General features: G+C 40.8%; 62 protein-coding genes, 3 pseudogenes and 1 riboswitch. Of the genes and pseudogenes, 40 read left to right on the plus strand and 25 right to left on the minus strand.

The annotated features are described in order from the left end of the window. Nucleotides 1–53 precede the first annotated feature (53 nt). The 3 genes from RRG12_RS29905 to RRG12_RS29915 are packed head-to-tail and all read right to left on the minus strand — an operon-like array spanning nt 54 to nt 2,633. Nucleotides 54–791, minus strand: a complete 738-nt coding sequence (locus RRG12_RS29905; RefSeq protein WP_420761697.1) for a hypothetical protein — start codon at nt 789–791, stop codon at nt 54–56. Then, the gene (locus tag RRG12_RS29910) at nt 784–2,343 is read right to left on the minus strand and encodes a hypothetical protein (protein WP_420761698.1); all 1,560 of its coding nucleotides are present in this window, start codon (nt 2,341–2,343) and stop codon (nt 784–786) included. The genes RRG12_RS29905 and RRG12_RS29910 overlap by 8 nt, the downstream gene beginning before the upstream one ends. Further along, entirely contained in the window at nt 2,340–2,633 is a 294-nt protein-coding gene (locus tag RRG12_RS29915) for a hypothetical protein (protein ID WP_420761699.1), read from the minus strand. Before RRG12_RS29915 ends, RRG12_RS29910 begins: the two co-directional genes overlap by 4 nt. 310 nt (nt 2,634–2,943) lie before the next feature. Here RRG12_RS29915 and RRG12_RS29920 point away from each other — a divergent pair. The 22 genes and pseudogenes from RRG12_RS29920 to RRG12_RS30025 all read left to right on the plus strand — a co-directional run. Further along, nucleotides 2,944–3,285, plus strand: a pseudogene (locus RRG12_RS29920) (DUF1257 domain-containing protein); the annotation flags it as partial. Between the two features lie 2 nt (nt 3,286–3,287). After that, nucleotides 3,288–3,494, plus strand: a complete 207-nt coding sequence (locus RRG12_RS29925; protein WP_420761700.1) for a DUF2997 domain-containing protein — start codon at nt 3,288–3,290, stop codon at nt 3,492–3,494. A 43-nt stretch (nt 3,495–3,537) separates the two neighbouring features. Beyond that, the gene (locus tag RRG12_RS29930) at nt 3,538–3,795 is read left to right on the plus strand and encodes a hypothetical protein (protein WP_420761701.1); all 258 of its coding nucleotides are present in this window, start codon (nt 3,538–3,540) and stop codon (nt 3,793–3,795) included. Beyond that, nucleotides 3,792–5,414, plus strand: a pseudogene (locus RRG12_RS29935) (AAA family ATPase). The gene RRG12_RS29930 and the pseudogene RRG12_RS29935 overlap by 4 nt, the downstream one beginning before the upstream one ends. Before the next feature lie 96 nt (nt 5,415–5,510). Continuing rightward, nucleotides 5,511–5,867: a hypothetical protein gene (locus tag RRG12_RS29940; RefSeq protein ID WP_420761702.1), complete on the plus strand. Its 357-nt coding sequence runs from the start codon at nt 5,511–5,513 to the stop codon at nt 5,865–5,867. Nucleotides 5,868–5,880: 13 nt separating this feature from the next. Next, a complete protein-coding gene (locus RRG12_RS29945; protein WP_420761703.1) occupies nt 5,881–6,441 on the plus strand; it encodes a WGR domain-containing protein in 561 nt (186 codons plus the stop codon). A gap of 87 nt (nt 6,442–6,528) precedes the next feature. After that, the gene (locus tag RRG12_RS29950) at nt 6,529–6,714 is read left to right on the plus strand and encodes a hypothetical protein (RefSeq protein ID WP_420761704.1); all 186 of its coding nucleotides are present in this window, start codon (nt 6,529–6,531) and stop codon (nt 6,712–6,714) included. A gap of 10 nt (nt 6,715–6,724) precedes the next feature. Beyond that, nucleotides 6,725–7,069: a hypothetical protein gene (locus RRG12_RS29955; RefSeq protein ID WP_420761705.1), complete on the plus strand. Its 345-nt coding sequence runs from the start codon at nt 6,725–6,727 to the stop codon at nt 7,067–7,069. Nucleotides 7,070–7,083: 14 nt separating this feature from the next. After that, the gene (locus RRG12_RS29960) at nt 7,084–7,296 is read left to right on the plus strand and encodes a hypothetical protein (protein ID WP_069067958.1); all 213 of its coding nucleotides are present in this window, start codon (nt 7,084–7,086) and stop codon (nt 7,294–7,296) included. Nucleotides 7,297–7,305: 9 nt separating this feature from the next. Beyond that, entirely contained in the window at nt 7,306–7,518 is a 213-nt protein-coding gene (locus RRG12_RS29965; protein WP_190737222.1) for a hypothetical protein, read from the plus strand. A 10-nt stretch (nt 7,519–7,528) separates the two neighbouring features. Continuing rightward, nucleotides 7,529–7,684: a hypothetical protein gene (locus RRG12_RS29970; protein WP_176726879.1), complete on the plus strand. Its 156-nt coding sequence runs from the start codon at nt 7,529–7,531 to the stop codon at nt 7,682–7,684. A gap of 6 nt (nt 7,685–7,690) precedes the next feature. Next, nucleotides 7,691–8,053: a hypothetical protein gene (locus tag RRG12_RS29975; RefSeq protein WP_420761706.1), complete on the plus strand. Its 363-nt coding sequence runs from the start codon at nt 7,691–7,693 to the stop codon at nt 8,051–8,053. Beyond that, nucleotides 8,050–8,328 carry a hypothetical protein gene (locus RRG12_RS29980; RefSeq protein WP_420761707.1) on the plus strand — a complete coding sequence of 93 codons (279 nt, stop codon included), beginning with the start codon at nt 8,050–8,052 and terminating at the stop codon, nt 8,326–8,328. The genes RRG12_RS29975 and RRG12_RS29980 overlap by 4 nt, the downstream gene beginning before the upstream one ends. Before the next feature lie 134 nt (nt 8,329–8,462). Beyond that, the gene (locus tag RRG12_RS29985; protein WP_420761708.1) at nt 8,463–8,708 is read left to right on the plus strand and encodes a hypothetical protein; all 246 of its coding nucleotides are present in this window, start codon (nt 8,463–8,465) and stop codon (nt 8,706–8,708) included. 247 nt (nt 8,709–8,955) lie between these two features. Further along, nucleotides 8,956–9,375, plus strand: a complete 420-nt coding sequence (locus RRG12_RS29990) for a hypothetical protein (RefSeq protein WP_420761709.1) — start codon at nt 8,956–8,958, stop codon at nt 9,373–9,375. After that, on the plus strand, nt 9,365–10,075 hold the full coding sequence (locus tag RRG12_RS29995; protein WP_420761710.1) for a hypothetical protein: 711 nt from the start codon (nt 9,365–9,367) through the stop codon (nt 10,073–10,075). The genes RRG12_RS29990 and RRG12_RS29995 overlap by 11 nt, the downstream gene beginning before the upstream one ends. A 139-nt stretch (nt 10,076–10,214) precedes the next feature. Further along, complete coding sequence (locus tag RRG12_RS30000; protein WP_420761711.1) at nt 10,215–10,625, plus strand: hypothetical protein; 411 nt, start codon at nt 10,215–10,217, stop codon at nt 10,623–10,625. Nucleotides 10,626–10,666: 41 nt separating this feature from the next. Beyond that, nucleotides 10,667–10,807, plus strand: coding sequence for a hypothetical protein (locus RRG12_RS30005; RefSeq protein WP_420761712.1), 141 nt, complete (start codon nt 10,667–10,669; stop codon nt 10,805–10,807). After that, on the plus strand, nt 10,804–11,520 hold the full coding sequence (locus RRG12_RS30010; RefSeq protein WP_420761713.1) for a hypothetical protein: 717 nt from the start codon (nt 10,804–10,806) through the stop codon (nt 11,518–11,520). Before RRG12_RS30005 ends, RRG12_RS30010 begins: the two co-directional genes overlap by 4 nt. An 11-nt stretch (nt 11,521–11,531) precedes the next feature. Continuing rightward, nucleotides 11,532–13,370: a hypothetical protein gene (locus RRG12_RS30015; protein ID WP_420761714.1), complete on the plus strand. Its 1,839-nt coding sequence runs from the start codon at nt 11,532–11,534 to the stop codon at nt 13,368–13,370. A 150-nt stretch (nt 13,371–13,520) separates the two neighbouring features. Beyond that, nucleotides 13,521–13,679 carry a hypothetical protein gene (locus RRG12_RS30020; RefSeq protein WP_190946581.1) on the plus strand — a complete coding sequence of 53 codons (159 nt, stop codon included), beginning with the start codon at nt 13,521–13,523 and terminating at the stop codon, nt 13,677–13,679. Nucleotides 13,680–13,743: 64 nt separating this feature from the next. Next, nucleotides 13,744–13,923 (plus strand): hypothetical protein, encoded by a 180-nt coding sequence (locus RRG12_RS30025; RefSeq protein ID WP_420761715.1) that lies wholly within the window; start codon nt 13,744–13,746, stop codon nt 13,921–13,923. Between the two features lie 237 nt (nt 13,924–14,160). Here the strand turns inward: RRG12_RS30025 and RRG12_RS30030 are convergent, their stop codons facing one another. Further along, nucleotides 14,161–14,409, minus strand: coding sequence for a hypothetical protein (locus RRG12_RS30030; protein WP_420761716.1), 249 nt, complete (start codon nt 14,407–14,409; stop codon nt 14,161–14,163). An 18-nt stretch (nt 14,410–14,427) separates the two neighbouring features. Further along, nucleotides 14,428–14,871 (minus strand): AAC(3)-I family aminoglycoside N-acetyltransferase, encoded by a 444-nt coding sequence (locus RRG12_RS30035; protein WP_420761717.1) that lies wholly within the window; start codon nt 14,869–14,871, stop codon nt 14,428–14,430. A gap of 584 nt (nt 14,872–15,455) precedes the next feature. On the opposite strand from RRG12_RS30035, the gene patX reads away from it, so the two are divergent. Next, nucleotides 15,456–15,686: a heterocyst-inhibiting protein PatX gene (patX, locus tag RRG12_RS30040; RefSeq protein WP_420761718.1), complete on the plus strand. Its 231-nt coding sequence runs from the start codon at nt 15,456–15,458 to the stop codon at nt 15,684–15,686. Between the two features lie 144 nt (nt 15,687–15,830). On the opposite strand, the gene RRG12_RS30045 is transcribed toward patX, so the two are convergent. The 9 genes and pseudogenes from RRG12_RS30045 to RRG12_RS30085 form a co-directional block, all read right to left on the minus strand. Continuing rightward, nucleotides 15,831–16,781 carry an RpoD/SigA family RNA polymerase sigma factor gene (locus RRG12_RS30045; RefSeq protein ID WP_420761719.1) on the minus strand — a complete coding sequence of 317 codons (951 nt, stop codon included), beginning with the start codon at nt 16,779–16,781 and terminating at the stop codon, nt 15,831–15,833. Nucleotides 16,782–16,974: 193 nt separating this feature from the next. Beyond that, nucleotides 16,975–17,829, minus strand: coding sequence for a class I SAM-dependent methyltransferase (locus tag RRG12_RS30050; RefSeq protein WP_420761720.1), 855 nt, complete (start codon nt 17,827–17,829; stop codon nt 16,975–16,977). An 18-nt stretch (nt 17,830–17,847) separates the two neighbouring features. Further along, on the minus strand, nt 17,848–18,288 hold the full coding sequence (locus tag RRG12_RS30055) for a hypothetical protein (protein ID WP_420761721.1): 441 nt from the start codon (nt 18,286–18,288) through the stop codon (nt 17,848–17,850). Further along, a pseudogene (locus tag RRG12_RS30060) lies at nt 18,272–18,481 on the minus strand (GTP-binding protein); the annotation flags it as partial. The pseudogene RRG12_RS30060 and the gene RRG12_RS30055, both read right to left, overlap by 17 nt. 130 nt (nt 18,482–18,611) lie before the next feature. Beyond that, nucleotides 18,612–19,613, minus strand: coding sequence for a methyltransferase domain-containing protein (locus RRG12_RS30065; RefSeq protein WP_420761722.1), 1,002 nt, complete (start codon nt 19,611–19,613; stop codon nt 18,612–18,614). Between the two features lie 22 nt (nt 19,614–19,635). After that, nucleotides 19,636–19,890 carry a hypothetical protein gene (locus RRG12_RS30070; protein ID WP_420761723.1) on the minus strand — a complete coding sequence of 85 codons (255 nt, stop codon included), beginning with the start codon at nt 19,888–19,890 and terminating at the stop codon, nt 19,636–19,638. A 371-nt stretch (nt 19,891–20,261) separates the two neighbouring features. Continuing rightward, a riboswitch (cobalamin riboswitch) is annotated at nt 20,262–20,405 on the minus strand. Nucleotides 20,406–20,792: 387 nt separating this feature from the next. Next, nucleotides 20,793–21,368 carry a hypothetical protein gene (locus RRG12_RS30075; RefSeq protein WP_420761724.1) on the minus strand — a complete coding sequence of 192 codons (576 nt, stop codon included), beginning with the start codon at nt 21,366–21,368 and terminating at the stop codon, nt 20,793–20,795. Nucleotides 21,369–21,449: 81 nt separating this feature from the next. Continuing rightward, complete coding sequence (locus RRG12_RS30080; RefSeq protein WP_420761725.1) at nt 21,450–22,337, minus strand: DUF1186 domain-containing protein; 888 nt, start codon at nt 22,335–22,337, stop codon at nt 21,450–21,452. Between the two features lie 348 nt (nt 22,338–22,685). Continuing rightward, nucleotides 22,686–23,042 (minus strand): HEAT repeat domain-containing protein, encoded by a 357-nt coding sequence (locus RRG12_RS30085; protein WP_420761726.1) that lies wholly within the window; start codon nt 23,040–23,042, stop codon nt 22,686–22,688. A 370-nt stretch (nt 23,043–23,412) separates the two neighbouring features. On the opposite strand from RRG12_RS30085, the gene tnpC reads away from it, so the two are divergent. Beyond that, the gene (gene tnpC, locus RRG12_RS30090) at nt 23,413–24,885 is read left to right on the plus strand and encodes an IS66 family transposase (RefSeq protein ID WP_420758317.1); all 1,473 of its coding nucleotides are present in this window, start codon (nt 23,413–23,415) and stop codon (nt 24,883–24,885) included. Nucleotides 24,886–25,103: 218 nt separating this feature from the next. Here tnpC and tnpA read toward each other — a convergent pair whose 3' ends face one another. Continuing rightward, nucleotides 25,104–25,517 carry an IS200/IS605 family transposase gene (gene tnpA, locus RRG12_RS30095; RefSeq protein ID WP_420761727.1) on the minus strand — a complete coding sequence of 138 codons (414 nt, stop codon included), beginning with the start codon at nt 25,515–25,517 and terminating at the stop codon, nt 25,104–25,106. Nucleotides 25,518–25,584: 67 nt separating this feature from the next. Here tnpA and RRG12_RS30100 point away from each other — a divergent pair, with 67 nt between their 5' ends. The 10 genes from RRG12_RS30100 to RRG12_RS30145 all read left to right on the plus strand — a co-directional run bounded on the left by RRG12_RS30100 (nt 25,585) and on the right by RRG12_RS30145 (nt 32,572). Further along, complete coding sequence (locus RRG12_RS30100; RefSeq protein WP_420761728.1) at nt 25,585–26,982, plus strand: RNA-guided endonuclease InsQ/TnpB family protein; 1,398 nt, start codon at nt 25,585–25,587, stop codon at nt 26,980–26,982. 4 nt (nt 26,983–26,986) lie between these two features. Next, complete coding sequence (locus RRG12_RS30105; protein WP_420761729.1) at nt 26,987–27,166, plus strand: permease; 180 nt, start codon at nt 26,987–26,989, stop codon at nt 27,164–27,166. Nucleotides 27,167–27,206: 40 nt separating this feature from the next. Continuing rightward, nucleotides 27,207–27,794, plus strand: a complete 588-nt coding sequence (locus tag RRG12_RS30110; RefSeq protein ID WP_420761730.1) for a permease — start codon at nt 27,207–27,209, stop codon at nt 27,792–27,794. A 212-nt stretch (nt 27,795–28,006) separates the two neighbouring features. Continuing rightward, a complete protein-coding gene (locus RRG12_RS30115; protein ID WP_420761731.1) occupies nt 28,007–28,858 on the plus strand; it encodes an NAD(P)/FAD-dependent oxidoreductase in 852 nt (283 codons plus the stop codon). Between the two features lie 85 nt (nt 28,859–28,943). Then, entirely contained in the window at nt 28,944–30,305 is a 1,362-nt protein-coding gene (locus RRG12_RS30120; RefSeq protein WP_420760034.1) for a transposase, read from the plus strand. Nucleotides 30,306–30,614: 309 nt separating this feature from the next. Then, entirely contained in the window at nt 30,615–31,091 is a 477-nt protein-coding gene (locus RRG12_RS30125) for a hypothetical protein (protein ID WP_420761732.1), read from the plus strand. A gap of 174 nt (nt 31,092–31,265) precedes the next feature. Beyond that, nucleotides 31,266–31,796 carry a DUF3122 domain-containing protein gene (locus RRG12_RS30130; protein ID WP_420761733.1) on the plus strand — a complete coding sequence of 177 codons (531 nt, stop codon included), beginning with the start codon at nt 31,266–31,268 and terminating at the stop codon, nt 31,794–31,796. After that, nucleotides 31,769–32,092, plus strand: coding sequence for a hypothetical protein (locus RRG12_RS30135; RefSeq protein ID WP_420761734.1), 324 nt, complete (start codon nt 31,769–31,771; stop codon nt 32,090–32,092). The genes RRG12_RS30130 and RRG12_RS30135 overlap by 28 nt, the downstream gene beginning before the upstream one ends. Nucleotides 32,093–32,094: 2 nt before the next feature. Continuing rightward, nucleotides 32,095–32,349: a hypothetical protein gene (locus RRG12_RS30140; RefSeq protein ID WP_420761735.1), complete on the plus strand. Its 255-nt coding sequence runs from the start codon at nt 32,095–32,097 to the stop codon at nt 32,347–32,349. 4 nt (nt 32,350–32,353) lie between these two features. Then, nucleotides 32,354–32,572: a hypothetical protein gene (locus RRG12_RS30145; protein ID WP_420761736.1), complete on the plus strand. Its 219-nt coding sequence runs from the start codon at nt 32,354–32,356 to the stop codon at nt 32,570–32,572. Between the two features lie 90 nt (nt 32,573–32,662). Here RRG12_RS30145 and RRG12_RS30150 read toward each other — a convergent pair whose 3' ends face one another. After that, complete coding sequence (locus RRG12_RS30150) at nt 32,663–32,821, minus strand: IS4 family transposase DNA-binding protein (RefSeq protein WP_420761737.1); 159 nt, start codon at nt 32,819–32,821, stop codon at nt 32,663–32,665. A gap of 240 nt (nt 32,822–33,061) precedes the next feature. On the opposite strand from RRG12_RS30150, the gene RRG12_RS30155 reads away from it, so the two are divergent. The 5 genes from RRG12_RS30155 (at nt 33,062) to RRG12_RS30175 (ending at nt 36,867) form a co-directional block, all read left to right on the plus strand. Further along, complete coding sequence (locus RRG12_RS30155) at nt 33,062–34,297, plus strand: AIPR family protein (protein WP_420761738.1); 1,236 nt, start codon at nt 33,062–33,064, stop codon at nt 34,295–34,297. Nucleotides 34,298–34,545: 248 nt separating this feature from the next. Beyond that, nucleotides 34,546–34,836, plus strand: coding sequence for a hypothetical protein (locus tag RRG12_RS30160; RefSeq protein ID WP_420761739.1), 291 nt, complete (start codon nt 34,546–34,548; stop codon nt 34,834–34,836). Beyond that, nucleotides 34,826–35,209, plus strand: coding sequence for a toxin-antitoxin system TumE family protein (locus tag RRG12_RS30165; RefSeq protein ID WP_420761740.1), 384 nt, complete (start codon nt 34,826–34,828; stop codon nt 35,207–35,209). Before RRG12_RS30160 ends, RRG12_RS30165 begins: the two co-directional genes overlap by 11 nt. Nucleotides 35,210–35,820: 611 nt before the next feature. Beyond that, complete coding sequence (locus RRG12_RS30170) at nt 35,821–36,288, plus strand: AAC(3)-I family aminoglycoside N-acetyltransferase (RefSeq protein WP_420761741.1); 468 nt, start codon at nt 35,821–35,823, stop codon at nt 36,286–36,288. Between the two features lie 324 nt (nt 36,289–36,612). Continuing rightward, nucleotides 36,613–36,867 carry a hypothetical protein gene (locus tag RRG12_RS30175; protein WP_420761742.1) on the plus strand — a complete coding sequence of 85 codons (255 nt, stop codon included), beginning with the start codon at nt 36,613–36,615 and terminating at the stop codon, nt 36,865–36,867. A 292-nt stretch (nt 36,868–37,159) separates the two neighbouring features. On the opposite strand, the gene RRG12_RS30180 is transcribed toward RRG12_RS30175, so the two are convergent. Then, nucleotides 37,160–37,810, minus strand: coding sequence for a TetR/AcrR family transcriptional regulator (locus RRG12_RS30180; RefSeq protein ID WP_420761743.1), 651 nt, complete (start codon nt 37,808–37,810; stop codon nt 37,160–37,162). 136 nt (nt 37,811–37,946) lie between these two features. Between RRG12_RS30180 and RRG12_RS30185 the strand changes: the two genes are divergently transcribed. After that, nucleotides 37,947–38,936 (plus strand): Rieske 2Fe-2S domain-containing protein, encoded by a 990-nt coding sequence (locus RRG12_RS30185; RefSeq protein WP_420761744.1) that lies wholly within the window; start codon nt 37,947–37,949, stop codon nt 38,934–38,936. A gap of 305 nt (nt 38,937–39,241) precedes the next feature. Here RRG12_RS30185 and RRG12_RS30190 read toward each other — a convergent pair whose 3' ends face one another. The 8 genes from RRG12_RS30190 to RRG12_RS30225 form a co-directional block, all read right to left on the minus strand. Further along, nucleotides 39,242–39,475: a Bro-N domain-containing protein gene (locus RRG12_RS30190; RefSeq protein WP_420761745.1), complete on the minus strand. Its 234-nt coding sequence runs from the start codon at nt 39,473–39,475 to the stop codon at nt 39,242–39,244. Between the two features lie 4 nt (nt 39,476–39,479). Then, nucleotides 39,480–39,671 (minus strand): hypothetical protein, encoded by a 192-nt coding sequence (locus tag RRG12_RS30195; RefSeq protein ID WP_420761746.1) that lies wholly within the window; start codon nt 39,669–39,671, stop codon nt 39,480–39,482. A 62-nt stretch (nt 39,672–39,733) separates the two neighbouring features. Continuing rightward, entirely contained in the window at nt 39,734–40,069 is a 336-nt protein-coding gene (locus RRG12_RS30200) for a hypothetical protein (RefSeq protein ID WP_323235452.1), read from the minus strand. Nucleotides 40,070–40,231: 162 nt separating this feature from the next. Beyond that, nucleotides 40,232–42,148 carry a hypothetical protein gene (locus RRG12_RS30205; RefSeq protein ID WP_420761747.1) on the minus strand — a complete coding sequence of 639 codons (1,917 nt, stop codon included), beginning with the start codon at nt 42,146–42,148 and terminating at the stop codon, nt 40,232–40,234. A gap of 66 nt (nt 42,149–42,214) precedes the next feature. After that, on the minus strand, nt 42,215–42,931 hold the full coding sequence (locus tag RRG12_RS30210; protein WP_420761748.1) for a hypothetical protein: 717 nt from the start codon (nt 42,929–42,931) through the stop codon (nt 42,215–42,217). Continuing rightward, a complete protein-coding gene (locus tag RRG12_RS30215; protein WP_420761749.1) occupies nt 42,931–43,341 on the minus strand; it encodes a hypothetical protein in 411 nt (136 codons plus the stop codon). Before RRG12_RS30215 ends, RRG12_RS30210 begins: the two co-directional genes overlap by 1 nt. Nucleotides 43,342–43,829: 488 nt before the next feature. Beyond that, entirely contained in the window at nt 43,830–44,093 is a 264-nt protein-coding gene (locus RRG12_RS30220) for a hypothetical protein (RefSeq protein ID WP_163934642.1), read from the minus strand. A 23-nt stretch (nt 44,094–44,116) separates the two neighbouring features. Further along, the gene (locus RRG12_RS30225; RefSeq protein WP_420761750.1) at nt 44,117–44,692 is read right to left on the minus strand and encodes a hypothetical protein; all 576 of its coding nucleotides are present in this window, start codon (nt 44,690–44,692) and stop codon (nt 44,117–44,119) included. Nucleotides 44,693–44,719 lie beyond the last annotated feature (27 nt).

The following is a 44,719-nucleotide window of genomic DNA, read 5'->3' on the forward strand; positions in this document are numbered from 1 at the left end:
GCCCGCAAACTCGGTTTCCGAACTATTCCTCAAGCACAACGCGCCCTCTCCAATCAACTGCACAAAGTTTTTTCTTTCTTTGTATGAAACCACCCTGCTTCCCGTTTTTTTTGATCTGGTCTAGAAAATACCTCAATATTCAGTTGAAGTCCATCTATTTTTTCAATTTTAATATGCTTCTTCTCTTCCATAGAACAGAGTTTTACAGCAGAAAACTCTGCTGTAAAATTAACTGGGCTACGCAGCCACCAAGTTCTTTCATTTCCTTCAACTTTAACTTTTTTGGGGCGATAACGACCGGAATCGAAAGTTTGGATTACAAGAACGGAATCTTCTGAAAACTCTGCCAAAAAGCTGATTCCTATACTACTAGGTTTAGATGCGTTAGCTGCTGACAAGTCAAAATCATCTGCATTATCTTCAGCTATTTCGGATACTTTTTCTTTAATTTTTTCGAGGTCTTCCTTAACCTCATCTGTAATTATCTCTATCTCTTCAGGCTGATTATCTTGAATAGAATTTTTATCTAGCTGGCTTAATGTTAAATTATCATCTTCTAATTTTGTACCCAATGGGTAAAGAACACCAACGCCATATCTTATTCTAGGCGGATCTCTTTGTAGAATTTCCTCACCATTATCTTGCCGCCAGGGATTATAAAAACCTTCTTTCGCAAAATTAAAAGTAATTTCACCAGAACAATTTATTAATTCTCCTTGCGGTGATGGGCCTACAAGCTCTTCTCGAAGTGATTGAATAATTTTATCTCTATTTGCTATATGTTCAGTCATTGATAAATTCACCATCTAGTTGAAAGGGATGTGAAATTTTTGAATAAGGAATCGTAATTGCTTCTGTATTAATCTCCACTACTCTAAATGCAGTCATACTACCGCCATCAGCTTTGGGGAGTTCAAAATCCATTTTGCCTATTTGCTCTAGTTGTTGTAAGTTAGAGTTACAAACTTTGTGCAGAAGTAATTGACGGATATGTTTACCCGCTTTGCGGTGAGCGCTATCAATTTTATCTGCGGCTTCATGAAACTCTTTTAATCTATCTCCTAAACCAACAAAAGTTAATATTGCGTCAAAATCTTCTTGCTCGTGGGGTCTGATGTTTCTGTTAGACATCCAATTACGAATATTTTGCTCTTTTTTAGCCATCTTAGAACCTAATTGTACTAGCCTCCAGCTAACATCATGTAAGCTGCTAGAATCTACTTTTTTATTGAGGCGAACTTTCCACAGTTGCTGTAACTCTCTGAAATTTTGAGCTTTTTCTCCCAAGATATGGTTGGCTAAGGGAATGATATAGTCACCGCCACCATTTGTGCGGAGAATAATAAACATACCTATTTCAATATCAGTAACAAGTTCTTTTTTTACCTGTAATTCGTCATCTTCTACTAAATCAATTACAATAGTTTTAGCATTAATATCAAGAAAAACAGCCGTGTTTTTCTCTAAGAAAAACAAACGTGCTTCGATAGTTTCTTCGTTGTCACTAAATGATGAAAAAGTAGATATTTTTTTAGCAATCTTAATCCAATTTATGCTCGGAGGTATGATTTCATCTGCTTCAATGCCTTCTGAAAGGTTTTCGGTAGTTTTTATGTTTACCTCTTCCTTCTTAGAAATCGGTAAATAGACAAAGTTTGATGGTAATATATTATCTAAAGAGGCAACAAATACTGGTTTATACTGCCATTTATCTTTTATACAACTGTAGTGAACTATATCTATTTCATGAGTTCGTGGTGCAGTAAAAATATAATCAGGAAACCAACGACTTGCACCAATAACAACTAATTTCTCATAACAACTATTTGTACGTAACTGAGATGGTACTAGTATCGAAGTTTTGTGTAGTTGAGGAATTTTAGATAATAAATCCTCTAGTGGAGCAATCAGGTATGATTCTTTGAGTACTATAGATGCATTCGGATAATTTGTTGCTATAAAATCTAGCTGTGGATTTTCATGAGATTTTGACAAATTTATTATAAGATTGAATATCTCATCTGCTGCTGAGGCAAAGTCTTGATATATAAATTTGCAATTTTTCAGTTGCCTTTCTATAAATTTAATAGTTTCAGCTTGACAAGCTATAGGATGGTTAAATGGTAACGGTGCTGCACACAATTTAAATCGATACTGTCTCAAGGGGCGTAAGAAATTTTTCCAGTAATCTTCCTCTACATTTTCACCAAGTAACAGCTCAAACTTTTTCAGCGACAGGCAAAAAATACGAAAATCAGTATGTACTATAAGATTTTGTTTAATTTTTACAAGGCTGCTATATGAATAAATTTTGTCTACAGTTGATAGCGAAATATAAGTCATTGGCAAGTTTCCTGATAAACGACCATTTCAACACCAGGAGGAACCGGGATAATATTTGGTATTTCTTCCCCATTTACACGGTTTGCATAATCAGATTTGATAATATATACTGATTCTTGAAAGTGGGGTTCTGTACGCTCTAGTAAAATTATCCAGTGAGAATTACGCCAGTCATCACGCCATTTAATAAACCCAGTTCCACCATCAAATATGGTTACATGAGGTACTAATCTATTTACTGTTTGTGGAGGATGATAGCCCTGTGATGGTAATATTTCTGAGCGATACACTTGACCTGGTAAAAATTTATGTACTCGTAAGATATCTTGTAAAGATCCTCTTTCTGATTTAGATGGTGATAAACAATTGGCAAATCGTATTTCTAATATCTCGTTTTCAAGAGCGCTAATACGTCCAATAACTGCACAATCTAATCGAGTTTTTGTTATTAATTCATTTGCATCAGCTTTATCAATTACACCATCTAGAAAAGTATTAGGGCTATGAGTAATAATAGGACTGCCAGATTGCTTTTTAGGAAGAGTAATACTTGGCTTAGATGCAATCGCTACATTATGGGATTCTTTAACAGATACTAGGCTAGAAGGATACTACGGTGGCTCTCAAGGACAAAGCGCTGAAATCATCGTATCTGGTTGCACCATAAAAGCCCGTGCAGACATCGGGTTCAAATGGAATCAGTCAAGCGGCGTGTACGAGATAATACACGACAGTTACGAAACAGTTCCGAAGTTGGGACAAGACTTTTTCAGTAATAAACTAATGCTGGCTTATGGACAACAGATGGTGAGAGCCAAAGCCGCCGAGTTACAAGAAAAATTTGGTGAATGTGCGATCGCTGAAGAAACCAACGGCACTGTGCAAACCCTACGCCTAACCTTTGCCGGACATCAAGAAGTTAAACAATTTGCACGGAGATAAATATGGAACGTTCAATACTGATCCATTTCGACAGCGCTACAGGTGAAGTTCGAGTGGAAGCGGAGGGGTTCGAGGGAGTGAGTTGTTTATCGGCTACGCAACCATTTGAAGAAGCACTTGGAGTTGTGGGCGATCGCAGGTTTAAGGACGAAGCCCAAACCCAACAACTTCGGACTACGAACAGTAATCAAACACGTTTGCGTCAGTAATCAACACGGGGGAATCAACTTTCTTCCCCCCTCAAAAACAATCATGAACGAATTAGCTAAAGAATACCCATTTGTTCACGTTTATGCCCAGCAAAAACCAAGACAACCCGTGATCATCAAAGCTAGTACAGAGGGTTTGTGCGTACTTTTGAATGTAATAGTAACAGCGATTGCCTACCAAGAGAACAACGGTATAGCAGAAGTTTTTGACGGCGATGCCGAAGCCTATGAGGTGATCGTAAAAGTCGTAAACACACACGACGAATTATCTCCAGTTCCTTATCAAATTGAAAAACAATGAAACTTTCAAATCTGCTTTCCACGCTCGATTCACAAATTCCGATCGCAGCGCTTGACGTGCTGTCTCCTGATGAAGCGACGATTATTCAGTGGCTGACTACTGAAGCTAACAATAAGCTATCAAGTCCGGTGTTCTTCTGGAATCTGGGGGTATCAACCTTAGAACAATGTTTAATCGCAGCAGATGGGGGATTGGTGTTTAAGCCAGTTGCAGAGTACAAAAGACCTCCACAGGCTGATCCACTACTATTTGTATTTGACTACATTGCTAACTTTAGTGGTGATGGAATCTTTATCTTAGGTGATATTCACTCGTTTATTGGGAAGAATTCGCCTTCGTTATCTTGGGAGGTTGTTAGCAAGGTAAAAAATCTCTACCATCGTCTCAAACCGACTGATAAACGCATTGTGCTGCTGGGTCAAAACATTCAATTACATGAATCACTTGTACGCTTAATCCCTTACGGCGAAATTCCTCTGCCGGGAGTTGAGCAAATACTACTTCATATCAATTCTTATTTGCATGACCTACAACAGTCTGCTATTGAACAGGAATTGACTTTCACTATTTCCCTTAATAAAAGTGAAATTGAATCTCTTTCTCGCGCTGCTTTGGGATTAACCCTGGAGGAGATTAGCGACTTCCTGCGGTTAACTGTCAAACACAAGCTAACATCAAATGGGATTTTAATTGATAGTAATTTCATACCCCAAGCAGTCGAGTATAAAACTCGGCTGTTGTCTCAAATGGGTATCGAATTGGGCAAGCCTGCTAGCATCTCCTTTGGAGGATTAGATTTGTTGCGTGAGTGGCTCAATCGACGGCGGCGGCTGTTCACACAAGAAGCGCGTGAGCTTTCCTTGCCTCAACCAAAAGGTGTGTTGCTTGCGGGGCCTCCCGGTACTGGAAAAACATTATTGGCTAAAAACATTGCTAACATCCTTAATTTACCATTGCTCCAGCTAGACATTGCATCCCTTTTGGGCAGTCTGGTAGGTGAGTCTGAGGGAAATGTCAGACGGGCTTTAAAGACTGCCGAGGCGATCGCACCATGCGTCTTATGGGTGGACGAGATAGAAAAAGCACTTTCGGGAACTGGTGACACGAGTGGAGTCTCACAGAGGATTCTGGGCAATATTCTCACGTTTATGTCCGAATCATAGTGTGGTGTGTTTGTCGTGGCAACTTGCAATGACCCCTCTGCACTGCCAAGTGAGCTAAAGAGGAAGGGAAGATTTGACGAAAATTTCTTTGTTGATCTTCCCACGGAGCCTGAGCGAGTCCAGATTCTGGGGATTCATCTACAACGTTTTGGCATTCATCTGGAATCGGAGTACCTCGAAGCGATCGCTGCCAACACCGCGAAATTTTCAGGGGCAGAACTGGAAACCCTTGCTTCAGAAGCTGCTCTGCTGGCATTCGATGAGGATAGACCGCAGCAGGTAACACTTGCTGATCTCGAAGCTTGTCGTCAAACCATTACCCCGCTTGCGATTCAGGACGCTGCGGCAGTCGAGCGAATGCAGGCATGGGCATCTACCGCACGACGGGCTAGTAGCCCTGTGGTTGCAGCGAAAACTCAATCTTTGCGTGCTGCTAAGTTTCGGAATATGAACTGATGAGAAAGCGATTGTCTCCTGATTCTATGGGGCGATCGCTCTTTCTTTTAGTAAAGGACTAGCAACCAATTAACATAGTTAATAAGGCGAAGAAACATGACAACAAACTTAGTTACATATTATGGGCAGACTCCAACCATTGACCAACTGGTTGATAAATATGGTGTGTATTTAGAAAAGTTGGACAGAGAAACTAAGCTTATGCTCCGAATGGCATTAGCAACTTACATTTTTACGTTAGAAAAAGACAGTTCTACTAAGCATACTGTTGCTGAGGCACTTGAGGATGCATTGTCTAATCTGGGCTTATTAGTTTCATATCCATTGTATAAAAACTTGTTTGAGGATGTCTGCTCTGTTTTAAATGGGCTAACAACTCTGGAAGCTGAAACCCTACTTGAAGCACTACAACATCAAATTCGATGGGGCAATGCCCAGAAGTTAGGGAGTTGACTGGGTTAAAAACATGGAAATCTATTTAGTCTTTGTTGATGCTATCCGAAACAGCAATAAATTCTGGGCGGCCATTGTCGAAGATGGGAATTTGACAGTCCAGTGGGGGCGAGTTGGTTATCAAGCGCAAACCAAAGTTCACACATTAGGCAATCATCAGAGGGCGGTTAGTAAATTTAACAATCTGGTAGTCGAGAAAAAAGGTAAAGGCTACCGCGAAAGTCAGCCAGATATTGATGCTAGCCGCAGTGTTGCAGACATTAGACGAGCTATTCAATTGTTGAATATTATCCGTCCGGCTGTTGCTCTCCAGAATTTTGGTGATACCTATATATCTGCTCTTAATGAATATCTGAAAATTGTCCCAACACCTTTGGGGATGCAGATAAATTATCACAGAGTTTACCGCACAGTAGCAGACATTGACTATCAACAAGAATTACTCAATTCTCTGTTAGGGGCACCTGCACCACTTGCTGCTGCTGTGGCTGGTGCAGGTGTCCCTGAAGCAACAGCAGAACCCAAGGTTGTCAGTCTCAAAACTATCAGCAAGAACTTCTGGCGACATTTATAAGGTTCAAGAGCGTGACTGGCAAAAAGCTAGTCATGCTCTTAATTTTTCTGCCTAAACACTTACTCGCATTATCAAAGAGGAAACATTATGCCGAGAAAATCCACTTATCCTGCCCCTGCTGACCATTCCTCCTTGTGCCTACAGTATTTTCGTCGTCGTGGGGGTAGCGCTCGATTATGCCACATCAACTTCAGTCTTAGCGTGATTCAAATGTTAGTCAATCAAAGAAAAGTAAAGATTAAGAATACTGGTGCAGGGTTTTTATTGAATTAGAGGATGCAAAATGAAAACACAGAAAGTAACTCATCAATCATCTTTGCCTTCAAACACTCGTAATAAATTAGTTCTTCGTCGGACTCGAAAAAGATTTAACCCCAAAGTATTCATAGACCGCATGATAGAAACAACTGCAATTATCTCTCTACTCTTGACTGGCTTTTCAGGGGTTGGAGCAATGGCTTGCTGGGGGCTGGAGATTATTGACACAAATGCTAATCCCAACATAATCATCTCTGCTTGGGAGCAACAGAAAAATATTTGCCTGGGTGCAATGTTGGTCAGTTTTTCTGCATTCTTAGGCAGTTCTTTAGTCGGAGCAAGTTTTAGTATTCAACGAGATAAATTTTAGGTTAGTTAACGCTAATGAAAGAGTACAAAACCAAACATGGAGGCTACAAAATTGAGACTGCCGAGTTATCAGATGGCGCTGTGGATGTTCATGTGGGAAAAACAGGTCTGTTAAAAACAACTTGGGCATCACCTCCAACTCAAACTTTTGACAATCATACGCAAGCTGTTCGCCATGCCAAAAATGCTATTGATAACGGCGAAATTGATTCAGTTTTTCAAAGTTAGAACACACCAATGGAAATTAAGCTAACTACTTCAGAAATTCAAGCCATATTGCAAGGGTGTCAATATACACTGCGGCTTATTAGCAGTAGTCAAGATTATCGCAATATCGAATCCTCCGAATACTTTTCTACATTGAATGACGTGGTTTTAAACGATGCTTTCAATATTTTGGGGGAAGTTTTGGATGCAATCGATGATATGAAGCAGATGACTCAAAAATGAGAATTTTGATATGGAACAAGAAATCAGAAATGCAGTCGGGTTGGGTAGTCCTGAACTCGCAATCGAGTCAAAACCAAAACCGGAGCCGGAACCAAAGCCAACTGTAACGATTTACGATTTTGGCAGACTTTTAACTGAGAATGAACCATCAGTAAAAAAGAAGTAAGAAAAGATGAATTGTAGTCTTTTCATCAAAGGCATCAGTGCAGCAGCAGCAACAATTATTTGTGGATATTTCGGCACTCAATATCTCGGCAGAAATATCATGTACGTTATTAGTGGAGCAATAGCCGGGGCTGGGATCACAGCATTCATGGTTGACCGAATTACTGGTCAAAATGAAATTGACCAAGTTATGTTGCGCCGACCTCGACCTTTAAATAGACCCACCAGTTGTATAGGTTGCAAATACTATCACGGGATCTCTTACAACGGCTCCCCTTTAATTTGTTCTGTTCATCCCGAAGGCATTGAGGGCGCGAAATGCCCCGATTGGCAAGGCTTTCAACTATCTAAAGAAGGAGCAATAACATGACGTTAACCTTAGACAATCGCTCTCGAAACAAAGAATCGTCCTTAACTCAAGCATTACGGCAGATACAGCAGTTAAACTCCAAAATTGCTGTGTTGGAGCAGCATCATCAAGATTACGTGCAGAAGCAACAGAATTTGATTGCTGCGATTGCCGAAATCTGTGTTTCTCCAATGCAGGAAGTACAAGCGCTGCGGATTCTGATTTATAAGGGAGAAGCAGCTTGTCGGCAGTACCTACGTTCAGTGTTGGTTAAACAAAGTCAGGCTTCAAAATGACCATAGGGGAAATCATTTGCCCAGTTCATATAAAAGAGCCAAGCATAAATTAAAGCGATCGCCACCGGACAAAGAAGGCAATCGCTTCTGCCAGAAATGGCAATTACCCCAAAACTTAACTTTTGAGCTAAAGTATGAACGCACAAACTGAAGAAATCAAAGAACTTGACCCATTAGTTTTTTGTGAAATTTGGGGATTAAGTTTTGAAGAGGCATCAGGATATTTAAATATTAGAGCCAGAACAATGACAGCTTATGCCTGCAAAAAATCGTCTAGAACTCATCGTCAACCATCTTCGAGAGTAAAAGCTTTAGCCGCAATACATCATAATAAATGGTTGAAAGAAGGTAAGAGTTTTCGCCCCGAAGGAGCTTGGTAAATATCCTACTGAAAATTTCTAAGTTATCAACTAAGTTATCAACTAAGTTATCAACAAAGTTGTCAACTTAGTAGCTTGAACCGCTTGGCGCGGTTTTTTATTATAAAAGAGCAAGGTCAATAGACAGTCAATAGACGCTGATCATTGATATCAATATGGACATCCATATTGATATCCATATTGACACTTAGATGCTACGGATATTGACTATCTTTTTGAGGCTATTGATACGGATTTGACTAAGTTCATGGAATCAGGATGGAGAAAACAACTTTTTAATCAAAAACAAAGCCAATCAGGGGTAAATCCCTTAGTTTTACCAATGTCAAAAGCGAAAGCGGTAAAAATTTTAGGTATTTGTCCCCGGACATTGGAACGATGGGCAAAAGTCGCTTCTTTGATTCCAGAGTATAGATTAATACTTTTAAGGATACAGGCATTAGCCCAAGAGAAAAATCTCCGTGCTGCACCGATCACATCTTATCAAGTGTGGGTGATAGCAAAGATTGGTGAATTGTTTGGAGATATCACTCAAGGGATTGACAAAAAGGCTCTTGTCGAAGCAATTGTTGAAGCAAATAAAGTCGAGTACACCCGTGCCCAGTTTGAACAAGAGCAATTAGGATTTACATCACACAGTTTAGGAGAAACACATCATGTCGGATAGCATATTTACTCGTGCAGAATTATTTGAATTATTGAGTGCTAACTACAAGCCAGAGCAAATCATTGCTGGGTTAGAACAACTGGCTCAGTCAGATCCAGCTGTTGATCCAAACGCCCAAGAATTTCCTGTGGATATTAGCGATCGCTTAGAAAAGTTGTTCAATCTAGCGCAAGCAACCCTCGACAAATCGAAGCTGTTAGGAGGTAGCAGCAATTTGGCGAATATACAGACTCATGCAATAGACATGGCCACTGAACAATTACAATTTGTTGGAGTCAGTCGGGAAACTTTTAAAGCATTCTTGGACATTGTGGCAGGCAAGACTGTTGCTCAAGCGCTGGCAGTTCATGAGTTTGAGCAAGGATTGTTCGATGAAATCACGAGTGAACTTGATGCTCGTTCATTACAGCGACGCACAGAGCAAGGTTTTGATGAAATAGCGTTTATTTATCAGTTGGCCAAGAATCCCGAAATCAGGCAACAAATTACCCAAGAGTACGGGTTAAAGGCTGGGGATGAGGTTAAACAAGAGGTTCAAAAACTCACTAATACTGCTACCCCTGGTTTTGACCCGAAAGCATTTTTAGACGAATTAGGAGTCCCAACACCAGAAAAAAAGTCTACACAACCTGCGACGATTCAGGATCTGAAAAATTTGACACGCTCTTTGTTGAGCAAACAACTCCAGTCTCCAACTTAAAATGGTGCAAGTTCTTCAAGGAGAATCTTTTCGGATTCTCAGTCTTTTTTTTTCTAGTTTGTATTGGGCTATCTGTTTATGTTCGTGTTGCTAATGCACCGCCACCCCAAACAACACAAAATATCGACGGGCTTCAACAATGAAATACCAGAAGCAAGCGATGTTGGGATTATTGGGCATGGGGTTAATCGCAAGTCCTTGGTTATCGCAACTGCCAGCCCAATTTAAGACTTACAACAGTGGCATCACGATTCGAGAGTCAGAAGAACTTGAACGCATTAAAGCCGAGCAAAGGGCAGAAACCGCCGACAAAATTAATTCTCTTGGAGTTACGCCCTCATTCAGTAAGTTACGAATTAGGAACTATTTAGACTCGAAAAAACGTAACCCTAGACCTGAGACTACAGGTTATTTAGAAGATGAAACAGTTTTTGTGTATGACTCAACTGGTTTATGTATTGGGCGAATTGAACAGAGGCAATGGAAATGGAAATATCGATTCAAAAATGCTTGTAAGAATTCGCCACTGTACCAAGATTCTCGTGATTGACCAAGAAGATTGGAGATTGAAGATCGCAGATTGGAGATTGAATGTTTTTGGTACAAGCCCAGCAGGAAAGTGGGCGGAATAAATCTCAAATCAGAGAAGCTGCATCTCTTGTAAGTACAGTCAATTCTCTTATCTACAATCGGCAATCTACAATCGGCAATCTACAATTGTTCGACCTATGAAATATCTCACTCCAAACAAATCTAATTCACAACCAAAACCAGAATCATCACCACAAGGAGAGCCAAAAAAAGGAGGGAGTGACTACCTAGAGTTATTAGCTCGGTGGATTGTGGCATTAATCTCACTGCCAGTCATCTTTATCTCACATATCATTGCCCAATTCGTTACCCCAGGCACACCCGGATACAAGCTGGTTGGTGCAATTGGTTTCTGGATTGGCACACTCCTTTCTACTGATAGCATCTGGCAGGTTTTATTTCAGGGAAAACCGATTTTTCCCTGGTTTGAAACAGAATGGATTGGTTGGTTTGGTTGGTTACAACTCCTAATTAATCCCTTGTTTTGGATTAGCTTTGGTATCTCTGCACTTGTCCAAGTGATGGAAGCTCGGACATTGCGTGGTAAAGACCCACAACAGGCCAAGAACGAGTTTGAGGAATCAAAACAATACACACTCAGCAGTAAACCAAATGGGAATATCGACCTGACAGTGGCATTGTGGGGCGATTACAAAGCTGCTGGCATGAAAGAACGTCATACAGGGGGAGCGATCGCACTATTTTTCTGGGTTTTGGATCTGACTACTACTTTCGTTGGTCGTAATCCCTTCCGCTACACTAATCCAGGTTTAATCCTGGCTTGTTTTGCTTACAATGTAGCCTCAATGATGGCAGGCGAGATTGGTTACAACATTTGGAAAATAACTAAGTAAGAGGAATTCACATGCAGCAACAAATGCCAATGCTCGGTACAAAAGAAACGGCGCTCCTCCGTAGCGACTACCCCAGCATTGAGTATTTGGAAGCTGGGAATACCGCCTCTTGGTTACAAGAGCGTCAAGATCAGTTATTAGTCCGCGCCAGGGACGAACGTAACGGTATGAATCTGGCGAAGTTCATTACTTTAGCGACGGCGGCGACTGGTGCTGTTTGTTATGCCACTTCTCCACTTGCTCCCATTGGTGCAGTCGTAGCTGGTGTTGGTTATTTATGGTCAATTGTTCAGGACTTAAACGATACCCATCAATTTGCACCAATTCCTTTTATACGTGGTGGCTTTTTTGAATTCCTCTCGGCAATGGGAGATAGTGTTGCCAGGGATGAATACTTTGCCCTGAAAAATGAACTGGCTGACTTGATGCTGCATCTGGAGCCAATGTCTAAGTATGAGTTTGCCATGCTCAAGCAATCATCTCATGTGGTGTGTGAATACTTGAGCGCCGTTGAGCCAGGAAAAAGATTTTACGCTTACCGTTGGTTACTTGATTGGTTTATTCAGCTACGTGGGCAGTTTCCTACCCGTGAGCAATTGTCCGGGCATTTAGCGCAAGTGACAATTGACCCACGAGTTAACTACCAACAAGTAACAGTTATTCAAGAGGCGATACAACCGCAAAATCTTGGTATCCCACAAGCTCGATTTGCTCAATTACCGATTCCTGGTGTGGGAGCAAGATTTGAAGAGGAAACGGGGCAAGAAGCTGGGAGCTTCGGGGAAATTTCTTCCATGCCCCCTGCTTCCATGCCCCCTGCTCCCATGCCTCCTGCTTCTTCCCCTTCAGTCAATACCGAAATCTCTACCTACACCACTAAACCCCAAGTGCAGTATGACCTAATCGCCCACATTGCTAAAAAAGTTACCAATATGCTTTGGGTTGGTGTCCCTGGTTCTGGCAAGGGTATCACCATTAGCAATGCAATCGACGCTATCAAGCGACTGCATCCTGGCATACACATCTTTTATATTGACCCAAAAGGTGACGAGAAAGAAACCGGTTATTTCAAAGGTCGTGTTGATACTTTTAAACGGGCTAAAATCCTAGAAATGTCCCCGGTCGAAGCCGTTAAATGGGTCAAAGAATGCTTTACCGAATTTCAAAATATCTCTGGCTCCAAGCTGATTATTTTGGATGAAGGAACGGCTGTCTGTTCCAAATTTAAAAATACCAAGGGTGAGATTGGTTGGCTCAAAGATAAAATCATCTCTTACTGTTCTTGCGGTGATAGTTCCGGTTGGCATTTCTGGATTGTCGTGCAAAATCCTCACACTGATGACTTGGGCATTTCTGGCGGACTGCGATCGCAGTTAACCTCTGTGGCGTTAGTTCATCCTGATAACGTCCCAGCTTACAACGCCATGATCGCCACTCAACTCATCCCCAGCGATCGCAAGATTACCTCAACCCAAGTAATGGAGATTGCTGCACAATCACCAGTTGGTCGAGCAGTTTATTACGGCGGCATCAATGAATGGATACCAATGCCTCTGTTAAACAATTTCTCTGGTTATGACCGGGATACCAAAAACTTTATTGACTCTGCACCAAGTAATAAGCAAACCTCTCAAGCTGAAACTAAGGAGTCTTGCACATCAACAACCCAAGCTCAACAGATGTTGGCGCTCTTAGAGAAGACGAAAGCCAATTCCATTGATGAGTTTATCCAAAGCGAGTTGAAATTAGACGGAGTTCCACCAGAGCTAATCCGTTTGGGAATCGAAAGATTGCTTCAGAATTCACATCTTAAGTACAAATTCGACGGCTGGAATAGCAATCAAAATTAATGTTTAAAATTTGAGATTTAACGTTTTAATAAGGTTAGGACTTATTAGTAGAGGTTGGCATGATTAAATTATTGATTTGCTGTTCACCTAATTCAATTCTTGATACTGGCTCTTGCCCTTGCGTTGGATGAAAATTTATCAGATGAAAAGATGAAAATAAAACTGGCTCCTCTGCTCAAACAAATAGCCACTGTCGAACTTGGCTTTTTAGTCATACTCTTGCTAACTGGAGGTCGTCCTTCAGGATTTATAGTAGGATTGAGCGTAGTTTTAGGTACTTGTTTTGTTGTTTGGAGCGAAAATAAGTGAATACGAAATATTAGAATATGGTCATAAAACCTACTAAAGCAAACACCCTCCAATGATAAAAATTATGAACTCTATAGACCCAGACGTAAACAATCCTAAGCTACAGCCAGGAGTGATTGTATTAGACGAATTTGCTGCCATTGAAAAATCTCTTGAAGGGCATCCACAACGCCAAGAGATTTTAAAGATACTTCAGAAGTATCAATCTCAGCTTTTATGGCAGGAGCAGAATAAGAAAGGTTAGTTAATTTGTAAGAATTCAGCATCCAGGAGTCAACAATTGCCGTAGCGAGCGCATTTTGATTAACCCTGTTTTGTCACTCTCGAAAAACAATAATCTCAGCGAGATTCTGAAATTTTGATTTAATCAAGCTTTGAGCTTTTATTTTCTAACACTAACTAAAATTTCTAGCTTTAAAGTGGAAAATAAAGCCCCGAAAGGCTTTCAGCGATTGGGTTATCCCAAACTGACAAAAGAGGGTTAAAAATCTCGTTCGCCATCTTTTTCCAAGATGTCAATTAATTCAAACACTCGCATATTTTCTCCCGTCCAAACTTTATCTAGTAACCGCAAATTTTCAAGAGTTAGGTCGCTCTCTTTCACTATCGATACATTTGCTTTGCCCAGTGCCATCAACAAATCTTCAAATACCACTAAGCCATTAAACTCCAAGCCCTGAATCTCGGCTGACGCTAAGGCTGACAATCGCTCACTACAAATCTCAATCATGAACCAACCAGATAAGCATTAGGCATTGTCATTGCCGCTATTAACTGGTATATCAAAATGCAACACGTCTTCACGATCGCCCAGCTTTGTATAAAGTTTAATGGCTGGATCGTCACCAATATCTGCCTGGACAAAAATGACATAAGCTCCATAAGCTGCTGCTACTTCCTTCAGCTTCTGAATTAATGCCGTTGCAATCCCCTGCCGTCGGTGTGCGGCGGCAACAGCTAGATCGTAGATGTAAATCTCGCTGCGCTCCTGCTCGAATTTTTTAAGCTCGTAGGCAGTAAGACCGCCAACGACCTCACCTTCTTTCAATGCGGCGATCGCAATAAAGTAGTCACTATCAAGCAGTTGCCGCAGGTAGTCTGTACTAGGCGGATTCCCATAAGTTTCCACCTGATCGAATGCCTCGCCAAAGGTCGCTAATAGAGCTTCCATTAATGCAACGTCCTCCGGCACAATCTGTTGAATGCTTAAGTTCATAAGACCTCGCGGGATTTTCCTTAATTTTTCTTGCGGTACTGGATTTAATAGTCATTTTGGCTCAATAGGTATTTCGGGTAGATGGAATGGAGAGGAACAGATTGCTAAGATCCTAACGATTCTACCTCCTACTGAGGTGACATCTAGCACGATTCATACATACTACTCGGAGGATTTCGGTTTCGATTTCGAGTTTGACGAACAAGTTTTTAGACCAGCAGCCTGCATCGTCGGTTGCTCTAACTATCAAAGGGTTGAGTACGGCGGCAATTTATTAGTCTGTGGCATATATCCATGTTGGATCGGATGGTGAGAATTGTTCAGAGTTCATCAATCGCTAGTAACTGGCTAAATCGGTCATTTATTTGTGCCAAAAGTCATGGTCGAATTCATGACTTTTTTCATTAGTCTTTTTGTCGAAGATTTATATAATAGTTGTATTCAAACAAAGTTTTATTGCGATATTAAAATCCAAAATAAAATATTTCTACCATTATATTTACCGGATAATTTAAAAATACTAAGTATTAGTTAATAGAGATAAAATGGAGCTATTAACTATGCCTTTTACATCCTATATTTTAGTTTGGACTTTCCTATTCAATTTGCTAAGTCTTAATTTCCAAATACAGATAAATAAATTATCTCAGACCCTATATCCTACTTATAAAACACAACAGTTATTTTCAGAGATTACCAAATCTAATACTCCCAGTAACCCTGTACCTTATAGAGGTGGTGGACGTAGATATTTAATTGAACCTTTCAAAAATATTGAGCCTCTTGTTTAATCTGACTTTTCACAGGATCTGAAAAAATCAAAAGATGTGGGGTGTAGTAAGACTTTCTGTCTTTCCCTACACCCAAACCTGTAACCCTATTTCAGCCTTTCTTTTTCACTAATTAGTCCCAAAAACATCATCAATAAATACTTCTCACGAAACTAAATACTGTTTAATTTCAGTTTTTTGACGACGTAGAACAGTGATTGCTTGCTGCTGAATTTGGCGAACTCGTTCTCTACTGACATTCAATTTCTCTCCAATCTGAGCTAAAGTTAGTTCTTGATCGTTCTCTAACCCAAAACGCAAAATTAATACTTCACGCTGCGTCGGTTTGAGTGATTCTAATAAACTATTAATGTCTTGGCGCAAAAGCTCTTTGGTGATGTGTTCGTCTGGAGATATGCCCTCATCTGGTAAAAGTTGGCTAAGTTCTGTGTCTTGGTTATCTCCAATCTTTACATCTAGAGAAATTGGCTGCTTCGATCTGCTGAGAAAATCCCTAATCTGGCTTGGTTGTAAGTCTAAAGTTTCAGCAATTTCTACAACACTGGCTGGACGACCCAGTGTCTGAAATAATTCTCGCTGTATTTTCTTAATTTTGTTCAGTTGTTCGGTGATATGAATTGGTAAGCGTACAGTACGAGATTTCTCTGCGATTGCTCGTGTGATTGATTGCGTAATCCACCAGTATACATAGGTGGAAAGCTTATAGCCGCGATTGGGGTCAAATTTTTCTACACCCCTTTGTAAACCTATTGCCCCTTCTTGCAGTAAATCTAAGAATTCCAGATTGCGATTAGTATATTTTTTGGCAATCGAAACCACCAGACGCAAGTTTGCTGTCACCATTTTTTGTTTGGCTCGTTGCCCAAGATTTTGTATTTGAGCTATTTCCAATTCACTTTTGTCAACATCAACAGCTAATTCGACCATTGTTGGCTCACGATCTAGTTGTTGGGTGAGTTCATTTTTTCTTTGCTCAATTGCCATGATTTGCTGTACCTGCCTCCCATAAGCAATTTCTTGGTCTGCGGTTAGCATTGGGTAACGACCAATCTCTTGCAAATAGATACGAACCATGTCTGGACTCAGGCTGGACATACAACAAAACTTTTTTTGATATTTAGACGAATCTAAAAGTATAAATCAAATCGCTGAATTAATTTTCCTAATTTCAACAGCCAAAAACTCTGGACAAAAGATTCTGTCTGGCACAAGGCTTAATGCAGAACTCCAAACCATCACCATTCTTCGAGGTGTACAAGCTCTATGTCCTGAAAGTTTATTTCTGGGGTCATCTTGATAGCTGCCAGAGTTGGATGGAATAACATAAATGGCTTTCAAAAATTGCGCGTGCTGCTAACCCCTCGACAACCAACTTTTCCAGCCAGCGCTTAAATGCCCAACGACCGAGTGTATGTAATGGAGGAACAGCGATCGCCACAACATCAGCAATATATTTAACCGTTGTCAGCCCAAAAGTACGAAAGTTATCAACACACAAGTCAATCGTTGGCGCAATATGGGTTGAAATGTCTTCAGTTTTGATTAACTTGAATCCAGCCTGCACTAAAGTCGCTTGGAGTTCAGTGGCAATATGACAATTAGAAAAAATACCTTCTCTGTATTCCGCATTAGAACGCATCATATCGGCAACCAGCAGGTAGCCACCATTACTCAATAAACAAGCCGCACCCTGAGCCAAATTGTCAACAGCAATATATTGACTGCTTTCACTCAACAGAACTAAATCGTAGGAGTTTGATGAGTGAAAATCTTCAAATCTCGTTAAGTAAAAAGGTACTTTACCGTTGGTATTTTGAATAAATCTCTCTTGCTGAAGTGCATCGGGTGCTAATCCCTCAACACTGAAACCACGATCACACAAATATGCCGCATTACCACCAATGCCACAGCCTACGTCAAGCACAGTTTTTGTCCCCTCTGGGATAAAACTGAAAAGTTTGGCTGCATAGCTTTCTTGCGCCACACGCAGACGAGTTAGAGTTAATTCTTCACCATGAGTAGGTAGTGGCTCCCAATACCCATAATGGAGATAGTCGGAATTTGTGAGTCCCATGTAATAATCTATCGCCGCATTTTGGTAACGAGTAGGTTTCGGAATCTTGCTTGATTGTGGTTTGAGCATTGAGGAATAAAGTAACTATTAGGGCATTAAGCTTGGTTGAAATTCTGACCAACGCTTGCAAACTTGTTCGTAGCAATCGGGTGGAGTAATTTTTAGTTGGTGTAAAAAATTAACCTCAATCTGAGGTTCAACCTTTAGCACCAGAAGAATATCTTGATGGGGATTGTATGTTGCGACTGCTGGAAAAATTGATGAGATTATAGATGAGTTAAGTGATTGTGATCCCAAGTAAAGCCCAATTAGATCGCAGGGGAGAAACTGGAGGGTGAAGGGAACTGTATCAAAGTTTGTAATTGTTGACTGAGTAACTTGAGTATCTACATCACATAAGACAACTCCCCGTCCAAAGGACTGAAATCCTTTCCATGCTGTGTAACCAATGACCAGCAGATTATTATGAATAAAACTATTTTGCCAGTAGCCAAAATTTCCTTGCCAAACACTATTGGATGGTCGCATTGACTTCCTCCCCCAACACCAATGATTCAATGCGAACCTGCTCAAGCTCTCGTCCAATCAATACTAATCGCGTTTGACGGGGTTCCTGGGGTTGCCAAAGATGGTCATAAAAGTAGTTAAATCGATTACCAACCCCCTGTAATACCGGACGGATAGCTTTGTTTGGAACTGCTACAAATCCCTTAATTCGATAATTCATAATTCATAATTACATTTTGTGACGGGGATTTAGCTAGGCTTCAATTGTGTTCTGCCTCTAGAACTAGGGGATTTAACCCCCCAAACTTATTTAAAATCCAAATATTCATAAATAGCTGCGATCGCTACCTAACCAAGCTTGAGGGATTTTGGTTAGCAAAGTTTCTGTCCATGAATTCTGTGCTTCCATTTGCCCGTACAGCCCGGAACATTCCAAATCGACACAATCCTGTACCAAACGCCAAACGCATCAGTAAAAGCGTCGGTACCTCGCGCACAGACTTGATGAAACCAGACAGCCCAAAACGCACTAATCCCTCTGGTCGAGCCACTCCTTGCCAAATTGAATCGAACCAAGAAGGAAGGGTTTCTTGCGTCCAGTCTGCCGTAATTACCTCCCCTTCAACCAATTCTGTTCCTGCTAAAAGCTCGGAAAAGCCTTCAATACTGGAAAAAGCTGGATGAGACCACTGATCGAGGAGTTGCTGCATTACTCGTTTCTCCCAAAAATTTAGCGGCTTTTGGCGGTCATCCCTCTGATTCCAGTCAGCTACAACCAACACTCCACCAGGCTTTAGCACCCGCATTAATTCTCTAGCAAAAATGGTTTTATCTGGCATGTGGGGGCCTGCTTCGATTGACCAGACCACATCAAAACTGGCATCTGGAAACGACAATGCCATTGCATCATCAACCGCAAACTGGGCATTTAGCCCAAAGGGTGTTAATTCCTGGGCGCGTTTCACCTGAATAGGACTGATGGTAATCCCTGTGACAGCAAACCCATAATCTCGCGCTAAAATCCGACTGCTGCCGCCAATACCACAGCCAACATCTAAGACGGTAGCACCAGGGGGTAATTTTTCTATTCCACCCCATTTAACCATTTCATGTACAAAGTCAGATTTAGCAGCCAGAAAATCTTTTCGTCGTGGCGGTGAACCGTAGTGACCAAGGTGAATGTGTTCTCCCCAATAAAACTCTAGGATGCCATCAAGAGTCCATTGATCGTAGGAATTGGCAACTGTGGATGAGGATTGATACTTGCGGGCAGTTAGGAAATAAGCCGCAATTCCAATTACTAATAGCAGAAAAAAAACAATTACAGAATATAACAAATTTGGCATTTTTTTGAACGGTCTTGTACACCTATTTGAGTCGATCCAACGGTTTACTCATTGCTGCTCGTCCTGAATCAGAGGAGTGATGTCGTAACTGCCCACGGTCGGCAATCGCAATATAAATCATCCGATACATCGATATTGCAATGTTTTGAACATCTTGAATAATTTTCCCTTGCAGTAGACTGGGCTTGTGTTTGCCTTGAGGAAGAGCCGTTTGTTTAACAAAGGGGTGAATAGCAGTAGGAATCTTCCCAGTTCGGTGAAGATAGAATTTCGCCATGATAATTAACTGGAGTATTCATTTAGTAACTTAGCAATTTATATGCGAGATTGGGAAAGTATTTGTTCAGTGGTCAAACATGACTATGTACGTCATACACGCCATTTTCTACCTGTTTTAAACAACTTCCACCTATTAGTTAATACAGCGTTTTTTGTCGCAATGACTATTTACAAACGATACTCTCGTCTGGAGTAGATTACAGCGATCGCTGGATCTCAAGACACAATTTGTACCGAAAATTAACCCCTTACCTTCTCATAGAAAGTCGTAATCTGTAGCGTCTTGATATGTGGCACTATGAGAACGTAAAGCTGATTAGTTGTATAAACCTTCATAAAAATACTTATCTGTGCCTCGCAGATGTACAAAATTTACAAGTCAACTTCGGCGGGCATTCTGACTCACAAGGCAACCCTTGTTTACAGCTGCGGGACAGCGCCGGATTTACACCGGACTTTCCCCGTTTCCTCTAGTGGCTGTTCCCCACTAGAACCGAGATTCATCTGGATAATAACACAACTGCGATTTGCTTGCATAAAAATCAATAGGCTGTCTATATTTGCATTCGCTATTAATCGGGACAAGTCTCATTCTTTACCAAGCATTTATTTTCTACTCAGCGTTGCAGGGTCGTTTTTTATTGCTTAGTAGATATCTTGCAAAACTAACAAATGCCAAAAATAGCTCGCTATTTTCTGAAATCAATTCTTATTGAGAGTCATCCTTCAGATATCGCTTGAGTTCCTTAAGATTTATTTTCGGCTATGTCATCTGAGATTATCGGTTTTAGCTGTTCTCCTTTTACCATATTCAGACTCTAGATCACTTATTAGACAAGGGTCAGCCAAAAACAACTCCATTTTGCCAATGCCTCTAGTTGATTGAGCCAAAAACTAAGATCAATGCAGTTCAAAGAATGACTCTTGTCCCAAATGTTTCACATAATTTTCTACTAGTCCCTGAAGATTACCTTGCTTGCCGATTTCAATCCAGTCATCAATTCTTCCTAAAAAACAATATCTTTGAGTCAGAAATGTCCGTTGCGCCCGATCAATCAATACGAAACGAAGCATCGGTGAATATGAAATAGAAAGCCTGAGTTTAGTTTTCCCTTCTCTCATCTCATTTCTTCCAGAAAAATTTAATAGTTCGGACAACAGATTAACGTCTTGGTCTGCTGTATATATAGTAATGATTTCCTGTTTTATATCTATTTGGTAATCTTGTAAGCTAGAAAATTTCTTTATTCCTTCTTCTACATTTGCCCTTTCTTCATCGGTAATAATTTTCGGCTGAACCTTTCTCAGAAAAACCTGAGCGTTAGGATTTTCATAAATTTCATAGCCATCAGGCATAGTTTCAACCAAATGTCCTTCACTTTTCATGGAAAAGAAGTACTTAGGCTTACCAGTTTTCGTTATGCCTTGATAAAGATAATATGTCTGTCCTTTTCTATTCTCGTATTTTATCGGCATTCAATCTATTAACTCAATACTTATCTTTGAGCAGCGTTTTTCCTAAAACCCTTACTAGACAAAGGTGGGGTCTTTGAATACTCATTTTTTGGGTGAGCGATTTTTTCGGCGAGATTGTGATTGCATCTTTTTCTTGTTTTTAGCTTGAGTTTGGGATTTTTTTGGTGTCGATAAAGTAAATCCTTCTGGGCTAATTAACCTGTTATCCAGTTTTTTTAGTTTTTCTGGCTGGAAACAAGCCCAACCTTCCATTTCTGATATCACATCTTCAATTAAAGAATAACGTCGATTCTGGCGCAGTTTATTTAAAGCTACTTCTGTTCCCAACTCAAAACAATCATTTACATCCTCTTGCCCAATAAAAAACTCTTCCACTAAATTTTCTTCAAAGGCATTATCAATTTCTGACTTCAGTTCGCTCGCACAAAGCTCCATACTATTAATAACTAGCTTAGTCCAAGTATAATCATATTCTTTGTCACCTCGATTGGAAAACAATTCTGCATAATACTCTATTACTTTTTCTCTAGAAATAACTTCTTCAGCAACTAAAACTAGTAAAGCTTCTAATGCTGCACTTCTGACATATTCATTGATTTTTTTATTTGATATTAGTTGTTTTAGTGGTTCAATATTTCCATCACTGACAGAAGCAAATATTCTTCCTAAATCCTCAGTTACTATATCTCCGGTTACATCCATTGAGATGTCCCCTGGAGCCGAAAAAGACTTGACAATCAGAGGATAGGCTAATGTTTCCCTAAATTGTGCTAATAGATACAAGGCATAAATATGTAAGATATAATCATTTTTATCCAATAACTCTGACGGGTTATTGCTGAAGTTTTCTAAAGTTGTCAATAATATAGGGGTTATCGCCAACTTTTCTTCGATAGCTCTTTCCAAAGCTAAACGGGGGAACTTCCCGGTATTGTTTTCTAATTCCGATAAAATTTCTTCTAGTTGCATCTTTTCAAATTTAGCTGTCTTTTTAATCAACGGTAGTGGTTCTAGTGCTTAACTTTACTCAAATTAAAATTAGTCTAGAAAGGCTTGTACACCCATAGACTATAGTTTTGAGTTACATACTTGCTTATTATGTATTAGTTGACTGCTACTTAGTATCTAGCAGCCTATTCTCCCACAATTCGATCGCTTGGACAAACCTATCAAATCGCTTATCGGTTACATAAAGACTATTGCCTATTCGAGGAATCTTGACAAGCTTTCGTCCCAAAGCTCCCGAATATGAGATAAGTAGTTGCTATCAGCTAAGAATTTCGCAGTTCCCCTACATCCTCAATGCTTTTGAACTCCCTATTGATTGGCTCTTTGTTTACTAGCTTGATCAACTCGCTGCCACAGTTCACGGTCTTCTCGATAAATAGCCAACGCTGCAATCGCATCTTTTGCATCAATATCTTTTCCTTGAGCCACTATTGAAATCAGGTAATCTATTGCTTTATCTTGTCGTAACATCCCTATTGCTAATAACAATGTGCCACGAAGTTCTACATTTCTTGTTTGCTGCCAGCAATTTCTGAGAAGATCAAATGCTTCCTCTAATCGTGATTCACCCAACGTCAATGCTGCTAACTCACAGATTTGCTCCTTTGGGTCAAAAAGAAAACTAGCAACTATTGCAACTGAATCAGTCGGAGCTAGTTGTAACAAAGCGCTGAAGCACTCCGAAATCACCTGTGGTGCTTGATTCGCCTATGCGGGTTCTTAAACGAAGTAAAGGTACACCTTGGGGATTTCCTGTGTAGGCGATCGCCTTTGCAGCATCTGGGAACCAAAATCACAGGAAAAGTCATCTAAGTTCAAAAAGAATTTAGGCGATAGTTATTTTAAAATGAAGTACAAATCACAATGGTTTGAATCTTTAACTTACTGTTCAATGCTAACAGGTGATTTTTTAATCATAAATGCTGGACTATTCCATGTGGAAACTAAAGATGTATATGTAAATATCTGTATTGAGGTAAGGATTCAGGTGCTGGGGTATTGACAAGTGTGGTAGGGGAAGCAGAATATAGCAATTATGGAAAAAGACCTGCCACTAAAACTAGACATTGAAACCCTAAAACAGTTGGAGAAAGAGCAACTGGTAGAGATGCTTATGGAGCAGGCAAAAGCTATAGAACAGCTAAAATCCAGAGTAATAGAACTAGAATCTGTAATAGAGAAACTCAAAGTTAGTAGAGACTTAGACAGCACAATATCATCAAAACCACCGTCGGCAGACATCCTCAAAAAAACCGAGAAAAAACTTGAAGATGAACCAGAGGAGAGTGAAAGGCCAAAACGGAAACCAGGAGGACAGCCAGGACATCCGGGAAAAACGAGAAAGGGTTTTGGGAGAGTAGATAGGTTTGAGATATTAAGACCGCAAGTGTGTTTTTGTTGTGGTCAAAAGGAATTCAGTAACAAACCAATAAAAATAGAAACCCAGCAAGTAGCACAGTTGGTAGAAAGACCCATCGAAATCGTAGAATATCAAAGACATACCTGTATTTGTAGCGAGTGTGGGTCAACACAAACAGCAGACTGGTCGCCAGAAATAGTACCGGGACAAGATATAGGAATCAGACTGCAAGCTTTCTTGGGATGGATAAATAATTACGGGCATTTACCATACGAAAAACAACAAGAATTGTTGTGGGAACTAGGACAAATAGAAATTGGCGTGGGAACATTAGTAGCCACGAATGAACGAATAGATGGTGCAGTAGCTCAAAGTATTGATAGTCTCAAAGAATGGATTAAACTTACCCAGCCAAATATCCATGTGGATGAAACACCTTGGTTAGTCAAAGGTGTAAAAGAATGGTTATGGATTTTTGCCAATACCGACTTCGCTTTATTTCATGCGGCTGATACTCGTTCTCGTGCTGAATTAGAATCTATTCTAGGCTCAAGCTATGAGGGTGTACTCAGTTCTGATGACTTTAGTGCCTACAATGGTTATAAGGTCATTGCTCAACAGAAATGTCAAGCACATTTACGCCGTCACTTCAAGAAACTAATCAAGATTCCTGGCTTGAATAACAAAGAGATTGGGTCAGCATTTGTCAGCCTGATAGATGAAGGTTTTAAAAACTATGCTCTCTTCCAACAAACTAAAAACATTGATGAGTTCTGGAGTTGGGCATCCGAGTTCAAACTAAAAGTTGAATCTTCCATTCATTCATGGATTGATAAAGCTGGAGGAGAAGCAGGTAAACTTTTACGCTCCTTACGTAATAAAGCTCATCAATGGTGGTATTTTTTAGACCACCCGGACATCCCGCCTGATAATAATTTAGCTGAACGAACATTACGTTTAGCAGTCACAAAACGAAAAGTCAGTGGTGGTTCTCGTTCTCTGAAGCGATTCCAAGATACTGCTAATTTATTGACTGTTATACAAACTTGTCGCCGTCAAGGACGCTCTGTTATTGACTTTTTTGACCAAGCTATCAAAGCGATGGTTAACTCTTCTGTGCAGACCCCTTCTTTAATTCCTCTCGTTTAGACCTGAATCCTTACCTTTATGATGTGCCAAAAGTCTTAACATTACTGATTGTAATTAGCTTCATTGTTGGGACATTTCAAAGCTTTTTAGCTTAAGCAGCAAGAAGGCCCACGTCTCACTCTTAGGAGCGTGGGATGAATTGCGAGTGAGGTGACGACAGTTCCCTGACTGATGTGTGTAACACCAAGGAAGGGAACATGGAGGAAACGAACTAATTCTTACTCTTCCGGTGAATTTTGATTCTCAATATATTCTTTAAGTTTTGAAATTGTCACTCCACCGCAACTAGCTACAAAATAAGATCCATTCCAAAATGCATCTTTCCAGAAAAACTTTTCTAGATGCTCGGCATACTCTTGACGTAATTTGCGTGAAGTTACTGATTTGACGTTATTTACCAATTTACTAAGCTGTAAATCTGGGTGGTATTGAAATAGTAGATGTACATGATCCTCTTCACCATTGAACTCTACTAGTTTGCAATCCCACTTTTCAAGTAGGTCAACCAAGATATCTTCTAATCGCTTCAGCATTAAGAGAGTAAATGCTTTGCGTCTATATTTGGTGGTCAGAACTAAGTGAACTTTTAAGTCACTGACTGACCGACCTTTCGATACAAAATCATTTTTCATCAAGAATGAATAACATTATGGTATGATTGGTGTAGGCTTAAATGATAACACCCATTTAGCTAATAGGATGAGAGTAACCTACCAGTACCGACTAGAGCCGGAATCAAATCAGAAACTAGTTCTTAACGAATGGTTGAGAATTAGTCGGTACTGGTATAACCGCCAATTGGGTGAACGATTCTCTTGGTGGGAAAATAACCGCCATGCTGTAAATAGTTGTCCAATTTTTGTAACCAGGCTACCTGAGCTACTAGACCGACCTAACTATTACAGTCAAAAGCTTCAGTTACCAGTCATCAAAAAAGACTTGAATATTGTTCAATGGTCGGGAGAATTACTTGATTTCAAAGGTGTAGATTCAACTGTTCTACAGGACGTTTGTAAGCGAGTTGATAAAGCTTTCGAGCGTTTTGTTGTTGGGGATTCTAGTGGTAAACGTTCTGGAAAACCACGCTTCAAAACCGAGGCAAGTTTTAAAACTATGACGTTTGCGACTGCTAATAATGAATGGATAAAGTTAATTCGCACAAACTGGCTATATATTCGTTTGCCCAAATTGGGGATGTTTAAGGTTCGGATGCACCGACCTATACCTGACGGATTTAACCTAAAACAAGTCAGCATAACAAAAAAGGCTGATGGCTGGTACATTCAGATGGTATTGGAGGATGTATCTGTACCAAATCAAACCACCGAGCTTATCCCTGATTGGGACAACTCAATGGGGATTGATGCTGTGTTGCAAGGTGATGATTATCTTGCAACTTCAGAGGGTGAAAAACTTCCATCTTTAAAGCCATTACGCAAAAATCAAGCCAAGCTAGACCGTATTTCTGTTAAACGAAATAAACGCAAGCGCGGATCTAAATCTCGGCGTAAATTAGCAAAACGTGAAGCTAAACAGCATCAAAAAATTGCTAGAAGTCGTAAAGATTTTCAGTACAAAACAGCCTATAAGCTTGTCAGAAGTGGAAAGCGGTTTTTCTTCTACGAGGACTTAAACCTCAAGGGGTTAACCCGACGTAACAAAACAAAACAGGATGATAATGGAAGCTATCTTCCCAATGGACAATCTGCTAAGTCAGGACTAAACAAGTCATGGGCTGATGGTGCGTTTGGGCAATTCTTTGAAATTCTGGAGTGCATAGCCGCAAAAGCTGGTGCTAACGCAATTTCACAGAACCCACAATATACTTCAATGATTCTCAGTTACCGCAATGAAATTATTTTTACTGATTGCAGTATCAGAGAATATTGGGATGAGCGAAATACTTTGATGGTTGACCGTGATATTAATGCCGGAATCAACTTGAAAAGACTGGGGTTGGGCATTTTCCCTAGTATAAAACGCCGTAGTGGGAAACTGGACATAGTTGGAACTATGGACGATAGTACCACGAAGGAAATCCTTCATACCCTTCATCGGGCTGTTGGAAGCCTACACTTACCGCTTGCGGAAGTGTAGGAGTATGTCACAACCAGAGCGTGTTCGCTATTTGCTAGAAGGAAAGCGCACTTTTGCAGGAAATGTTTTGGCAGCAATGGTAGGAATCGTCACACCATTCTGTTCTTGTTCTGCGGTTCCTTTGTTTATCGGCTTTTTGGAAGCAGGTGTACCTTTAGGCGTGACCTTTTCTTATCTGATATGAGGTTGCTGTTATCCTTCTATGGGGATTGTTTGGGTTAAAGGTGACGCTGATCTACATCGGCTTTGGCGTGGGTTTAGCGATCGCCTCTGGATATATCATCGGACTTCTGAAATTAGAAAAATGGGTGGAACCATTTGTTTGGGAACTGCAAAAATCTCGTCAAGCAACGCCTCTAGAAGATGAAGACAATCTAGAACCAGTGGCGTTAACCTGGGGACAAAGATTTGAGCAAGGAAGATTCCAATCCAGCGAAATTGTGCGATCGGTGTGGCTCTATGTAGTGGGTGGAATTGCGATCGGTGCAGGGATTCATGGTTATGTGCCGACAGATTTTATTACTCAATATGCAGGTGCGAATAATCCTTTTGCAGTGCCGATCGCAGTAATTTTGGGTGTTCCACTCTATGCAAACATCGCGGGTGTAATGCCGATTACTGAAGCTTTAGTAAATAAAGGAATGCCTATGGGTACAGTTTTAGCCTTCACGATGGCGGTAACAGCACTATCTCTTCCTGAAATGGTGATTCTCAAAAAAGTGCTAAGACCACAATTATTAGCCGTATTTGTCGAGTTAATGACCATTGGCATTATCAGCATCGGCTACATATTCAACACCATAATTAATTGACTTACCCCACTTAGTCAGGCTGATGAAATCAGGAGTTGCGATCGCTTGGCAAATTTTGAAACGTTTCAGTTTACCAACAATATTACTATATAGTAATGTAATCGTGTTATTTTAAATTCAAACCCCGCCTAAAACTCTTTTGAATAAAGATGGGAGTAAGAAGGCATTGGTTAAAAACTCAACTTGAGAAATTACCTTTAGGAGTCGTTATTATGGCTCGTGTTGTTGTCATTGGTGCTGGACTGGGAGGATTGCCTGCTGCTTATGAACTGAGGCATATACTGCCGCGTAAACATCAAATTATACTAATTTCTAATCAACCAAAGTTTACATTTGTTCCTTCGTTGCCTTGGGTTGGATTGGGGTTAAAATTCCTTGATCGCATTCAATTAGATTTAGCCAAGATTGTTCCTCAGCATGGTATTGAGTTTATTCATGCTGCCGTCACCGCCATTGATCCGAAGTCTCGTCAGATAACGATGAGCAATCAAACATTGGACTACGATTATGCCGTCATTGCCACGGGGCCAGAACTGGCGCTGGATGCCCTACCGGGATTAGGGCCAGAAGATGGTTATACCCAGTCGGTTTGTAATCCGCACCATGCTGTGTTGGCAGGTGTTGCGTGGGAGAAATTTTTAGACGATCCAGGCCCGGTTGTGGTAGGCGCAGCACCGGGAGCAAGTTGTTTTGGTCCCGCCTATGAATTTGCCTTGTTAATCCATCACGTTTTGAAGCAGAAGGGATTGCGATCGCAAGTCCCGATTACCTTCATTACCTCAGAACCCTACGCCGGACATCTGGGCATCGGCGGTATGGCTAACTCCCGGTGGCTAATCCGCAAATTCATGGCGGATCGGGAAATTGAGTTAATGGAAAATACCGCCATTTCCCATTTTGAACCTGACGCGGTTTATCTGGCTGATGGGCGGAGAATTCCAGCTAAATTTGTGATGGTCTTGCCGCCGTTTCGTGGGTCACGCTTTTTGCGTGAAGTACCGGGGCTAACTGATGCCAAGGGGTTTATACCCCAGCCCTTTCAATGCGAACAAATGAACTACTAAAGCCAAGGCTAAAACCCGCTCCTAATATAGGTTATGAAGATGAATTCAAGGTATCCTTGGCATATTAGTACCAGGGTGCTTAAAAATGCTGTCCTCCATCTTTGAGCAATTTGTAAAAGAAAGTCCAGTAAGCGTGATGGCACAAGCATTAATGTCACATATATTTGCATCTGAGCGGATGGATGGGTTATTTAGAAGACATGCTCAGGTGCAGTACCAACAAGATTTGCTATTTTCAAGTCTTGTAGATTTGATGAGCTTGGTGGTATGTGGAATGCAGAAATCAGTTCATGCAGCTTATAAAGCGAGGGCAGCGAATTTAAGTGTAAGTACAACAGCATTGTATAACAAGCTTTGTGGTGTTGAGGTGGGGGTAAGTCAAGCATTAATAAGAGAAACAGCACAAGACTTAGTTGAATTAGTGAAATTAGTAGGTGGAGAGCAAGCAAATATATTGCCAGGGTATTGCATGAAAGTAGTAGATGGGACTTGTTTGAAAGGAACAGACCACAGACTAAAAGCAATCCGAAATCTAGCGGCATCTGCACTACCGGGGAAAGCGATAGTAGTACTCGAACCATTGTCAAAATTAGTCACAGATATTTTTCTCATTGAAGACGGTCATGCACAAGAACGTTCCGAATTTGACTCAGTATTAAAGAAAGTTTTGCCACAAGATTTATGGTGTGGAGACAGGAATTTTTGTACATTAAAGTTTTTGTTTACGATTCAAGAGAAGAAAGCATCTTTTGTAATCAGACAACATAAGGGGATGGGATTTAAAGAACTAGAGGAATTAAAACCATTAGGCTCAACAGAAACCGGAGAATTATTTGAGCAAAAGGTAGAAATAAATTACGAAGGGAAAGCTTTAACATTAAGGCGGGTTGTAGTAAAGTTATTTGTCGCAACGCGAGATAAAGAATGGGAAATAGCAATTTTCAGCAATTTACCAAGCGCTGTACCAGCAGCGAAAATAGCTGAAATATATCGTAATCGTTGGACTCTAGAAAGCCTATTTCAAACAGTAACTAAAAATTTCAACGGTGAAATTCAAACTCTAGCTTATCCAAAAGCAGCTTTATTTTCATTTTCAATGGCGTTAGTTGCGTACAATATACTCGCAACATTAAGAGCCGCTCTAGGGGGTGTACATGGAGTTGAAAAAATTGAAGCTGGTTTATCTGATTTTTATTTAGTTGATGAGATTCAAGGTACATATAGAGGAATGATGATTGCAATTCCAGCTTCGGAGTGGGAGATATTCAAAACTGTTTCAATAGTCAGAATCGCACAACTTTTACAACAATTGGCAACGGGTGTTAATCTCAAACAGTTTGTCAAAGCGACTAGAGGAAAAAAGAAGCCGAAATTACCAGTAATTTATAATAGTAAACAGGGACATATTTCAACTAATCGACTCTTAGAACAGTACAATAATTCATAAAAAAAGCAGTTAATCACGACTACATAACTGATTAAATATACTGGCTTACCTGATGTAAAAAATGGTACAAGCAGAGAAATTTTATTATTTATTTTTTGTAAAAAATCATGATTTTAGCTTCTTAAATCTCTTAATATATGATTGCATTACTGAACTTTAATAAATTCATGTATGAATTTATCTAATTCAATAGTTTGAACCGTTGTAATTGCTAAAAAATGCCTTTTTTCTAGCAATTCACAACTTGAATTATCAAAAAGAGCATATAGTTCATTTGTTCGCGTTGAAAGGGCTGGGTTTATACCCGTATTGCCTACCTATCGTCACCCTGACTTTGAATCCATTTATGCCGTAGGGGTGATCACCCAACTCAAAGCAGTAGAGCAAACCCCCATCCCTACGGATGCTCCCAAAGTGGGACTGATGTCCGAAGAAATGGCGCTGGCTGTTGCCCATAATATTGCCCTGGAATTAGGGGTTATTTCTGGATGTCAGATCAAACCAACTCTACAGGCCGTTTGCTTCGCTAATTTTGGCGATACTGGGGCGCTGTTTTTAGCCGATCCACTCCTCCCAGATGAGACAGGACATCGCCACCGGGCTTTAACCTTTAACGGCATCTGGGTGTCTTGGATGAAAACAGGATTCGAGAAATATTTTCTGACGAAAATGCGCCTGGGCTGGACGATTCCCTGGTTTGAGCGTTGGGCTTTTCGGGCGATCGGTCTGCCTCTGGTGGAACCGATTACTCCCAGCCCACAACTGATTCAAGTAAAAAGTAATTGATACTGAGTTATTGGCACTCTGTTCTTATCGGCAACAGTTACGCAACCATTAGACATCTCCGAAAAAGAACGTAGAGACGTAGCAGTGCTACTTCTCTACAAGGGTTCTGGGTAACGCATATTTAATTTCTGGAGATGTCTATTTGAAAGAATGAGTAATTAAAGAGGAACCATTATGGGATGTCGTATCCGCAAAAATTTTTCCGGGTTGCTGTTGTTGGGGACACTCGTACTAAGTGTTCTCCTGGGTTTGGGAGTGCTGAATCTTCCCAGTGCAGCCATCCGACAACTAGAAGAAGCACCGGGGCAAATCGTCTATCAGTCTCGCCAAGCGCTCAAAGATCAGCATGGCAATGGCTGGCAGGCTGTAGCGTTCAAACGTATTCGTCCCAATGGGCAAACCAGTTTTGAGTTGCGATTGGTGGGATTTCCCGGAGAGGTTGAAATTGATCGCTCCCAACCTCTGACTTTAACCAACTCATTGGGTAAAACCCTAACCGCAACTGATGTTTCTAGCAACATCTTTACCGAAGCCGCCAAAGCTGAACCCAATGTCGGGCAATACAACCTTCAACCGACGCTACCACAGTTACAGGCGGAAATTCCCCTAACGTTAACATTGCCAACGCTCAAGAGTGAAGCCATTAGGCTATCTGTTCCAACATCCTTAGTTCAGGAATGGCAAACCGTTTCCAGTTACGAATAATGTTTCAAATTAAGTTAGAGAAAACATTGGCAGACTTATTTTCAGCCGAATGGATGCAGGCTCTTGCTAAACAATGGAACGCAGAACCTGAGCTAGCCGATGTCCTTGCCAACATTCATTTTAATTCCGCGATCGCTTATGGTTTTGGGGACGATCCAAACCCGATGGGCGTTCTTGTCGTTCAAGAAGGACGGGTGGCAATACTTGTCGGGTTTTGGGGAAAAGGGGAAGGGGGAAAGAAAAAACCTTTAACCTTTTACCCTTTAACCTTTTCCCCAAACCCAATGCCGAGTTAAAAATGGTTAACCGAGCAGTATTGGGACGGGTGGTTTCTGCCGGAAGCTATGAAGGACAGAATCTCAACTGGGATTTACGTGCCGATCACGACCACTGGCAACAGTGGAAAACCAAAGGGTTGAACATGATGGGATTGAGCATGGCGTACATAAGTAGAAAATTACAATTTCGGGTGGGAGATTACACTGCCATGATTCAATATCCTCGGATGGCAAAACCATTTATCAAATCATTCTCAGTCATCGGAAGAGTATAACTTTATGAATAATCAGATATTACAACAGCAGTTAGATTGTATTGTTGCCACATCAACCCCATTCAAGGCAGTTTATGGCCCCGTTCAGTCTTTGCGATTTGGGCGATCGCTGGGGATTGATCCAATTGGTTCGGTATCTACCTGTTCATTTAACTGTGTATATTGTCAACTGGGTAAAATTGAGCATCAAAGTCTTCATCGACGGATCTTTGTCCCTGGTTAGAGAAGCATTGGCGATCGCCGATCTGGTCGCTGTCAAATTTGATGTCCTTGTCTAATCATAGATGGTTTGATGTAGGGTGAATCCCAGAAGTTATATGTAGATGCAAGTTTGTGACCATGTTTCACTAGCTTGCGGTACACTAACTTCTGGTTTTTCACTTAAGTTTGAGACTATTTTCATTAACCTTTTGGTTCTTCTTTGATCCCCTAATTCGGTTTTTTCTAGTTCTTGCTTGATCCACTCTTCCATTGACTGACTTTGGTTGAACTCAGGTATTGCTATAGAGACTATACAATTCCTCGATTTTGTCAACCTTTATGTTAAGAAAGATGTGGGTAATGGATAGCTTTTTAAGGGGGACTTAGGGGTATCAAGATATGTGCAACTTCACATTAAATTGGTATAACGCTACACAGCATTTCGAGAAAGCCGATATCAAAGTACGGGTTTTGGTTAACATAGAATTTCCACCTCCTTTGCAAATAAAGTATGCCCAAGACTTGGAACATCAAGATAGACAACTATTTTCAAGCCAATCCCAATTGCATCATCGCCACCGCCCATGTAGACTCGTTCCCCACAGACCTACCCCTAGAACCGAACATCAGGGAACCAAACCGCAAAAGCGCGACCTACAGACAAGTCTTCGACTCCCTGACAACCGAACCCGAAAAATTCTTCTCTCGTCACAGTGGAATAGTTCTGTCAGCCAATAAAGTTAAGCTTATCAAGAACAAAACTGAACTGGAGCTAGAAGTCTTAGAAGCTAATGAGGGCGGTAGTGATGGGATTATCAACGGTGGGCACACAGTATTAGGGTTTGAGCAAGCGAAAAATTACAAATATGACCTAACCGAAGCCAGAGTAAAAGTTACCATCCACATCGGACTCTCGGAAGACGAGGCTAAGGATATAGCCTTGGCCTCCAACACGACAACGCCAGTAGATTCTCGCTCCAAAGTCAACGCTAGGGGTGATTACAAATTCATCAAGCAGTATTTAGCCCAGTTAGAACAGAAGGAAGATAGAAAATTCCGCATCGCCTATTACCAGAATCAAAGCGGCGCTCCCAGAAATGCCCAGTGCAATGTTACCCATTTACTCAAGCTGCTTTACTGCCTCGACAGAAATAAATACAACCCAGACGGCAATAAACGAACCAAACACCCAGCAGGGATGAGTCTTCCAAGTAACATCACAGACGCAGAAAGAGAAAGATTAACCGCTTTACTGCCTCTCTTGACTCATGCTTTGTGGATAGAGCAAAGACTGTACGAAATAATCCAAGAACATATCAGCAACCCTAGAAGAAAAGGTAACAACGATTTAGCCTCAATTGATATACGTAAAACCACGTTGTTGCCTGACAGCAAGTATTCTTTTGGGTTTGGTGCGCCAACTGACCTGGCATTACCAATAATTGCGTCCTATCGGGTATTTTTGGACAAAGACTATAAATGGATTCTGCCGTTTAACGAATTTGCCGAAGACTTTTTACAACACTTGTGGAATAACTATTTCCGTAAATACTTGGTGTCAGAGAAAACAGCAGGTAATACAGTCGGTACAAAAATTAGCCGCAATCAAGAGATTTGGGAAAGTTTGTATATCTCAGCGCAAAGTTATCTAAATCAGCACTTGATGCAAATGGTTAACTCCAGTAAGGAAGAAGAACCGAAGGTGACACAAGGTAGAAAAGGGCGTGTGCAAGCAGGTAAGAAATAATAGTACAAGGTTTCTATTGAGACATTCGTTTTGGATGGGCGGTGGCTTTTAAGAGTGAACAGTTATCAGTCAAGTCGTAAAGTCCTTGGGTTTTAACTGATAACTGATAACTGTTTTAAGTGATGGACTAACTTGTGGAATCGAAAAAGTGCCATTGCTCACAGATTATTTTCAATTTGCATATACAATAACAACTGCTCATTCAAGGACTATTTTGTGAAATTAACAGTAGCAGGAGATGGAAAATAATGGCTGAACTAAAACTCCGGTCAAAAGATCCAGATTCCCTCAAACGCATTATTCAAAGTGCTTTGTCAGAAAGATTACAGAGTGTGACAGCAGGAATCAAAAGAACAGAAGAACGGATTCAGGAATTTGAAACCAAATATAAATTATCGACTGAGGAATTTATCATTCAGTTTAATAATGATCAATTATCCCATAGTTTTGACTTTGATGAGTGGATTGGAGAAGCTCGAATGTTGGTACATTTACAACAAACAAAAGAGTCAATAGAGGAGATTGATTTTGTTGATTGAAGATTATTTTCAGCAAATTCAGCTTTTAATTGAATCCTCAGAAATGGTTAAATTATTCCATGTAGAAACTGAAAAAAGAGGAATATATGAAGGTTTTATCAGAGCCAAACTCGAATTTAAAGATAACTCCTTGCTGCATTTAAGGGAATTTGTTTATGTTGAAATATCCCTTGATAGAAAAATGTATAGCTATCAATATATGAATTCAGAGAATAATCTAATTTTTCGCTATGACAATACTGAACATCACCGAAAATTAAATCTGACTACCTTTCCTCATCATAAACATGATGGGAGTGAGGATAATGTCGTTAAATCAGATGCTCCTTTTTTAGCTGAGATCATAAAAGAAATTGAAACAATATTAGGATAAGTGTGATGCCTACAGCAGACGTTGCCAATATCCACAATCCCTTCAGCGAACGCTTGACCTTTTTTGAATTTTGAATTGGAGCGTTCGCGCAGCGTCTCGTAGAGAAGCGACTTGACATCGACTAATTTATTTTCGCTGTAGACCACGCCCTTGTTAGAAAAGCGTAGTCTGACCTTAGCAATAGCTCTGCCAGGAATTCACATTCGTTGTATTATCCCTTATCCGTCTGCACTCAAATTAATCCTCTTCAATTGTTACCTAATCAATCAAAATAGCTATACAGCAAGCGGTCAATGCTGGTTTTCTCAAAATCTTTACTTTCATGTTTAACGATGTAACCATCCTCTAATTCATTCTGCTCAACTACTTCAACTTATTCCCCTTTTTGAACCAATAATTTCCCAGACACCCCAGCCGTAAAACCCAACCCAATCGCCGCCATAGTCACACTGGGCTTAAAAAACAACGTCGCAATTCCAATAACTGCACCCCAAAGACAGCCATAACAGCAAAGGATAATCAACTGATTTTTGGGTTTAGCCCTTTCGTCTGATATTGTATGAACGAGCAGGATTTAGCCGTTCAGCAGGAATATAGCTTAGGAAATACCAATGAACTTAAGCATTCAACAGATTGTGCCGAAGGACGTTGCATTAATGGAAGCTCTATTAGCAACCTTTGGTGAGGCGTTCGATGAGGTGGAGACTTATGGAAATCCACCTAGTACAGACTACCTGCGGCAACTGCTTGATAGTGACTACTTCATTGCGATCGCCGCATTGAAAGAAGGTGAGGTCGTTGGCGGTCTTACTGCATACGAGCTTAAAAAGTTCGAGCAGGAGCGCAGTGAGATTTACATCTACGATCTAGCTGTTGCCTCTGCACACCGACGGCAGGGGATCGCAACGGCATTAATTCAGAAGCTGAAGGAAGTAGCAGCAGCTTATGGAGCTTATGTCATTTTCGTCCAGGCGGATATTGGTGACGATCCAGCCATTAAACTTTATACAAAGCTGGGTGAGCGCGAAGACGTGTTGCATTTCGACATATCAGTTAATAGCGGCAATGACAATGCCTAATGCTTATCTGAGTATTTCATGATTGAGATTTGTGGTGAGCGATTGTCAGCCTTAGCATCAGCCGAGATTCAAGGCTTGGAGTTTAATGGCTTAGTGGTATTTGAAGATTTGTTAATGGCACTAGGGCAGCTTTTCTAAAAATCACAGCAACGCTTGCTAGGACGAAAATTTAAGAATAATTGAGAGATTTTTAATCAAAATACGCTCGCTACGGCAATTGTGCGGATTTATAAAGTTAGCTGATTAATAAGTCCCGCACAAACACGGATTCATTCCTGCCGCCTTTCAGTAAAACTGCATTATACAAGTTTTGAAGGTGCATTTATGGCTGATACTGCAATGTTAGATAACCGTATAAATAAGCAAATAAAATTTGAACCATTAGAATCGACAGTAGCAGCAACAGAAGAAGAGTCAGTAATATTAGCCGAAAAGCTCACACAGGTGGCAATTCCTTTACAAGTATTGTTACAAGCACTGAATATAGCTAAATACGATAAGGCAGCAGCTTTCCGCTACGCTGACAAATATCTAAACAATATCAAAAAGTCAAAATGGGTTATTATCAAAACGGCTTGAAATTTTATAATGAAGCGCTCGGTTGGATATTTTTCTCCTGATGTAAATTCTCAGTTTTGATTATTCCAAGCATTAAACTTATATTTAATTGGAGAATTTTGGAGTAATTTTTCAATTCCCAAACGGATTAGCTCTGGTGGAACTCCGTCTAATTTCAACTCGGTTTGGATAAACTCATCAATTGAATTGGCTTTTTTTTCTCTAACAGTGCCAACATTTGTTGAGCTTGCGTAAGTGGTACACTACCAGAAGAAAACAAATTAATATTAAAAATCCAGATAAGCCTTTCCATTTATGGATGTGAGCGTTTAATACCTGCCAAAATAAAGGTGATTGCTTCTTCGGTGTGTTCCTCAATTATTTCTGGACTAAGACGATTAATCTCTGGAGTAAGATGCTTCCAGTTTTCATGAACTGTGAAGTAAAACAGACAAATACTCAAGATATGGGTCAGCGCCAAAAACGGTTTGAGGGGGCGAAAATATCCTTCTGTAATGCCTTGCTCTAAAATTTTGAGCAGATGCTCATGGAGACTCAAAACGTTACATTCCTTGAAATATACTCCTTGATTTTGACTTGCTTCCTGAAACCATAGCATTTGACGCTGAGGATTTTGAGCTTCATTGGCAATCGCAATGCGGATAATCTGCTTTAGAGCTTCTTCAGGAGATAAACCGTCAAAATTCAATTGCCCAAAAATGGTTTGAAGTTCATCGACTGGACGTTGTAAGGCTGCTTTGTATAAGCTTTCCTTACTCTCAAAATAGTAATGAAGTGTTGCAGTCGTCACCTTGGCGCGTTTAGCGATCGCACTCAGACGCGCACCGTTTAACCCATGCCGTGAAAATTCGTACTCTGCGGCATCCAAAATCTGTTGCTGTGTTATCTGGGCATCTCGAACTGGGCGGACTGATTTGGCAACTCGTTTACTGTGTCGAACCACTGCATCAAAATTTAGCGTTTGTCTTTATATGGTATCAAAGAGGCATCAATATTGAAGACATTGAATCTATGAATTGACGGCACAGCAGGAAGTTGATAAGCTTACTGATTAATTAGTAAGTTAATTTTTTCTAACTATGAAGCAACTGCAAGGCGCACCGTGGCTGTTGGCACATCGTTCCATGCTTAAGCCAAATAAACCAATGAAATTTTCTTTGCTAGGTAATGATTACGTCCTTTGGCAAAATGATTACGGTGTAATTAGTGCTTTACCCAACGCTTGCCCTCACATGGGTGCAATGCTATCAGAGGGATGGTGCATAACAAAACCTAATGGCAGTAGTGTAATCACCTGCCCTTTTCATGCATTGGAATTTGATGCTTCAGGTTGTACAGTCCTGCCTGGAGATAACAAGCCAACTAAATCGTTAATGCGGCCGCTAGATTTAGTTATCCAAGGAGACTTCATTTGGACTTATGGAGGATATGAATCAAAGGTAGCAATTCCAAACATCATGAATGAAATTGCAGCAGATTATGAGTTCATAGGAGTTACAGGTGAACGCAGCATTTCGACTGATATTTTGAGTTTGCTATTAAATATGCACGACTACAACCACCAAAATGGCACACATAGAGAATTATTTGAGATTGAAGAAGTTCAAGTAAAGCAGTTTATTGACGAAGGGTTACATTCTCATGCCTATTTGATACAACCCAGAAAGCAACCTACATTTGCTGAAATTTTCCAAAATCCTGCTCAACTAGCGATGCCAAAAGTGTTAGAAGCTCATTTAGAAAATTTCTTTCCATTTATGGGATTGATGCACGGTGACAATAAGCTGTTAAGCCTGAAAGAATGCCACTTCTATCTTCCAGAAACAGAGCATCAATCTCGTGTGTTTGTCTTGATGTACATGAAAGCACGTTCTCCGATTGCACATTTAATTAAAGGCAATTTGTTAAAGTTGATTGATGTAGTCATAGAGCAAGACGCAAGGATTTTAAGCAAGATTTACCCTAATACTCCACAACGGATTAAGTTGAACAATGAGGTGGGAATGGATTGGGTACGGCGCAATTTTAAGAGTTTTTCAGCCCAAGGTGAACCGAATTTATCTCAGTAGTCTCAAACTGAGTAACAAGGGACACAGTACTGAGTACGGATACAGATATGGGTAAAAAAACATAAGAATTCAGACCTTATAAATACATCCGCCTAAATACTTAAAGAATCAGTAAAAAATTGATAAATAAATATACTAATCACGTTGAATTTTTTCTAAGTTCTGACTCTTAAGTGCTGAATTATCTGAAGAATATTTTTTAATAGTGGCAAAATTTGAACATAATTTCTGGAAACGGCTTTTCACACAGCACCGCATGAATCAAAATACTTGCTTACACTGTCTATGCAAGTTTTAAATTAATGTTATGGATGATAATCTGGGCAATTCTCGCTATCCCATCCATTCGGGTTGTCATCACCAGGGGTATAGACATTAGCTAGACCCCTCTCGTCTTCATCGAAAGAACCTAACGCATCACTTGGGTTCTTAATTTCAAGAATTGCACAGACATCGGCAGCGACCCATTCTGGTTTCTCTGGTGTACCAACGAATCGGACTTGTTGAGACTCAAACACGAAAACTGATAAATCCGACATAAATTCAATTCTCCTTAATTGTTACCCAGTCAGTTAAAACAGCCATACAGCAAGCGGTTAAGGTTGCTCTTCTTAAGGTTTTACTTTCATGTTTAGCGATGTAACCGCCCTCTAATTCGTTCTGCTCAAAAGAAACTCCAATTACGTCAAAAAGCTTGTTAGCAACGTCCATTGAAATAGATTTAGCCCACGCCATGTTTACTCCAATGAATCCAAGAGTTCAGCTAAACAATTAAAACCAATTTTCAACATTTCGACTTATTCCCCTTTTTGAACCAGTAATTTTCCAGACACCCCAGCCGTAAAACCCAACCCAATTGCCGCCACAGTAACGCTGGGCTTAATAAATAACGTCGCAATTCCGATAACTGCGCCCCAAAGACAGCCATAGCAGCAAACGATAATCAACTGATTTTTGGGTTTAGCTCTTTGGTCTTGAATAGATTGGTGAACGATGGCATAATCTTCAAGCTCATTGGTAATTTCTAGTAAAGAAGCACCGTACTGTTTTTCTAGGCGTTCGATAGCCAGCCTGTCTGCCTTAATTGGGCTGATAGCTAGTTTTTGCAATGCTGTGGTTAATTTATCACTCATTTTTAAATTTTCCATACCCGCACATTCCAGAAAATGTTTAGAAAAAATTTAAATCTTGCTGGAAAAATATAAAGACCCTATTCTTCATCCGTACTTGGAGATGTAAGAATACCGGAACTTGACCGGAACTCAACTGGAACTCAACAGGAACTGTGACCAATGTTACTGGTTAACGTTAATAACGCTGAAGCCATCTTTTTCATTTCCGCACAATCGGTTAGTGTCAATCAATTGTGACAGAGCATTTCTCAAGTAAAGAACACTCTTTTTCTCTTCGCCCCACTTGCGGCTGTTTCTGATAGCTGCAAAAGAAGTTGGAGGGCTAGCAGTAGCTGCAACTATCGCCACAATCTGTTCTAAATCAGCCTCAGAAATACTACTCTCTTCTACTTCCAGAAATTCCACTTCCTGATAAGGCTTTGAAAAAATGGACTCCAGATGATTAACTGCATCTGATGGAGCAATTTTCTCTCCTCTGGGTATGACTGCTCTTTCATGCTGTTGAACTAATTCCGGGAAGAACTGAAGTAATGTTCTAGCTGGATCTGGTTGCCCATTGCCTGGGTGCAAATGGATCTTTAGCCATTCGGGAATCATGCCCAAGTTGCCACCGCTAACAGGTTCTCCAAAGTTATTAGGGTTGGCTTTGAAATATTCTCCACTAGCGACATTCATTTTGCGTAGACCACCAGCGCTAACCGCTTGAGCTACACAGCCAATGAAGTTAACTGATAGCTTAAAGGTGTCTGCCAGTCCTGCTGTGGCCTTCCCAACCACAGAAGTTAGGTTCGAGCCATGCAACACAATGATTAATGTACCGCCACACTTGGCGAAGCGAGAAAGTAAATATTGGATAGCCCAAGTGCGATCGCTCTCTTCTAACAATGACAGCAACCGCATCGCTTCATCAATTACTAGCAGTAAATTTTTATGGGAGTAAGGCTCGTTTCCATCTAAACCCTTAAGAAATTTCAATAAATCACGAGCGACGAGTTGATCAGCCCCATCTGCATCAATATCCGGGTACTTAAGGGCAGAGGTCAAGTTGCAGGCAAAGGGGTAAACGTCCACCCCAGCAGTAAAGTATTGGGTATTCAATCCGGGGTCAAGTGCAGTTGATAATGTTGCTAAGATTGCTGCTAAGGTTCCCTTGCCACCTCGCTGAGTACCAGCGATCGCAATGACTTGAGAACTCATCATATTCTCTACTTGGAATCCACTTTTCGTTAAAGCAGCGATCAGTGCGTTTGCCCTATTAGTCAGAGGGATATTAATTATAGTGTCTGGTACAAGCCCATCAGAGGAAGATGACTGTAACTCTGTAGGTCTAGAAAGCTCCGCAGCTTGGTTCATCTTCCCAATATCTACCTGTGGCGATTGAAACTGTTTGATATCTACGGTCGGTGGTAACTGGGCTTGAGCCTGTGCGATGGCACTTATCTCCGACCGATTCACCCGGCTGTCAATTGTCACATCCTGTAAATGAAGAGCCATGCTTTCATAAGTGGGTAGCTGACGACCCTTGAGCTTGCTAAACCAGCCAAACATCCAGCGATAAGCATAAAAACGTTTTCCTGGTTCAACTTGGGTTAAATACTGCCCGATATTTTCAAACTCAGCATGAAGAAAGGTGTACTCTTCTGCTGATTGTCGCTCTAGGAATTTAACGGTATTAGCAAGATGATCTGCTTGATAATTGCTCCTAGCATCGTAATCCCCAGCACGAGTTAGAGCATCTACAAAATTACCACGCACAAAAGGCAAAGGCGCAATTTCTTTAGTGCGGTTGGAGTGTTCGACAACAAACCATAGCCACGCAGCGCCGCCAATTAAACCACCAACTAGCGCCAAAGGGTTCACCGCATAACAAACCGCTCCTATCCCAGAAGCCAACAAACCAAGTACACGGGTCATGTCTGCTTCATTCTCAGAAAATCGAGCCATTTCAAATAATCCATCTTTTCTCTCTTGCAGCCATTGGGCGATATTGCCAGCTTCCAAGTGAGACAAGCTAGGATATGATTCGCGTAAATGTTCAGTTTCTTTAGTTGTAATTTTTGGGATATTGTTACTTTGCATAAAAGAAATGCCCTGAAGAGTTATTGAGTGCCGCTCGACGAAGAGAGTTGTTGGGCGGCACGAGCTTTAATCCTTCGTCAACCGCCAAATAGCGAACCCAATTTCACCCGCCATCATTGTGCCGATGTTAAACAAAATACAGCCCAAAATCATGAATGGGGCTGTAAATTCAAATGGGTTACGAGCCGCAAAGGTGGTGACAATATCGAACACCCAAACCGCAATCACAACCAGCCCTGCGCTAGAGCGATCGCGTGTACCTGCGGTTTTGTAATCCGCCCAGAGTTGGCCTACCAAGTCAATCTTGCCACTAGGCTTGGTTTCAAGGTCATAAACCATGTGGTCTTGAAGTTCCCGTCGTGCTGAATCTGGGTTTTTACCGCGTAAGGCATGGGCTTCAATTACCTGAACACCCACAGAAATTATGAATGCCAGGTAAAAAAACGGGTTGAACAGTGCAAACGGCACATTTAGCCAATTCCAAGCCGGCTCAAACCAGGGAAAAACAGGGGGGCCTTGAAAGATTAATTGCCAAGTTGAATCAGCACTAATCATGGAACCGCCGATAAATAAAATCCCGCCAACTAACGCGCGACCTGCACCTCCATTAGCAACAAATTGATTAACAATCGCGGCGGCTGCCCTAATAGGTAAGCCAACAATCATCACAACAGCCTTGGCACAAAAATCGATGATTTCACCAAGCGATCGCTTCTTACCTTTGGGTTTACCATCAGTGTTACCAGTGCTATTACTTTCTGCACCAGATGTTCCTAACGCCATTATTTTCTCCTCACTGGTTTGATATTTTGAACGGTTTTACAAACCTCTTTGGCTTTGTGCCTCCACTTCCAAATTCCTTCTTCAATTCGCCCAATACACTTACCCGTTGCGTCAAAGACATCAACAATCTCATCATCAAGATATAGGGTTGTGTCTGGTCTGGGATTGCGTTTACTGCTGTCAAAATAATTCGTGATTCTCAGTTTTCGAGTTGTGGGCATGACTCCTGCCTCGTATAAGGCATCGCTGGTTTTTGCCCGTTCTTCTATGCGCTGACGTTCTAATCCTTCGGTGGCTTTTAATCTTTCGGCTTCTGCATAAGCCCCCAACTTGGGTACTAAGGGGATGATTACAGGCAACATGCAAATGCCAACACCAGCCAAAGCTAAATACAGTTGTTTCTTATACATGAGACTACTGTGTTATAGCGCGTTCTTACTACAAATTTTTCCCCTGTTTCACACATAAAATGAGGCGTTTCATGTTTCACGACGCTGAAACATTGATGAAACCGTTGAAACAGTTTCGTGAAACAGTGCTGTGAAACAGCTGGATGAAACACTACCCTTCATAACGCCTTTCGAGCAAGGAATTAGCTAGTGTTTCGTGTTTCATGTTTCACGCTGGGGGAATGCTGTTTCATGCTGTTTCACGCCCTGAAACACTGATGAAACCGTTGAAACGTTTCATGAAACAGTGCTATGAAACAGCTTCGTGAAACAATCCCGCCCATAAAGGCTTTCAAACAAGGAATTAACTGGCGTTTCACGTTTCACGTTTCATGTTTCACGCTGGGGGAATGCTGTTTCACGACCCTGAAATACTGATGAAACCGTTGAAACAGTTTCATGAAACAGTTCTGTGAAACAGTTGGATGAAACACTCCCGCCCATCACTCTTACTTTGATGCCCGTCCCAGAAAAGTCAATCCTGCACCAACAAGTAATCCCAGGGGAATAAACACCCCACTGCCGATTAATCCAGTAGCGACAACGCTACCAACGAGATATGCACTGCCACCTAAAGCGCCAACAACTGAAGTAGCAAACAATCCCGTACTCAGAATATCCATAACTTGATTTTTCCTTTGATGAGTTAATAGTTCTTGAAGCAGTCGGATTTCGGCAACAGTAGCAACAGTCTCATTTTGAATTTGTAACAATGCCGCTACTGTTTTATAAGCTTCTAAAATCGGATCTGTGTCCCCATTGAAGAAACTCTCTCCCGTAACGAATTGAGTCGCGCTTTGAGTTGTTCCTTTTTTTTGATCGACTTCCCCAGCCTTGTTGAGGCTTCTTCTGCCAAATTAATCAAACTCTGATCTATCTCGGTAATTTGGTTATCAATTTCCAACATCGATTGTTCAGCAAAGGCATCCAACACCGTCCCTTTGGCTCCAATCAAGGATTCCATGAACAATAAAGCTCCGGTGACACCAGTTGATGCACCCAAAATCTTAGATTGCTCATTTTGGACGGCTATAGCACCAGAAATAGTCTCTTTATCAGCCGCAGTCAACTTGTATGAGGCTTGTTGAATTGCCTCATCAGCTTTGGTGATTGTGGCTTCGGGTATATCTGCTACAGGTGATTGTTGAGGCTGTAATCTCTCACTATTGGTAATATCTTGAAATCTAGCTAAAATTTCGTCTGGAACTAGTGAATCTACCGTCCATTTTTGCTCTGGATATTGACGGCGTAGTTCATCAACTATCTTTCCTGGTACTTTGTTGAGAGCTTGTGCAAATTCTTTAACGATCATGATTTAGGCTCCTAAAAACTTTTCGGG

The organism is Nostoc sp. CALU 546 (genome assembly GCF_048836525.1).

What these genes read in the sequence shown, in the direction of transcription:
- RRG12_RS29905 (WP_420761697.1), bottom strand. Translation starts at nt 791, where the DNA reads ATGACTGAACATATAGCAAATAGAGATAAAATTATTCAATCACTTCGA.
- RRG12_RS29910 (WP_420761698.1), bottom strand. Translation starts at nt 2,343, where the DNA reads ATGACTTATATTTCGCTATCAACTGTAGACAAAATTTATTCATATAGC.
- RRG12_RS29925 (WP_420761700.1), top strand. Translation starts at nt 3,288, where the DNA reads ATGGAACGTTCAATACTGATCCATTTCGACAGCGCTACAGGTGAAGTT.
- RRG12_RS29930 (WP_420761701.1), top strand. Translation starts at nt 3,538, where the DNA reads ATGAACGAATTAGCTAAAGAATACCCATTTGTTCACGTTTATGCCCAG.
- RRG12_RS29940 (WP_420761702.1), top strand. Translation starts at nt 5,511, where the DNA reads ATGACAACAAACTTAGTTACATATTATGGGCAGACTCCAACCATTGAC.
- RRG12_RS29945 (WP_420761703.1), top strand. Translation starts at nt 5,881, where the DNA reads ATGGAAATCTATTTAGTCTTTGTTGATGCTATCCGAAACAGCAATAAA.
- RRG12_RS29950 (WP_420761704.1), top strand. Translation starts at nt 6,529, where the DNA reads ATGCCGAGAAAATCCACTTATCCTGCCCCTGCTGACCATTCCTCCTTG.
- RRG12_RS29955 (WP_420761705.1), top strand. Translation starts at nt 6,725, where the DNA reads ATGAAAACACAGAAAGTAACTCATCAATCATCTTTGCCTTCAAACACT.
- RRG12_RS29960 (WP_069067958.1), top strand. Translation starts at nt 7,084, where the DNA reads ATGAAAGAGTACAAAACCAAACATGGAGGCTACAAAATTGAGACTGCC.
- RRG12_RS29965 (WP_190737222.1), top strand. Translation starts at nt 7,306, where the DNA reads ATGGAAATTAAGCTAACTACTTCAGAAATTCAAGCCATATTGCAAGGG.
- RRG12_RS29970 (WP_176726879.1), top strand. Translation starts at nt 7,529, where the DNA reads ATGGAACAAGAAATCAGAAATGCAGTCGGGTTGGGTAGTCCTGAACTC.
- RRG12_RS29975 (WP_420761706.1), top strand. Translation starts at nt 7,691, where the DNA reads ATGAATTGTAGTCTTTTCATCAAAGGCATCAGTGCAGCAGCAGCAACA.
- RRG12_RS29980 (WP_420761707.1), top strand. Translation starts at nt 8,050, where the DNA reads ATGACGTTAACCTTAGACAATCGCTCTCGAAACAAAGAATCGTCCTTA.
- RRG12_RS29985 (WP_420761708.1), top strand. Translation starts at nt 8,463, where the DNA reads ATGAACGCACAAACTGAAGAAATCAAAGAACTTGACCCATTAGTTTTT.
- RRG12_RS29990 (WP_420761709.1), top strand. Translation starts at nt 8,956, where the DNA reads ATGGAATCAGGATGGAGAAAACAACTTTTTAATCAAAAACAAAGCCAA.
- RRG12_RS29995 (WP_420761710.1), top strand. Translation starts at nt 9,365, where the DNA reads ATGTCGGATAGCATATTTACTCGTGCAGAATTATTTGAATTATTGAGT.
- RRG12_RS30000 (WP_420761711.1), top strand. Translation starts at nt 10,215, where the DNA reads ATGAAATACCAGAAGCAAGCGATGTTGGGATTATTGGGCATGGGGTTA.
- RRG12_RS30005 (WP_420761712.1), top strand. Translation starts at nt 10,667, where the DNA reads ATGTTTTTGGTACAAGCCCAGCAGGAAAGTGGGCGGAATAAATCTCAA.
- RRG12_RS30010 (WP_420761713.1), top strand. Translation starts at nt 10,804, where the DNA reads ATGAAATATCTCACTCCAAACAAATCTAATTCACAACCAAAACCAGAA.
- RRG12_RS30015 (WP_420761714.1), top strand. Translation starts at nt 11,532, where the DNA reads ATGCAGCAACAAATGCCAATGCTCGGTACAAAAGAAACGGCGCTCCTC.
- RRG12_RS30020 (WP_190946581.1), top strand. Translation starts at nt 13,521, where the DNA reads ATGAAAATAAAACTGGCTCCTCTGCTCAAACAAATAGCCACTGTCGAA.
- RRG12_RS30025 (WP_420761715.1), top strand. Translation starts at nt 13,744, where the DNA reads ATGAACTCTATAGACCCAGACGTAAACAATCCTAAGCTACAGCCAGGA.
- RRG12_RS30030 (WP_420761716.1), bottom strand. Translation starts at nt 14,409, where the DNA reads ATGATTGAGATTTGTAGTGAGCGATTGTCAGCCTTAGCGTCAGCCGAG.
- patX (WP_420761718.1), top strand. Translation starts at nt 15,456, where the DNA reads ATGCCTTTTACATCCTATATTTTAGTTTGGACTTTCCTATTCAATTTG.
- RRG12_RS30045 (WP_420761719.1), bottom strand. Translation starts at nt 16,781, where the DNA reads ATGTCCAGCCTGAGTCCAGACATGGTTCGTATCTATTTGCAAGAGATT.
- RRG12_RS30050 (WP_420761720.1), bottom strand. Translation starts at nt 17,829, where the DNA reads ATGCTCAAACCACAATCAAGCAAGATTCCGAAACCTACTCGTTACCAA.
- RRG12_RS30055 (WP_420761721.1), bottom strand. Translation starts at nt 18,288, where the DNA reads ATGCGACCATCCAATAGTGTTTGGCAAGGAAATTTTGGCTACTGGCAA.
- RRG12_RS30065 (WP_420761722.1), bottom strand. Translation starts at nt 19,613, where the DNA reads ATGCCAAATTTGTTATATTCTGTAATTGTTTTTTTTCTGCTATTAGTA.
- RRG12_RS30070 (WP_420761723.1), bottom strand. Translation starts at nt 19,890, where the DNA reads ATGGCGAAATTCTATCTTCACCGAACTGGGAAGATTCCTACTGCTATT.
- RRG12_RS30075 (WP_420761724.1), bottom strand. Translation starts at nt 21,368, where the DNA reads ATGCCGATAAAATACGAGAATAGAAAAGGACAGACATATTATCTTTAT.
- RRG12_RS30080 (WP_420761725.1), bottom strand. Translation starts at nt 22,337, where the DNA reads ATGCAACTAGAAGAAATTTTATCGGAATTAGAAAACAATACCGGGAAG.
- tnpC (WP_420758317.1), top strand. Translation starts at nt 23,413, where the DNA reads ATGGAAAAAGACCTGCCACTAAAACTAGACATTGAAACCCTAAAACAG.
- tnpA (WP_420761727.1), bottom strand. Translation starts at nt 25,517, where the DNA reads ATGAAAAATGATTTTGTATCGAAAGGTCGGTCAGTCAGTGACTTAAAA.
- RRG12_RS30100 (WP_420761728.1), top strand. Translation starts at nt 25,585, where the DNA reads ATGAGAGTAACCTACCAGTACCGACTAGAGCCGGAATCAAATCAGAAA.
- RRG12_RS30105 (WP_420761729.1), top strand. Translation starts at nt 26,987, where the DNA reads ATGTCACAACCAGAGCGTGTTCGCTATTTGCTAGAAGGAAAGCGCACT.
- RRG12_RS30115 (WP_420761731.1), top strand. Translation starts at nt 28,007, where the DNA reads ATGGCTCGTGTTGTTGTCATTGGTGCTGGACTGGGAGGATTGCCTGCT.
- RRG12_RS30120 (WP_420760034.1), top strand. Translation starts at nt 28,944, where the DNA reads ATGCTGTCCTCCATCTTTGAGCAATTTGTAAAAGAAAGTCCAGTAAGC.
- RRG12_RS30130 (WP_420761733.1), top strand. Translation starts at nt 31,266, where the DNA reads ATGGGATGTCGTATCCGCAAAAATTTTTCCGGGTTGCTGTTGTTGGGG.
- RRG12_RS30135 (WP_420761734.1), top strand. Translation starts at nt 31,769, where the DNA reads ATGGCAAACCGTTTCCAGTTACGAATAATGTTTCAAATTAAGTTAGAG.
- RRG12_RS30140 (WP_420761735.1), top strand. Translation starts at nt 32,095, where the DNA reads ATGGTTAACCGAGCAGTATTGGGACGGGTGGTTTCTGCCGGAAGCTAT.
- RRG12_RS30145 (WP_420761736.1), top strand. Translation starts at nt 32,354, where the DNA reads ATGAATAATCAGATATTACAACAGCAGTTAGATTGTATTGTTGCCACA.
- RRG12_RS30150 (WP_420761737.1), bottom strand. Translation starts at nt 32,821, where the DNA reads ATGGAAGAGTGGATCAAGCAAGAACTAGAAAAAACCGAATTAGGGGAT.
- RRG12_RS30155 (WP_420761738.1), top strand. Translation starts at nt 33,062, where the DNA reads ATGCCCAAGACTTGGAACATCAAGATAGACAACTATTTTCAAGCCAAT.
- RRG12_RS30160 (WP_420761739.1), top strand. Translation starts at nt 34,546, where the DNA reads ATGGCTGAACTAAAACTCCGGTCAAAAGATCCAGATTCCCTCAAACGC.
- RRG12_RS30170 (WP_420761741.1), top strand. Translation starts at nt 35,821, where the DNA reads ATGAACTTAAGCATTCAACAGATTGTGCCGAAGGACGTTGCATTAATG.
- RRG12_RS30175 (WP_420761742.1), top strand. Translation starts at nt 36,613, where the DNA reads ATGGCTGATACTGCAATGTTAGATAACCGTATAAATAAGCAAATAAAA.
- RRG12_RS30185 (WP_420761744.1), top strand. Translation starts at nt 37,947, where the DNA reads ATGAAGCAACTGCAAGGCGCACCGTGGCTGTTGGCACATCGTTCCATG.
- RRG12_RS30190 (WP_420761745.1), bottom strand. Translation starts at nt 39,475, where the DNA reads ATGTCGGATTTATCAGTTTTCGTGTTTGAGTCTCAACAAGTCCGATTC.
- RRG12_RS30195 (WP_420761746.1), bottom strand. Translation starts at nt 39,671, where the DNA reads ATGGCGTGGGCTAAATCTATTTCAATGGACGTTGCTAACAAGCTTTTT.
- RRG12_RS30200 (WP_323235452.1), bottom strand. Translation starts at nt 40,069, where the DNA reads ATGAGTGATAAATTAACCACAGCATTGCAAAAACTAGCTATCAGCCCA.
- RRG12_RS30205 (WP_420761747.1), bottom strand. Translation starts at nt 42,148, where the DNA reads ATGCAAAGTAACAATATCCCAAAAATTACAACTAAAGAAACTGAACAT.
- RRG12_RS30210 (WP_420761748.1), bottom strand. Translation starts at nt 42,931, where the DNA reads ATGGCGTTAGGAACATCTGGTGCAGAAAGTAATAGCACTGGTAACACT.
- RRG12_RS30215 (WP_420761749.1), bottom strand. Translation starts at nt 43,341, where the DNA reads ATGTATAAGAAACAACTGTATTTAGCTTTGGCTGGTGTTGGCATTTGC.
- RRG12_RS30225 (WP_420761750.1), bottom strand. Translation starts at nt 44,692, where the DNA reads ATGATCGTTAAAGAATTTGCACAAGCTCTCAACAAAGTACCAGGAAAG.